Origin of the sequence: Chryseobacterium sp. 2987 (assembly GCF_031456375.1) — a bacterium.
GTDB lineage: Bacteria > Bacteroidota > Bacteroidia > Flavobacteriales > Weeksellaceae > Chryseobacterium > Chryseobacterium vaccae.
Map to the genome: position 1 here is coordinate 57,672 of NZ_JAVDUN010000004.1, position 57,671 is coordinate 115,342.

At 37.0% G+C, this 57,671-nt stretch carries 52 protein-coding genes and 1 tRNA gene (2 of these 53 cut by a window edge); 33 read left to right on the plus strand and 20 right to left on the minus strand.

Going from position 1 to position 57,671, the window contains the following annotated elements:
* A protein-coding gene (locus tag J2Y40_RS12990; RefSeq protein ID WP_153395382.1) for a hypothetical protein crosses the window boundary here: on the plus strand, positions 1 to 136 show its 3' portion. Its footprint begins 305 nt before the window's first position; the window shows 136 of its 441 coding nt (coding positions 306-441); its start codon lies off the left edge, out of view; the stop codon is at positions 134 to 136.
* 45 nt (positions 137 to 181) lie between these two features.
* Here J2Y40_RS12990 and J2Y40_RS12995 read toward each other — a convergent pair whose 3' ends face one another.
* Positions 182 to 2,311, minus strand: a complete 2,130-nt coding sequence (locus J2Y40_RS12995; protein WP_153395384.1) for a helix-turn-helix domain-containing protein — start codon at positions 2,309 to 2,311, stop codon at positions 182 to 184.
* Between the two features lie 82 nt (positions 2,312 to 2,393).
* Here J2Y40_RS12995 and J2Y40_RS13000 point away from each other — a divergent pair, with 82 nt between their 5' ends.
* Positions 2,394 to 2,840 (plus strand): hypothetical protein, encoded by a 447-nt coding sequence (locus J2Y40_RS13000; RefSeq protein WP_309999379.1) that lies wholly within the window; start codon positions 2,394 to 2,396, stop codon positions 2,838 to 2,840.
* Positions 2,841 to 2,995: 155 nt separating this feature from the next.
* Here J2Y40_RS13000 and J2Y40_RS13005 read toward each other — a convergent pair whose 3' ends face one another.
* Positions 2,996 to 3,532, minus strand: a complete 537-nt coding sequence (locus J2Y40_RS13005; RefSeq protein ID WP_153395388.1) for a gamma carbonic anhydrase family protein — start codon at positions 3,530 to 3,532, stop codon at positions 2,996 to 2,998.
* Between the two features lie 220 nt (positions 3,533 to 3,752).
* Between J2Y40_RS13005 and J2Y40_RS13010 the strand changes: the two genes are divergently transcribed.
* Together J2Y40_RS13010 and hemH are read left to right on the plus strand one after the other, a co-directional pair.
* A complete protein-coding gene (locus tag J2Y40_RS13010; protein ID WP_153395390.1) occupies positions 3,753 to 4,631 on the plus strand; it encodes a NifU family protein in 879 nt (292 codons plus the stop codon).
* Positions 4,632 to 4,705: 74 nt separating this feature from the next.
* On the plus strand, positions 4,706 to 5,758 hold the full coding sequence (gene hemH, locus J2Y40_RS13015; protein WP_309999380.1) for a ferrochelatase: 1,053 nt from the start codon (positions 4,706 to 4,708) through the stop codon (positions 5,756 to 5,758).
* 109 nt (positions 5,759 to 5,867) lie between these two features.
* Here hemH and J2Y40_RS13020 read toward each other — a convergent pair whose 3' ends face one another.
* Complete coding sequence (locus J2Y40_RS13020; RefSeq protein WP_153395394.1) at positions 5,868 to 7,085, minus strand: type IX secretion system plug protein domain-containing protein; 1,218 nt, start codon at positions 7,083 to 7,085, stop codon at positions 5,868 to 5,870.
* A gap of 69 nt (positions 7,086 to 7,154) precedes the next feature.
* Here J2Y40_RS13020 and J2Y40_RS13025 point away from each other — a divergent pair, with 69 nt between their 5' ends.
* Both J2Y40_RS13025 and J2Y40_RS13030 read left to right on the plus strand, forming a co-directional pair.
* Positions 7,155 to 7,793 (plus strand): MBL fold metallo-hydrolase, encoded by a 639-nt coding sequence (locus tag J2Y40_RS13025; protein ID WP_153395396.1) that lies wholly within the window; start codon positions 7,155 to 7,157, stop codon positions 7,791 to 7,793.
* A gap of 114 nt (positions 7,794 to 7,907) precedes the next feature.
* Positions 7,908 to 8,489, plus strand: a complete 582-nt coding sequence (locus J2Y40_RS13030; protein ID WP_153395398.1) for a hypothetical protein — start codon at positions 7,908 to 7,910, stop codon at positions 8,487 to 8,489.
* Positions 8,490 to 8,562: 73 nt separating this feature from the next.
* On the opposite strand, the gene J2Y40_RS13035 is transcribed toward J2Y40_RS13030, so the two are convergent.
* The 3 genes from J2Y40_RS13035 to J2Y40_RS13045 are packed head-to-tail and all read right to left on the minus strand — an operon-like array spanning position 8,563 to position 13,752.
* A complete protein-coding gene (locus tag J2Y40_RS13035; RefSeq protein WP_309999382.1) occupies positions 8,563 to 11,019 on the minus strand; it encodes a TonB-dependent receptor domain-containing protein in 2,457 nt (818 codons plus the stop codon).
* A gap of 20 nt (positions 11,020 to 11,039) precedes the next feature.
* Positions 11,040 to 12,521: a trehalase family glycosidase gene (locus J2Y40_RS13040; RefSeq protein WP_309999384.1), complete on the minus strand. Its 1,482-nt coding sequence runs from the start codon at positions 12,519 to 12,521 to the stop codon at positions 11,040 to 11,042.
* Between the two features lies 1 nt (position 12,522).
* Positions 12,523 to 13,752, minus strand: a complete 1,230-nt coding sequence (locus tag J2Y40_RS13045; RefSeq protein ID WP_153395404.1) for a sugar MFS transporter — start codon at positions 13,750 to 13,752, stop codon at positions 12,523 to 12,525.
* Between the two features lie 123 nt (positions 13,753 to 13,875).
* Between J2Y40_RS13045 and J2Y40_RS13050 the strand changes: the two genes are divergently transcribed.
* Positions 13,876 to 14,739 (plus strand): AraC family transcriptional regulator, encoded by an 864-nt coding sequence (locus J2Y40_RS13050; protein ID WP_153395406.1) that lies wholly within the window; start codon positions 13,876 to 13,878, stop codon positions 14,737 to 14,739.
* A 403-nt stretch (positions 14,740 to 15,142) separates the two neighbouring features.
* Here the strand turns inward: J2Y40_RS13050 and J2Y40_RS13055 are convergent, their stop codons facing one another.
* Positions 15,143 to 15,697 carry a thioredoxin family protein gene (locus J2Y40_RS13055; RefSeq protein WP_153395407.1) on the minus strand — a complete coding sequence of 185 codons (555 nt, stop codon included), beginning with the start codon at positions 15,695 to 15,697 and terminating at the stop codon, positions 15,143 to 15,145.
* A 155-nt stretch (positions 15,698 to 15,852) separates the two neighbouring features.
* Between J2Y40_RS13055 and J2Y40_RS13060 the strand changes: the two genes are divergently transcribed.
* From J2Y40_RS13060 to J2Y40_RS13075, 4 genes are all read left to right on the plus strand, one after another.
* Positions 15,853 to 16,449, plus strand: a complete 597-nt coding sequence (locus J2Y40_RS13060) for a TetR/AcrR family transcriptional regulator (protein ID WP_309999386.1) — start codon at positions 15,853 to 15,855, stop codon at positions 16,447 to 16,449.
* 350 nt (positions 16,450 to 16,799) lie between these two features.
* Positions 16,800 to 17,960, plus strand: a complete 1,161-nt coding sequence (locus J2Y40_RS13065; RefSeq protein ID WP_153395411.1) for an efflux RND transporter periplasmic adaptor subunit — start codon at positions 16,800 to 16,802, stop codon at positions 17,958 to 17,960.
* A gap of 36 nt (positions 17,961 to 17,996) precedes the next feature.
* Positions 17,997 to 21,179 carry an efflux RND transporter permease subunit gene (locus J2Y40_RS13070; RefSeq protein ID WP_309999388.1) on the plus strand — a complete coding sequence of 1,061 codons (3,183 nt, stop codon included), beginning with the start codon at positions 17,997 to 17,999 and terminating at the stop codon, positions 21,177 to 21,179.
* Between the two features lie 197 nt (positions 21,180 to 21,376).
* Positions 21,377 to 22,789: an efflux transporter outer membrane subunit gene (locus tag J2Y40_RS13075; protein ID WP_153395415.1), complete on the plus strand. Its 1,413-nt coding sequence runs from the start codon at positions 21,377 to 21,379 to the stop codon at positions 22,787 to 22,789.
* Between the two features lie 46 nt (positions 22,790 to 22,835).
* On the opposite strand, the gene J2Y40_RS13080 is transcribed toward J2Y40_RS13075, so the two are convergent.
* Positions 22,836 to 23,567 carry a LytTR family DNA-binding domain-containing protein gene (locus tag J2Y40_RS13080; RefSeq protein WP_153395417.1) on the minus strand — a complete coding sequence of 244 codons (732 nt, stop codon included), beginning with the start codon at positions 23,565 to 23,567 and terminating at the stop codon, positions 22,836 to 22,838.
* A 4-nt stretch (positions 23,568 to 23,571) separates the two neighbouring features.
* The gene (locus J2Y40_RS13085; protein ID WP_309999389.1) at positions 23,572 to 24,618 is read right to left on the minus strand and encodes a histidine kinase; all 1,047 of its coding nucleotides are present in this window, start codon (positions 24,616 to 24,618) and stop codon (positions 23,572 to 23,574) included.
* Between the two features lie 196 nt (positions 24,619 to 24,814).
* On the opposite strand from J2Y40_RS13085, the gene J2Y40_RS13090 reads away from it, so the two are divergent.
* Entirely contained in the window at positions 24,815 to 26,161 is a 1,347-nt protein-coding gene (locus J2Y40_RS13090; protein ID WP_309999390.1) for a serine hydrolase domain-containing protein, read from the plus strand.
* Between the two features lie 306 nt (positions 26,162 to 26,467).
* Here J2Y40_RS13090 and miaA read toward each other — a convergent pair whose 3' ends face one another.
* Entirely contained in the window at positions 26,468 to 27,379 is a 912-nt protein-coding gene (miaA, locus tag J2Y40_RS13095; RefSeq protein WP_309999391.1) for a tRNA (adenosine(37)-N6)-dimethylallyltransferase MiaA, read from the minus strand.
* Positions 27,380 to 27,473: 94 nt separating this feature from the next.
* On the opposite strand from miaA, the gene J2Y40_RS13100 reads away from it, so the two are divergent.
* The 4 genes from J2Y40_RS13100 (at position 27,474) to J2Y40_RS13115 (ending at position 30,554) form a co-directional block, all read left to right on the plus strand.
* Complete coding sequence (locus J2Y40_RS13100; protein ID WP_153395425.1) at positions 27,474 to 28,331, plus strand: YicC family protein; 858 nt, start codon at positions 27,474 to 27,476, stop codon at positions 28,329 to 28,331.
* A gap of 65 nt (positions 28,332 to 28,396) precedes the next feature.
* Positions 28,397 to 28,960, plus strand: a complete 564-nt coding sequence (gene gmk, locus J2Y40_RS13105; RefSeq protein ID WP_309999393.1) for a guanylate kinase — start codon at positions 28,397 to 28,399, stop codon at positions 28,958 to 28,960.
* A 74-nt stretch (positions 28,961 to 29,034) separates the two neighbouring features.
* Positions 29,035 to 30,054, plus strand: coding sequence for a quinolinate synthase NadA (nadA, locus tag J2Y40_RS13110; protein ID WP_309999394.1), 1,020 nt, complete (start codon positions 29,035 to 29,037; stop codon positions 30,052 to 30,054).
* Positions 30,054 to 30,554 carry a hypothetical protein gene (locus J2Y40_RS13115; protein WP_309999396.1) on the plus strand — a complete coding sequence of 167 codons (501 nt, stop codon included), beginning with the start codon at positions 30,054 to 30,056 and terminating at the stop codon, positions 30,552 to 30,554. The genes nadA and J2Y40_RS13115 overlap by 1 nt, the downstream gene beginning before the upstream one ends.
* Positions 30,555 to 30,667: 113 nt before the next feature.
* Here the strand turns inward: J2Y40_RS13115 and J2Y40_RS13120 are convergent, their stop codons facing one another.
* The 3 genes from J2Y40_RS13120 to J2Y40_RS13130 form a co-directional block, all read right to left on the minus strand.
* Positions 30,668 to 30,868, minus strand: coding sequence for a hypothetical protein (locus tag J2Y40_RS13120; RefSeq protein ID WP_153395433.1), 201 nt, complete (start codon positions 30,866 to 30,868; stop codon positions 30,668 to 30,670).
* A 33-nt stretch (positions 30,869 to 30,901) separates the two neighbouring features.
* On the minus strand, positions 30,902 to 31,072 hold the full coding sequence (locus J2Y40_RS13125) for a bacteriocin-like protein (protein ID WP_153395435.1): 171 nt from the start codon (positions 31,070 to 31,072) through the stop codon (positions 30,902 to 30,904).
* 187 nt (positions 31,073 to 31,259) lie between these two features.
* Positions 31,260 to 31,445 (minus strand): bacteriocin-like protein, encoded by a 186-nt coding sequence (locus tag J2Y40_RS13130; RefSeq protein WP_153395437.1) that lies wholly within the window; start codon positions 31,443 to 31,445, stop codon positions 31,260 to 31,262.
* Positions 31,446 to 31,593: 148 nt separating this feature from the next.
* Between J2Y40_RS13130 and J2Y40_RS13135 the strand changes: the two genes are divergently transcribed.
* The 7 genes from J2Y40_RS13135 (at position 31,594) to J2Y40_RS13165 (ending at position 37,272) form a co-directional block, all read left to right on the plus strand.
* The gene (locus J2Y40_RS13135) at positions 31,594 to 31,950 is read left to right on the plus strand and encodes a hypothetical protein (RefSeq protein ID WP_153395439.1); all 357 of its coding nucleotides are present in this window, start codon (positions 31,594 to 31,596) and stop codon (positions 31,948 to 31,950) included.
* 251 nt (positions 31,951 to 32,201) lie between these two features.
* Positions 32,202 to 32,573: a dihydroneopterin aldolase gene (folB, locus tag J2Y40_RS13140; protein ID WP_309999880.1), complete on the plus strand. Its 372-nt coding sequence runs from the start codon at positions 32,202 to 32,204 to the stop codon at positions 32,571 to 32,573.
* Between the two features lie 36 nt (positions 32,574 to 32,609).
* On the plus strand, positions 32,610 to 33,974 hold the full coding sequence (locus J2Y40_RS13145; RefSeq protein ID WP_309999399.1) for a DUF4403 family protein: 1,365 nt from the start codon (positions 32,610 to 32,612) through the stop codon (positions 33,972 to 33,974).
* Positions 33,975 to 34,001: 27 nt separating this feature from the next.
* Complete coding sequence (locus tag J2Y40_RS13150; protein ID WP_153395443.1) at positions 34,002 to 34,511, plus strand: RDD family protein; 510 nt, start codon at positions 34,002 to 34,004, stop codon at positions 34,509 to 34,511.
* 60 nt (positions 34,512 to 34,571) lie between these two features.
* A tRNA-Cys gene (locus tag J2Y40_RS13155) sits at positions 34,572 to 34,642 on the plus strand.
* A 1,100-nt stretch (positions 34,643 to 35,742) separates the two neighbouring features.
* On the plus strand, positions 35,743 to 35,967 hold the full coding sequence (locus tag J2Y40_RS13160; protein WP_153395445.1) for a glutathione synthase: 225 nt from the start codon (positions 35,743 to 35,745) through the stop codon (positions 35,965 to 35,967).
* A 474-nt stretch (positions 35,968 to 36,441) separates the two neighbouring features.
* Positions 36,442 to 37,272: a glycosyltransferase family A protein gene (locus J2Y40_RS13165; protein WP_231128673.1), complete on the plus strand. Its 831-nt coding sequence runs from the start codon at positions 36,442 to 36,444 to the stop codon at positions 37,270 to 37,272.
* A 504-nt stretch (positions 37,273 to 37,776) separates the two neighbouring features.
* Here the strand turns inward: J2Y40_RS13165 and J2Y40_RS13170 are convergent.
* The gene (locus tag J2Y40_RS13170) at positions 37,777 to 38,232 is read right to left on the minus strand and encodes a hypothetical protein (protein ID WP_153395449.1); all 456 of its coding nucleotides are present in this window, start codon (positions 38,230 to 38,232) and stop codon (positions 37,777 to 37,779) included.
* A 286-nt stretch (positions 38,233 to 38,518) separates the two neighbouring features.
* Between J2Y40_RS13170 and J2Y40_RS13175 the strand changes: the two genes are divergently transcribed.
* The 8 genes from J2Y40_RS13175 (at position 38,519) to J2Y40_RS13210 (ending at position 47,846) form a co-directional block, all read left to right on the plus strand.
* On the plus strand, positions 38,519 to 39,070 hold the full coding sequence (locus tag J2Y40_RS13175; RefSeq protein ID WP_153395451.1) for a YMGG-like glycine zipper-containing protein: 552 nt from the start codon (positions 38,519 to 38,521) through the stop codon (positions 39,068 to 39,070).
* 52 nt (positions 39,071 to 39,122) lie between these two features.
* A complete protein-coding gene (locus J2Y40_RS13180; RefSeq protein ID WP_153395452.1) occupies positions 39,123 to 40,763 on the plus strand; it encodes an LIC_10190 family membrane protein in 1,641 nt (546 codons plus the stop codon).
* A gap of 44 nt (positions 40,764 to 40,807) precedes the next feature.
* Complete coding sequence (gene aroC / locus J2Y40_RS13185) at positions 40,808 to 41,878, plus strand: chorismate synthase (protein ID WP_153395454.1); 1,071 nt, start codon at positions 40,808 to 40,810, stop codon at positions 41,876 to 41,878.
* Between the two features lie 16 nt (positions 41,879 to 41,894).
* Positions 41,895 to 42,458: a thioredoxin family protein gene (locus J2Y40_RS13190; protein ID WP_153395456.1), complete on the plus strand. Its 564-nt coding sequence runs from the start codon at positions 41,895 to 41,897 to the stop codon at positions 42,456 to 42,458.
* A 37-nt stretch (positions 42,459 to 42,495) separates the two neighbouring features.
* Entirely contained in the window at positions 42,496 to 43,035 is a 540-nt protein-coding gene (locus J2Y40_RS13195; RefSeq protein WP_153395458.1) for a TlpA disulfide reductase family protein, read from the plus strand.
* An 87-nt stretch (positions 43,036 to 43,122) separates the two neighbouring features.
* On the plus strand, positions 43,123 to 43,464 hold the full coding sequence (locus J2Y40_RS13200) for a YkvA family protein (protein ID WP_062697924.1): 342 nt from the start codon (positions 43,123 to 43,125) through the stop codon (positions 43,462 to 43,464).
* 125 nt (positions 43,465 to 43,589) lie between these two features.
* Positions 43,590 to 44,969, plus strand: a complete 1,380-nt coding sequence (gene pyrF, locus J2Y40_RS13205; RefSeq protein ID WP_153395460.1) for an orotidine-5'-phosphate decarboxylase — start codon at positions 43,590 to 43,592, stop codon at positions 44,967 to 44,969.
* A 54-nt stretch (positions 44,970 to 45,023) separates the two neighbouring features.
* Complete coding sequence (locus J2Y40_RS13210) at positions 45,024 to 47,846, plus strand: aminopeptidase (RefSeq protein WP_231128674.1); 2,823 nt, start codon at positions 45,024 to 45,026, stop codon at positions 47,844 to 47,846.
* A gap of 169 nt (positions 47,847 to 48,015) precedes the next feature.
* On the opposite strand, the gene J2Y40_RS13215 is transcribed toward J2Y40_RS13210, so the two are convergent.
* Both J2Y40_RS13215 and J2Y40_RS13220 read right to left on the minus strand, forming a co-directional pair.
* Positions 48,016 to 48,786, minus strand: a complete 771-nt coding sequence (locus J2Y40_RS13215) for a T9SS type A sorting domain-containing protein (RefSeq protein ID WP_153395462.1) — start codon at positions 48,784 to 48,786, stop codon at positions 48,016 to 48,018.
* Positions 48,787 to 48,873: 87 nt separating this feature from the next.
* Positions 48,874 to 49,662, minus strand: coding sequence for a T9SS type A sorting domain-containing protein (locus tag J2Y40_RS13220; protein WP_153395464.1), 789 nt, complete (start codon positions 49,660 to 49,662; stop codon positions 48,874 to 48,876).
* Positions 49,663 to 49,812: 150 nt separating this feature from the next.
* On the opposite strand from J2Y40_RS13220, the gene J2Y40_RS13225 reads away from it, so the two are divergent.
* Positions 49,813 to 53,040: a hypothetical protein gene (locus J2Y40_RS13225; RefSeq protein ID WP_231128675.1), complete on the plus strand. Its 3,228-nt coding sequence runs from the start codon at positions 49,813 to 49,815 to the stop codon at positions 53,038 to 53,040.
* A gap of 86 nt (positions 53,041 to 53,126) precedes the next feature.
* Here the strand turns inward: J2Y40_RS13225 and J2Y40_RS13230 are convergent, their stop codons facing one another.
* Positions 53,127 to 54,902, minus strand: coding sequence for a T9SS type A sorting domain-containing protein (locus J2Y40_RS13230; RefSeq protein WP_153395466.1), 1,776 nt, complete (start codon positions 54,900 to 54,902; stop codon positions 53,127 to 53,129).
* Positions 54,903 to 55,101: 199 nt separating this feature from the next.
* Here J2Y40_RS13230 and dusB point away from each other — a divergent pair, with 199 nt between their 5' ends.
* On the plus strand, positions 55,102 to 56,097 hold the full coding sequence (dusB, locus tag J2Y40_RS13235) for a tRNA dihydrouridine synthase DusB (protein ID WP_309429408.1): 996 nt from the start codon (positions 55,102 to 55,104) through the stop codon (positions 56,095 to 56,097).
* 51 nt (positions 56,098 to 56,148) lie between these two features.
* Here dusB and deoC read toward each other — a convergent pair whose 3' ends face one another.
* The 3 genes in view from deoC to J2Y40_RS13250 are tightly spaced (at most 30 nt apart) and all read right to left on the minus strand, a layout consistent with a single transcriptional unit that may run on beyond the window.
* Positions 56,149 to 56,892 (minus strand): deoxyribose-phosphate aldolase, encoded by a 744-nt coding sequence (gene deoC, locus J2Y40_RS13240; protein ID WP_153395470.1) that lies wholly within the window; start codon positions 56,890 to 56,892, stop codon positions 56,149 to 56,151.
* Positions 56,893 to 56,896: 4 nt separating this feature from the next.
* Positions 56,897 to 57,367, minus strand: coding sequence for an Lrp/AsnC ligand binding domain-containing protein (locus J2Y40_RS13245; protein ID WP_062697709.1), 471 nt, complete (start codon positions 57,365 to 57,367; stop codon positions 56,897 to 56,899).
* A 30-nt stretch (positions 57,368 to 57,397) separates the two neighbouring features.
* Positions 57,398 to 57,671, minus strand: partial view of an endonuclease/exonuclease/phosphatase family protein gene (locus J2Y40_RS13250; protein ID WP_153395472.1) — the final stretch only. 656 nt of this gene lie beyond the right edge of the window; only the last 274 of its 930 coding nucleotides appear in the window; the start codon falls outside the window, past its right edge; its stop codon occupies positions 57,398 to 57,400.

Consider the following 57,671-nt stretch of genomic DNA (forward strand, 5'->3'; position numbering starts at 1 on the left):
AAGTGTATATATGCTGGCATATGAGGTTAAAAGAGGGACAAGCAAAACAGAAGAAATATTTTCTATGGAGAAAGACAAAAACGGAGATATTAAGATCGTAGGATACAGGGTCAATCAGGATCTTCTGACTAAATAAAAAACAGGCTGTTTCAATAATGAAACAGCCTGTTTTTTTTTATTGTTAAGCTTTATTTTTATCCTTCAGAAAATTATAATGATTAATCAGAATCCTGATCTCATTAAATTCAAAACTGCTCGGAAGTGCATTTTTCCAGTCACTCAGTGTTTCGTGAGGGTTTTTGTAAAATTCCGTTTCAAAAGCTTTGATTTTGTCTGAAGTAATTACTCTGGCAATATCCAGTAATCCCTGCTCGGCAAATTTAGCAAGATGTCCGATGACCGTTTCTTTTACCAGTCCTCTTTCCAGTGCAATTTCACCAATGGTTTTCCCCTGCTCAAATAACTGGAAGGTAAGAACCTGAGAAGGAACTTTAGCAATTTTCATGCTTATCTCCTTATCATTTTTTTCATCTAAAAGTTTAGTTTCCAGCAGGTAGGCTTCTTTCAGGCTGTTGAGATATTCCTCAATATCTTCCAGCCAGTTTCTGAATTCTTCGTTATACTGTTTCAGGCCTTTCGCCCCTTTGATTTCAGCATAAAATTCTTTCAGCGGATTAAAAACCTTATCACGGATCTCAACGAAAAAGAAGTTAACGGCTCCTTTCGTTTTATTTTCAATCTCAGACCATTCTTCTTTCTGCTCAATAAAATTGTTGACCTTCTGGGAAATCACTCTTTCCAGCTTTTCAAAAATTTTTCCGAGATTCACAATCTCATGTTTCAACTGAACATACAGCTGCTTGGTTTTAACGTGATCAATACTTTTTGTAGTAATAGAAAGCTGGTTCCAGTCTTCTACTTCCTTCAGAAACCACAGACAATTTACTGTACGAAGCACTTTTCTAATGCTGTAATCGTATTTTTCTTTATTCAGGATGGCTTCTACATTATCATTCGCAAGCGTATTCCCCTGAAACTGGAGAATTCTGTTATCTTTAAAAATAACATCAGGAGTAATCCTGGATTTTAAAACAATGCCTTCCAGGGTACGACATCTCGATAAAGCAACATATACCTGCCCTGCCGTAAAACTTTTCCCCGCATCAATGATCACCTTATCAAAAGTAAGTCCCTGACTTTTGTGAATCGTTACTGCCCAGGCCAGCTTGATCGGAAACTGCTCAAAGCTTCCCAATACTTCTTCCTGGATATTTTTTTCAGTATCGAGGAAATATTTTTTCTGTTCCCAGACTTCTCTTTTTACTGTAATTTCTCTTTCGCTGCCGTCCAGCACTACTTTAATTTCGTTTTCATCCAGTGCTGAAATTTCGCCCAGCTTTCCGTTAAAATATTTTTTCTCCCCGGAAATATCATTCCTGATGAACATCACCTGGGCACCGATCTTTAGTTCTAAAAACTGCTCGTTCGGATACTGGTTTTCTTTAAAATCACCAAAAAGTTTAGCTTCGTAGGTGTTGGGTGTTACTTTAATTTCAGCAAGCTTTTCCTGATTGATCTCATCCGCCATTTTATTATGCGAACACAGGTAAACGTAAGATTCGTTCCCCATGTCAAAATCGGGATCATATCTTTTGTTGAGAAGATCAAAATCTATATTGGCGGTATCTCCATCGCGGATAGCATTCAGAATTTCCAGGAAATCTTCATCGGATTGTCTGTATACTTTCGTTAATTCAATCGTTAGAAGAGGAATATCCTTCACTGCCAGGCTATCGAAAAAGAAAGGAGAATCATAGCATATCTTTAAAATATGTTCATCCCTTACCACTGGTGGCAGCTGATAAAGATCCCCTATGAACAGCATCTGAACCCCGCCGAACCGCTGATTATTTCGTCTGATGAAGCGCAGCGAAAAATCCATCATATCCAGAACATCGGCTCTGAGCATGGAAACCTCATCAATAATAAGAACCTCTATTTCTCTTAAAAGCTTAAGCTTATCCTTTCTGTACTTAAAATGGGGCATCAGATCGGCGATATTATTCGCTAAACTTCCATCGATACGGTCTGTTGTGGGCAAAAAAGTTCTTAAAGGCAGCCCAAACATGGAATGAATGGTTACTCCTCCCGCATTGATTGCCGCAATTCCCGTAGGAGCCACTACAATATACTTCTTCTTCGTCCTTTTTACAAAATCATTGAGAAAGGTCGTTTTGCCGGTTCCTGCTTTCCCCGTAAGAAAAACACTTCTGTTGGTATGCTCTATTAAGTCAAAAAAATGATTGTTCATCGCTTCAAAAATACGGAAAATGAATTTGATTTTCTTACCTTGGCATAACTTTTGGAAATTCTCAAACAGAACGTAATTTTTTATGAAAAAAGTTTTCATCCATATCCCGATATTATTATTTTGCACTACCATTACATTAGTTTCCTGCAATGCATCTAAAAATGCAGGTACTGATCTTCCTAAAGATATTTCCCAGAGACCTGCAGATGAAGACAGCCAGAGATATGATCAGGCCCAACTGGATAAATTAAAAGCATCTATAGAATCTGAAGCATCTGAAAAATGTACTAATGCTTCGGACTGGACCTTTGCTCCAATGGGGGCCAAAGCCTGCGGCGGACCAATGCTGTACATTGCTTATCCAAAAAAAATAGAAACTTCCATTCTGCCAAGGATCAATGCGTATACAGAAAAGGTAAGAGCATTTAATGAAAAATACAACATCACTTCCGACTGTATGATGATAATGCCTCCAACAGCAGTAAAATGTTCCGCTGGAAAGGCAATTCTTATTACGGAACAGCGATAGAAAAAAATCAAAGCAAAGGTTATATATCCCGTTGAATTATTCAACAACAAACTCGCTCAGGAGTTTATACTAAGGATTAAAACGAAAGCTCCGTCAATTGACAGAGCTTTTAATTTTTTTTATATAGTTTCTATAAAGTCTATAACGCTTCAATACTATCCTTCCACTTCTTTCACATTCTCCTTATACCATGAAGAATATTTCACATAATTATCTGCAATCCTATTTACTTCTCCCTCCAGCAGCTGTGCAGAGATATCTTTAATTTTTTTGGCAGGCACTCCTCCCCAAACTTCCCCGGATTTGATATGGGTTCCCTGCGTTACCACAGACCCCGCTCCTACAATAGAATTTTCTTCTATCAGGCAGTCATCCATTACAATAGCTCCCATCCCAATCAGGACGTTATCTTTTACCGTGCATCCATGAACAATGGCATTGTGACCAATGGAAACATTATTCCCGATATTCAAAGGGTGCTTCTGATAGGTACAGTGCAGCATGGCGTTATCCTGTACATTAACTTTATCTCCCATTTTGATGTAGTGAACATCCCCTCTGATCACGGCATTATACCAGATACTGCAGTTCTCACCCATTGTTACATCTCCTATAATGGTTGCTGTTTCCGCTAAAAAAGTTCCCTCACCAATCTGAGGCATTTTCCCTAAAAGTTCTTTTATGATTGCCATAATTTTAATTTGATAATTTGAAAATATATTAATTTGAAATCATGAATTCTGCCAATATCTAACGATTGTCTGAAAATATACGAGTTGAAAATATCGATTTCCTTCCATCTCTATACTCTAACTTCTAATTTTAAATGACTGTGATAGCAAAAATCTAAATTCAAATCTCTAAGTTCTAAATTCTAATTGCGTATTTTTGTATCTCAAATTTAACGAAAAAATGCGTACAATACTTATAGAACCAACCGAAAACCCGAAAGTGATGAAATTTGTTGCTGATTATAATCTGATTCCGGGGTCTTTAGAGTTGGACAGAAGTTCAGATATTTCAGAAATTCCAATGGCACAGGAACTTTTCAATTATCCTTTTGTGGAAAGAGTTTTCATTACTGCCAATTTTGTAGCAGTAGCCAAACAGGATACTATTGAATGGGAACATGTGGCGGAAAGTCTGAAAAATGTTATCGAGGATGAATTACTGGCTAATCCAAGAATTTATCTTCAGAAGAAAAAAGAGATGTACCAGATTTATGCTGAGATGACTCCTAATCCGAATGTGATGAAATTCGTTTCCAGTAAACTGTTATTAGAAGGTTTTGTGGAAGTAAAATCAAGAGAGGCTGCAGATGGAGTTCCATTAGCACAGGCTATTTTCAAAGAGTTTGATTTTGCTAAAGAAGTTTTCATCTCTGACAATTTTGTTGCGGTAACAAGAGATAATTCTGTAGAATGGCATGAAGTGATGATGGCAGTCCGCGCTTTAATTGCAGAATACCTTCAGAACGGAGGAGAAATTTCAAATCTTGAACCTCAAAAACATGAGAATCCGGTTGAAAAGATCATCAACAGAGATTATACCGAGGATGAGCAGAAAATTTCTGATATTTTAAATGAATATGTTGCTCCTGCAGTAGAAAACGACGGCGGGAAAATTTCACTGATGGAATACGATCAGGAAAGTAAAACAGCCAAGATGCTTCTACAGGGAGCCTGTTCAGGATGCCCAAGCTCAACAGCTACTCTGAAAAACGGTATTGAAAATATTCTGAAACAGTTTGTTCCTGATCTGGTAGAAAGAGTAGAAGCTGTGAATGGATAAACGTTGTAGCGTTTAAGCTAAAAACCTTCAATTTCCAATATTAACTGAAATATACATCACTAAAATAAAAAGTTTTGCAGAAAGAATCCCGAAATTCAAAGAAAGGAATTTTATTGGTCAATTTAGGATCACCCAGATCTACGGCAGTAAACGATGTAAAGGAGTATCTTGATGAATTTTTAATGGATGAAAGGGTTATTGATTACCGCTGGATCTTCCGTGCACTTCTTGTTCAGGGTATCATCCTGAAAACAAGACCTGCCAAATCTGCAGAAGCCTATAAAACCGTGTGGACGGATCAAGGCTCTCCTTTGATCGTTATTACTGAAAAAATTCAGAAAAAACTTCAGAAGCTGGTAGATGTTCCCGTAGAAATCGGAATGCGTTACGCACAACCAAGCATTGAAGCAGGAATTCAGAGATTAGTGGATCAAGGAGTTTCTGAAATCGTTCTTTTCCCTTTGTACCCGCAATATGCAATGAGTACAACAGAAACGGTTATTGAAAAAGCAGAAGAAGTACGGAAAAAGAAATTTCCTACCGTAAAAATCAATTATATTCAGCCTTTCTACAACAGAGATATTTACATTAATTGCCTGGCAGAAAGCATTAAGGAAAAGCTTCCTGAAAATTTTGATGCCCTGCAGTTCTCCTATCATGGGGTTCCGGAAAGGCATATTTATAAAACAGACCCGTCGAAGACCTGTAAAATTGATGATGCCAACTGTATCAACAGCCAGGTGGATACTCATAATGCTTATTGCTACAGACATCAGTGTTATAAAACTACTGAGGCTGTTATAGCTAAAATGGGACTTCCAAAAGAAAAAACCATCGTTTCTTTCCAGTCAAGGCTGGGGAAAGATAAATGGATAGAACCTTATACGGATGAAACTTTAGAAACCATTTCTGGAAAAGGTATTAAAAACCTTGCAGTGGTGTGTCCGGCTTTCGTTTCAGACTGTCTGGAAACGCTGGAGGAAATTTCAGTGGAAGGTAAAGAGCAGTTCCAGCATGCTGGCGGAGAAAACTTCCATTACATTCCATGTCTGAATGATGAAGACCGCTGGATAGAGGTTGTAAAGACACTCTGTGAAGAAAAGTTGAATGACTTTTATCTGGTTTAAAATACAAAGAACTGCCATATCAGGCAGTTCTTTTTTAATCTGAGAAATCTGTGGAAAACAAATGAGACGTCTTTATTGACATCTCTTATTATTTTAATAATTCAAAGTTTTATTTAGCTCCCACAGGTGTTCTGAATTCCCCGTATCCCATCAATCCATCATAACTTCGTCCGAAAGGTGCATAATATAGAAATGCCTGGTACAGGTTTTCTGTCTGCCAGAAATTTCCGTTGATCTCGCCGAAGTTCAGGCTGCCATTACTTTCTTTGGTGGCCAGAATGTAATTATAGAATCCTTGTTTCAGGAATATTTTAGCCACATATTTTTTGCTGGCTGCATCGTAATGCATCTGGTTTTCTTTGGAGGGGGTGAAATTATTAAAACCGCCCAAAACATAGATCTCTTTATCTGCAGGATCAGAATCCAAAGAAAAATAAACCCAAGAATAATCGGCCTCCCTGTCTGCATTTCTTTCCAGACCCAGGTCATTTCTTCTGTAATACCACGCACCGTTCACATCCGGCTGATACTGGTAATTAAGAGGAAAAGCCCAAACGGAATGCAGATAAGTCTGATTGACACCGTCTTTTAATTCTGTGGCACGAACCATGTCCGCTGCCATATTCATATTTTTGTTATCGAAATAATAGAATTCATTGTTACCCGGGAAAGTAAGGCTCATTTGCTGGAAAAGCAGCTGGTTTCCTAATGTAGTACTTGGTTTCAAATTATTGACTGTTACATTCGGGTTGTTATTCTGCATCACATTAAGAGACATAGAATTCACATTGGAAGAAAGATCTCCTCCTTTTGAAACAACTTTTGCCTCTACCCTCTGGTTGATATTCGGATTTTTCGCATCAGCAATTCTTGAAATGTTCAGTGCTATCGTAGCCGCATCTTCCACGACATAAAATCTTCTTTTAAAAAGAGGTCTTTCAGCAGAATCCTTATAAACGATCAGCTCAAAATTTCCGGAGATCTTCGGCTGTATCTTATCATTCGGAAATGTCAGCTTATAATGAGTATAAGGCTGAATGGTATTGAAAGAATACTGGAACTGATCCAGCAGTCCGTTCAGACTTCCGGTGGCAAATTCCGTAAAGAAAAGATTATCATCATTCCAGTTCCGGTCGTAATGTTTGATGGTATATCTGTAAATTTCGCTGGCATTGGTAAGATCATCAAATCTGAGAACCAGCTGTTCACCGAATTTTATTACCGGGGTTTCGTCATTGGTCTGTGGATTAAACAGCTGTATGCTCTGGATATTCTGCCCAAAAGCCAGTCCGCTCAAAGAAAGTAAAAATATGCGCAAAGTTTTCATTATGACGAAGATAACGAAAAATCGGGATTTTCTTAATAATATCGTACTTTTGAATAAAAAATATCCGATATGCTTCAGATTCAAGGTTTCGTATTCAATTTTGCGAGCGAAAACACTTATATTCTATACAACGAAAACAAAAATGCATGGTTAATTGATCCCGGAAATATGAGTCCGCAGGAAACCCAGGTGATTGATCATTTCATCACGGAAAACGGACTGCATATTCAGAAAATTCTGCTTACTCATGCTCATATCGATCATGTTTTGGGGCTTCAGTGGGCTTTTGATCAATTTAAAGTTCCGGTTTATCTGCACCAGGAAGATCAGGAAGTATTGGATATGCTTCAGGCAAGCGGGATGAGATTCGGGATGAATATCGATCCTGTGAAAGTAGAAACCCAATATGTTACGGAAGGTGAGGAACTTGATCTGGACGGAGAAAAATTCAAGATTTATCATGTTCCGGGACATTCTCCGGGAAGTGTGGTATATCACAATGAAAATCAGAAATTCATGATCTCCGGAGATGTACTTTTTGAAGGCAGCATCGGAAGAACAGATCTTTATAAAGGAAATTACGAGCAGCTGATTGACGGCATCAAAACAAAACTTTTCGTACTGGATCCTGAAACACAGGTTTTCTCCGGCCATGGAAATCCTACATCAATTGGTTTTGAGAAGCAGTACAATCCTTTTTTTAAGTAAAAAACTGAGTCCGGGTTAAGGAATTTAGAGATAAAAAGGCTTGAGGAGTGGATCAGATTACAGAGAAATTAAAAAACTTAAGAAAACCCGCTAAGGGGAAAAGTATTTAAAGAAATGGAAAATTCTATAAAAATAGGAAGTCATTATTACGATCTGAACATCAAACATTTCTGTTTTGAACGGGAACAGTCACTCAGTTATATCAATGATCTGCCCCTTCTGAACCAGTTTCTTAATCTGACCTCTGCCAGTTTTTCCTGTTCAAATCTCAATGATGAAGGGTTAGCTCATATATCCGATTGCTATAAAATTGAATATTTGGATGTACAGGACACTGAAATTACCAATGAAGGGATAAAGCATATCAAAAATCTGAACAATTTAAAATACCTCAGGTTAAAAGAAAATTCACAGCTTACCAACGACTGTATTCCGGATCTGGCAGCATTAGATTTTTTATTCGACTTGCAAATTCATGAAACATCAATTGATGAAGAGGGGTTGAAAAAATTTGTTGCTCTGAAAAATTTAGAAATTTACTGCTTCCTGGAAAATATCTGCATCCACGTACGGGACAACAATTATACATTTGAAGGACTTTTAGATATATCAAGAAAAATTCCAGACTGCGCTATTTTAGCAAAGGGTAACGGAGAATTCCTTAATGGTACATTTGATGGAAAATGGCGCCATTAGAAGATGGAGTAAAAAAAATAAAACCGTCAGTACATAGGTTCTGACGGTTTCCTGTTATAAAGAAATAGAAGTATTAAAAATCTAAAGTAATAGAAGCTCTGGCAGCAGCCCCCAAAATAGGTCTTGCCATTCTGATATTGGTTCCTGTTACCGTCTGTGATCTTGGATCTCCTTCTGTAATTCCAATGGTATTAAAGATATTGGTTCCGTCTACGGCAAAACGTATTTTTCCAAGCTGGTAAGACATTCCGGCCCCGAATTCTGTGAAAGAAGGCAGAATATTATCAGCTGTATTGCCTTCATTCTGGAAACGTTTTCCGTAATAGTTCATGCTTACATAAGCTCTCCACTCCTTGGTAATATTCACTGCCGGAGAAATATTGAAATAGAATTTAGGCATTCTTCTTACGGTGTTGCCGTCATAATCAAACGTCGTTCCGTTTGCATTTCTTCCTGTAAAATCCTTGTATTTCGGATTCTGAATGGTTCCGTTAAAGGTCACCTCAAGAATATTGTTGAAGAGTCTTGTATACCCTTCGATCTCTACTCCAAGGTTGGTGGTATTGGCGAATTTATTTTCAGAAGTTCCGTCTGAGAATACATCGGTGAATGAAAGATCTTTAAGCGTGGAATAGAAAGGAATTACCCCGATATCAAAGTTTCTCGAATAATATTTATAGCCTATTTCAAGCTGATTGGTACGAACCGGCTTGATCTGGTCCAGATTTGCCATATTGTTATAGTACGCTTCTTCATTCGGAGATCTGAAACCGTGAGAGAAACGGGCGTATACTGCATTTCCTCTGTTGATCTTATAGTTCGCAGCCATAGTATAAGATACTTTGTTGATGTCATAATACCAGTACGTATATTTATTCCCCAGAACCGCCATATTATCATCAGCGGTTGTAGTGGTGAAGCTGTGAGTTCCATCTGTGGTCAGACCTGAATTATTTAGGTTGGCTGTTGTTGTATTCACACCATATCCTTTATAGAAATCACGGCTGTAACGGATTCCTCCATTAAAACTTAAAGCTTCTGTAATATTGTAATCCAAGTTTAAATAAAGATCATTCAGACTTCCCTGAATCTGTGAATCTCTGATCAGGAAAGACATATCTTTAACTCCGTTATACGTTTGGGAATAGCCCACATCTGAGGGATCCATTGAAGGATTCACCAGGTTAAGCAGCTGAGGTCTGTCCGTAGCCGTTGTTAAAATATTGCTCCAGTTCCAGTATTGATGCGACTTCCAGTTTGATTTATAGAAACCGGCTGTTACATTTCCTTTATCAAATTTATAATTGAACTGAAGGTCATTCACAAAATTATTCATCTGTTTGTCGATCGCCCAGAATCCTAATTTCTGAATATATTCCGGATTGACAATAGCACCGGTACTTACGAGTGAATACTGATAGTTACTCATTCCCAGTCCGCCATCTTTTACAAGATCTGTTGCATATGCAGATGCCAGTTTAGGTGCTCCTGCCGGAAACATTCCTGTATACTCCATGTTGATATTGGTGTATCTGGTTTTATTCAGGACGCTGAAATTATTTCCAAGATCATATTTAAACTCTGCTCCCACAACATCTACTTTCGGGTGGATTCCGTTTTCAAGATCTCTTTTAAAGAATCCGCCTCCGGCCTGTGGAATGCTCAGCTGACTGAGTGCTCTGTAGTTGTAGGTTCCATAATTGGCGTCAAATCCCGGAAACTCTTTCAGTTTATCTCCATCCTGGGTTAAAGGAATCGGGAGGTAGAATGTATTTCTGTCATCCAGCTTTTTATAATAAATTTTTGCATACCCTTTATCAAACACATACTTCAGGTTCATTCTGATCTGTCCACCGTTATTGGCCTTAAATCCTGTTTTTCTGATTCCGTTATCTGTTCTGTAAAAACCGCCTACATTAAAGAAAAGCTTATCCTGAATCAGAGCTCCTCCTACATTCACGTCGGTACGCATCAGACCATAGGTTCCGGTTTCCAGTTTAGCGGTTCCTCTAAAATTATTGGTTCCTTCTTTGGTAATAAAATTGATCAGACCACCGGGAGAATTGTTGGCATAAATAGATCCCGAACCTCCTCTTAATGCTTCCAGACGGTTCACTGTATTATCCACCCGGAAGAAATTATCCGCATTGGCAAACTGAAGGGCACCATCTTCAAAAACCGGAAGCCCGTCTTCCTGTACCTGAACAAATTCATAGGCTCCCGCAGAAGGAATTCCTCTTGCAAAAAGGTTATTTCCCACTTCCCCACCTGATGTTTCCACAGCAAACCCCGGAACTCTCTGCAGTAAAGCCGCTGCACTGATTGGGTTCTGCTTCTGAATCTCTTTGGCTGTAAAAGTAGAAATCGCCGTACTGGATTCTATTTTCTTTTTCGGGCCAGAGTTTCCGGTAATAACGATCTGGTCTATTGAAGAGGTCTTGATGGAATCCTGCGGAGTTTCCTGTGCATACACATTATTGAAATAAAGTGAAGCCGTGGCCACCATTAAAAATATCGATCTTTTTTTCATAGCACATGATTTTTATAGAGTTAGTTTTGTTTTAATTTAAGATAGACTCCGTTAGTCCATCCGAATCCGTCCTGATTCGGGTATTCTCCTCCTCCTGCAATCGTTTCCGTGTCTAATGCATTGTATTTTTCCATCAGTTTTCCCGTGTTTTTATAGACTCTTTCTACATTGGAACACCAATTATTTTTTATTTTTTCTGCCAGTTCATCAAAGCCATAATTTTTCATGGCTTTAAAACCAAGCCACTGATAAGGAGCCCAGGCATTCGGAAGATCCCACTGCTGGCCTGAATTTTTGGTAGTCGTCACCAAACCGCCCTGATAAAGAAATTTCTCAGCAACCGCATTGGCAACACCCTCCGCTTGTTCCTGATCTGCAATTCCAAGGAATAAAGGGTAAAGAGCAGCAATATGTTCAGACGGTGTTTTTGTGTTTTTTTTAGTGTGATAATCTTTGTAAATCTTAGTGTTTGCATCCCAGAAATATTTGTTGATCATCTGTCTTCGCTTTGCTGCTCTTTCAGTAAAATAATTTTCTTTTTCTCCCAGATCCTGAAGTGCTGATGATTTTGCCAAAGTATTTTCCAAATGCCATAAAAGGCAGTTCAGATCTACTTCTGCAATGTTCAGGGTTTCTATGGTTTGTATATGTTCTCCGTCCGCAAACCATCTGCTGGAAAAATCCCAGCCGGATTCGCAGGCACTTCTTATATTTCTGTAAAATTCTTCATCCGCTGCACTTTCCCGGTCTTCAATATCGATCAGATAACTTTCAGGACGTGGTACGTTTTCTGCGTCATAGTAACGGTTCAGCAGATCGCCGTCTTTTGTTTTAACAATTCTTTTTACACTGGAGCCATGATCCAGCCATTCTTCACCATTCATCCAGAAAGCATATTCCTTTTCCAGCGTATCATGGTATCTGGTGTATATTGTTTCATCACCTGTTGTTTCAAAAAGCAGCTCCAGCATCAGCGAAAAATACGGAGGCTGTGAACGGCTCAGGAAGTGGGTACGGCTTGCATTAGGAACAAATCCTACATTCTGGATCAGATAAGAGCAGTTTTCCACAATATTTTCCATCATCTCTGTTCTTCCTGAAACCTGCAGCCCAAGCATAATGAAATAACTGTCCCAATAGAAAAATTCATTGAAGCGGCCCCCTGGAACAACATAAGGTTTAGGAAGTTTCAGTAAAGTTCCTTTTTCTTCGTAAGCATCACGGGTCAGCTCATCCCAGAGTTTCTCAATATGTTCATCAATAGGAAGGCGCTCTTCTCTTTGAATGGAAACCTTCGCCCCTAAAAAATCAAAATGAGTCATGACAAAATCTTTCAGGTCAAAACTTTGAGTTCCTCTCCTTTTTTCATATTCAGCATTGATCTCAGCCACAGGAAATACCGGGACTGCGTCGGTCATCATTTTCTGATCCTCAAAGATTTTTGATCTCTGCACATCATCAAAAAGAGCCTGAATTTCTTTTATATAAAGCTGTTTATTCATCTTATTTCTTAGGGTTTATTTTTAACTTATTCATGAAAATAGCTGAAATGATCAGCAGTGAAAGCGGGATCAATGAAAGATAAAATGCCTGCTGTCCACTGAATTCCTGGAAGACAAAGCCGGTAATCACAGAGCCAATCGTTCCTCCGACAGCCGAGAAAACGACGATCAAGCCGGACATTGCGCTGTGAAGGTATTTGGGAATGGATGCCAGGATCACAGAATTAATACTTGGATAAATAGGTGCCAGCAACCCGCCCATTAAAGGAAATAAATACACAACCAGCGGAGCATTCAGCCAGTTGGTTCCGGTACTGATGTGAATATTGTGGGTAAGTGGTAAAACCAACAGAATACTGATTCCAAAACCAATCACGCAAAAAGACACAACATAAATCCAGCTGAACTTTTTGGAAAAGAAACCTGAGAGAAATCTTCCCAATGCAAACGCTCCCGCCAAAACAGCTCCTGCCTGAATACTCATAGAAGTCGGCACTTTTAAAATTTCCTTATAGAAAGTAGGAGTCCAGGTCTGAAAACTCTGTTCTACCAGTACAAAAAGAAAAGCACATAACAGGAAAAACAAGACTTTCTTATAGCTGAAAAGACTTATACTGTTCTTCAGATCTCCCCACAGATCGGTTTTCTCATCTTTCGCTTCTTTCTCATCCAACTTTGAAAAGAACAGAAACAAAAAAGATAAAGTGGAAACTGTACCCAGCACCCAATATACATTCAGCCAGTGGGTAGATTTCGGATTGTGATCATCAATAAATAAACTGAAAAGGACATTTCCCATCAAAACACCAATCATAAAGAATCCTTCCAGATAGCCCATAAAGCTGGAATGCTCTTTATCCGTATCCGTCACAAGTCCAATTGAGGTGAAGACCGAGATTTTAATCAGAGCAAATGAAACTCCTACCACAGCAAATAACAGTTTAAAAAACCAGAAGTCATTGGAAAACGGCATAACAAAACACATACAGCTTACCATAAAAAGGGCGGCCAGCATAGAGTTCTTAATTCCTATTTTCGGAAGAAACGATGCAAGGATAAATGAACATATCGCAATCGGCAGGTCTTTAAAACCTTCCAGAATGCTCGCAGAAGATTTAGAAATTCCGAAGTTCTGCTGTACCTGCAAAATCACTGTTCCCACAGAATTCAGGAGAATGGCGAAAACAAAGTAATTCAGAAAAAGTACGGCTTTGATGTTGAAATTTTTCATGGAGATCATTTCTTGCCGGCTAAGATAGAAGCATTTGGGTTAACATTAATTTAACACAATAAACCAATCTTTGAACTATATTAATATAATTAGTATTTTTATTGAATAATTAAGATTAATGAAATGAAAGTCAGTTTTGAGAGAATCGTTCCGAGCGAAAAAAGCTCTTTCCGTACGCTTCATAACAACTCGCCGATCTGCGAGTTCAAATGGGAGTATCATTACCATCCGGAAATAGAACTGGTCTGTGTCATATCCGGAACCGGAACCCGGCATGTCGGTTATCATAAAAGCAATTATACGAATGGGGATCTGGTTCTCATCGGCTCCAATATTCCTCATTCGGGATTTGGCCTGAATTCTACGGATCCGCATGAAGAGATTGTGCTTCAGTTCAAAGAAGAGATCCTTCAGTTCCCGCCACAGGAAGTGGATGCTGTCTCCATAAAAAACCTGCTGGAACTTTCTAAATACGGCATCCATTTTCATCATAAAATCAAAAAAGCAATGCTTCCGAAATTAAAAATTCTTTTGGAATCAGAAGGCTACAAAAGGTATCTGCTGCTGCTGGAAATCCTTTTTGAACTTTCAAAATGTAAAGATTATGATCTTCTGAATAAAGAAATCATGCCTTACACCATCATTTCAAAAAATAAAACAAGGCTGGAAAACATTTTTACTTTCGTGGAAAATAATTACGACAAAGAAATCAGAATCGAAGACGCTGCCCGGCTGGCTAATCTTACCCTTCCGGCTTTCTGTAATTTCTTTAAAAAAGCGACCCAAATCACTTTTACTGAGTTTGTGAACCGGTACCGGATCAATAAAGCCTGCCTGCTGATGGCTCAGGATATGAGTATTTCGGAATGCAGTTACAGTTGTGGCTTCAATAATGTAACCTACTTTAACAGGATGTTTAAAAAATATACTGAAAAGACGCCTTCAGAATTTATAAAAAACTATTCATCCAATAAGGTCAATATATAATTTTTTCTAATTTAGAGTCTGTTTAAATCTCATTCTTAAACTCTTATACACCTGGTTATCAGATAAATTTTATTAACAAAACTCAATAGATCATGTTTGAAATTATTTTTTGATAAAAAAGATTAATGCAAGATTTCTATGCTATGCATAGGCAATATTGATTTTAAAGGAAGCAAAGGACAGAATCAACTCCGTTGATTTGATGAAGCGGGCATTATAAACCGCACATTAGCCTTATCTTTAAATCTATTCCTGTTAAAAAAAGACTTCATAAATCTTCCAGATCTACCCAATCTGCGAGCATAAAAAATATCTCGATAAGCAAATGTTTATGCACAAAAAAAAACTGCTCTTAAAAAGAACAGCCTTATATCTTGGAGGAAGTTAAATAATTAAGCTTCGGTTATTTCCATTTGATATTGCATCCCATGCTTGGTTTCTGAATTTCTTCCTGAGGTTCTCCTGCCAGAAGATTTTCAAATGCAATGATCAGGTCTTCCCCTGTTACATCTTTATTGTTTCCTGGTCTGGAATCATCCATCTGCCCTCTGTATACAAGATCAAGTTTGTCATCAAAGAAATAAAAATCCGGAGTGCAGGCTGCATCATAAGCTTTTGCAATGCTCTGGCTTTCATCAAACAGATAAGGGAAGTCAAATTTCCTTTCGATCTGGAATTCAATCATTTTTTCAGGAGCATCATCAGGATATTTTTCAATATCATTAGCGTTGATCGCGATGAATTCTATTCCTTTATCATTGTAATCTTCATACAGCTCGTTGATTTTATCGATTACGTGAAGAACAAACGGACAATGGTTGCACATAAAGATGACTAGTGTTCCTTTTTCTCCTTTCAATTCATCCAAAGATTGAATCTCATTGGTTTTTGACGGGTTCGGAAGCTCAAAAAACGGTGCTTTTGTTCCTAGAGCCAGCATATTGGAGGGCGTATTCATATCTTTTATTTTCTTTGTTCACAAAGATAAAGTTTCTTTTGATACAAAGCGAATCTGCTGATTTATAAACTTTCGTTAAATGTTAAAAGTAAAATATCATTTGGAAGTTATCACTAAAAGTTTGTAGTTTTGCTAACACTGTTAGTAATAATATCATGGGATTGCATGAACGTCGTCAGAGAGAGAAAGAATCTATCCGTGCAAATATTTTGCAGGCGGCTTTTGGTTTGGCTAAAACTGAAGGCTGGGCTTCCCTTTCGATGAGGAAAATTGCTGATGCTATAGAATACAGTGCTCCGGTAGTGTATGATTATTTTGAAAATAAGGAGGCTATTTTGTATGAAATTTCCCTGAATGGTTTTCATTCCCTTCATATTGAACTGTTAAAAGCCCAGAGAAAACATGATACTCCTGAAGAACAGCTTACTGCCATTGTAGATGCATACTGGAACTTTGCATTCAAAAACCCGGAATACTATCAGCTGATGTTTGGGCTGGGAATGCAGTGTTGTGGTAAAGGACAGATGAAGGAAGAATTTTCTTCGTTTCAAGATCTGATTTATGAGTGTACCTATAATATCATTAAAAAGAACGGATCTAATCCTGAAAATGCCTGCCATATGTCGCATGCTTTATTTTCTGCAGTACACGGACTGATCTCTATTATGATGATGCGTACTGCTGATATTCCGTCTACGATGAATAAAACTACCCTGGACGAAACTGTTTCGGCTTTTATTAAGTCTTTGTAAATTTTTTTTGAATTAAAAATTAACACCGTTAGGAAAAATAACATCGGATAAGAACCGTTAAAAAACTCAATACTATGAAATTCTTAACCCAAATAATTGATTTCACTTTTTGTCTATCAATTTAACACTGTTAGAAAAATTAACACATAATTAATACACCTCATTATATATAAAATCAACATTTAAAAAACCACTATTAACAATTATGGAAATAACGATTTGACTCCTTTATCAGAAATTCTGATTTTTTTTTACCCTATAAACTAACACTGTTAGGTAAAATAACAGGATTTACAAAAAGAACACTATTACTTAAATCTAACACTTCATTAAAAAAATTAAACCAACAAATGAAAATACCTGGAAAAATAAGGTTCATCGTACTTATATCAAGTATTATCCTTTTACAGAACTGTACCAAAGCAGCAGAAGGTTCCAACACGCCCCCCCCTGCTCCGGAACTGCCGGTTTATACCGTAATCTCCTCTCCTGCTACCACCTATCAGGAATTCCCTACCGCGCTGGAGGGTAAAAATAATGTAGAAATCAGATCTCAGGTAGACGGATACCTGGACAGAATTTATGTGGAAGAAGGTTCTTATGTAAGAGCCGGACAGCCTCTTTTCAAAATAGATTCAAGAAGTTATGGCGAACAGATGAACATGGCACAGGCCAATCTTCAGGCTGCAAATGCCAATATTGAAAAAGCAAGAGTGGAAGTAGACAGACTTCAGCCGTTAGTAGCCGCTAAAGTTGTTTCTGATGTTCAGCTTAAAACAGCAAAAGCCAATTATGCTGCTGCCGTCGCTGCTGCATCCCAAGCCAAAGCGTCTGTAGGAAGCGCCAGAATTAATGTGGGATTTACCACCATCACAGCCCCGGTAAGCGGGTATATCGGAAGGATCCCGTATAAAAAAGGAAGTCTGATCTCCAGAACAGACATCAACCCTTTGACCTTATTGTCTGATATCAGTGAAATTTATGCTTATTTCTCTCTAAGTGAACTGGATTTTATTGCTTTTCAGAACAAATATCCGGGAGCCTCTCTTGAAGAAAAGCTGAAAAATATGCCGATGGTAGAACTCGTTATTGCAGATAACAGCATCTATCCTGAAAAAGGAAAAATGAGCATCGTAGACGGCCAGTTTGATAAAACAACTGGAGCCATCAGCGTACGCGCAGTTTTCCCTAATACCAGCGGAGCCCTGAGAACAGGAAATACCGGAAGAGTACGCATGCCTCAACTGATTTCCAATGCGGTGGTTATCCCTCAGGAATCTACTTTTGAAATTCAGGATAAAACGTATGTATATGTCTTAGGGAAAGATAAAAAAGTCACCAGCAAACCTATAAAGATCTCTGGTAAGACTGAAAGCTATTATTTTATCTCGGAAGGACTTACTCCGGGAGAAAAGATCGTATACACGGGAATCGGGAACTTAAAAGACGGAGCTTCAATCCATCCGAAACCTATCTCGTCTGACAGTTTACTGAAAGCCAAACCTTTGTAGCCCGTAGCTGCAGAAGACTAAAAAAATAAACTTCTTATGTTAAAACAATTTATAGAAAGACCGGTCCTTTCAACGGTCATCTCCATTATACTCTTATTATTGGGGGCGTTGTCTCTCTTTAATCTGCCCATTGCCCTCTTTCCGGATATTGCTCCGCCAAGTGTTCAGGTAACGGCTTTTTATCCGGGAGCTAATGCTGAGGTTGTTGCCCGTTCGGTAGCAACACCTATTGAGGAAGCTGTAAACGGAGTGGAAAACATGACCTATATGACTTCCAACTCCAGTAATGACGGTACCATGACTTTGAGTGTTTTCTTCAAACAGGGCGCTGATCCCGATAATGCTGCCGTAAACGTACAGAACCGTGTATCCAAAGCCATGAGCCAGCTTCCCCAGGAAGTGGTACAGGCCGGAATTTCTACCCAGAAAGTTCAGAACAGTATGATTATGTTCATGGGACTGACCAGCGAAGATGCTAAACAGTACGATGAACTTTTCTTACAAAATTATCTGAAAATCAACGTTATTCCACAGATACAGCGTATTCCAGGAGTAGCACAGGCCCAGGTTTTCGGGACCAGAGATTATTCCATGAGAATCTGGCTGAAACCGGATAGACTGGCAGCCAACAGCCTTTCTCCACAGGAAGTTCTGGCAGCCATTAAAGATCATAACCTTGAAGCCGCTCCGGGACGTCTTGGCCAGGGAAGTAAGGAAACCTACGAGTATATCCTTAAATACAAAGGTAAACTGAATAAGGATGAAGATTATGAAAATATTGCCATCAAAGCCAATAATGACGGATCATTCTTAAGATTAAAAGATGTTGCCAGAGTAGAATTCGGTTCCTATACCTATACCGCGACCAACAGAGTGGACGGAAAACCCGTAGCAGGATTTGCTATTCTCCAGACTGCAGGTTCCAACGCCAACGAGATCCTTACGGAAATTGAAAAGCAGGTAAAAGTCATAGAAACGACCCTGCCGAAAGGAGTGAAACCTATTATTATGTACAATTCCAAAGACTTTCTGGATGCTTCTATTCATCAGGTGGTAGAAACGCTTGTGATTGCATTCATTCTTGTATTTATCGTAGTATATATTTTCCTTCAGGATTTCAGATCTACTCTGATTCCGGCTATTGCGGTACCGGTTGCCATTATCGGAACCTTCTTTTTCCTACAGCTGTTCGGATTCAGTATCAATATGCTTACTCTGTTTGCACTGGTATTGGCTATTGGTATTGTAGTGGATGATGCCATTGTTGTTGTGGAAGCAGTCCATTCTAAAATGGAACAGACGGGAATGCCCGTAGAAAACGCCACGATGAACTCGATGAGTGAAATTTCCGGGGCTATTATTTCCATTACCCTGGTGATGTGTGCCGTATTTATTCCGGTAGGCTTTATGCAGGGTCCGGCAGGAGTTTTCTACAGACAGTTTGCCTTCACTTTGGCTATTGCGATTCTGATCTCCGCAGTAAATGCATTGACTTTAAGCCCGGCTTTATGTGCTATTTTCTTAAATGATCCTCAGGGAGAACACGGTGAACACGGTCATAAAAAAGGTTTTGGAGCCAGATTTTTCAACGCATTTAATGTGAGCTTCAACAACATGACGAAAAAGTACATTTACAGTGTTAAATTTTTGATCAAAAATAAATGGATGGCTGTAGGCGGATTGGTTCTTATTACAGCAATAAGTGTTTTTCTGATTAAAAAAGCACCCTCCGGATTTATTCCTACTGAAGATCAGGGATTCGTTCTGTATGCTGTGAATACTCCTCCTGGAAGTTCACTGGAAAGAACCAGCAGAGCCACAGAACAGATTGATAAGATTATTAACGGTGAAAAATCAACCAACCACCTTTGGGTAGCAGACGGAATGAACTTCATCAGCAATGCCAACGCTTCTCCTTATTCAGCCGGCTTTATCAAGCTTAAAGATTATGACAAACGCGGTGATATGAAAGACCCTGACCAGATTGCTGCAACACTGACAGGAAAGGTAAGCCAGGTGAAAGATGCCAATGCTTTCTTCTTCAACTTCCCTACCGTACAAGGGTTTGGTAACGTATCCGGTTTTGAATTCATGCTTCAGGATAAAACCAACGGTTCTTTTGAACAACTGGGAACAACAACACAGGCATTTATCGGAGAACTGATGAAACGTCCTGAAATTGCATTTGCATTTACCACCTATGCAGCCGGAAATCCACAGTATACGATTGAAGTGGATTCTGACAAAGCCAACCAGCTGGGAGTTTCAGTCACTGAACTGATGCAGACCATGCAGATCTATTATGGAAGCAGCTTCGTTTCAGATTTCAACAGATTCGGAAAATACTACAGGGTAATGGCTCAGGCGGATATTCCGTACCGTACCGATATTAACTCTCTGGAGGGAATTTATGTTAAAAATAAATCAGGAGAAATGGTACCGGCTAAAACACTGGTTACTTTGAAAAGATCTTTCGGACCTGAAACGGTAACAAGAAACAACCTCTTCAACGCGGTAACCATCAACGGAACGCCTAAACCAGGTTACAGTACCGGAGATGCCATCAAAGCAGTAGAGGAAGTAGCACAGCAGTCTCTTCCGAGAGGTTACGGCTACGAATGGACCGGAATTACCCGTGAAGAGATCAAAACAGGCGGACAGACCGTATTTATATTCCTTTTAAGTATCCTGTTTGTTTATTTCCTGCTGGCAGCGCAATACGAAAGTTATATTCTTCCGTTTGCCATTATTCTTACCATTCCGACAGGAATCTTTGGAGTATTTGCATTCACCGGATTAGCTGGTATTGATAACAATATCTATGTACAGGTCGGACTGATCATGCTGGTCGGATTATTGGCTAAAAATGCCATTCTGATCGTAGAATTTGCCGTACAGAGAAGAAAAGCAGGTAAAACTCTGATAGAATCTGCGCTTCAGGCTTCAAGATTACGTCTGAGACCGATCTTAATGACCTCTTTTGCTTTCATTGTGGGGATGCTTCCTCTGGTATGGACGCAGGGGGCTTCTGCAAAAGGAAATCATTCTATCGGGTACAGTACCGTTGGAGGAATGCTTACAGGAGTACTGTTCGGGATCTTTATTATTCCGGTAATGTATGTGATCTTCCAGTATCTGCATGAAAAAATGCCGAGCAGAAAGAAGAAAAGACTTCAAAAAAAGTTACAGCAGGAACAAGCTTTAACAGCTGCTCATTAAAATTAACTACCAATTTTGGAGAGAAAGAACAATGAAAGGTTTAATATTTAAATAGTTTTTAAATAGAAAAAAATCAGCGTTATCTGCAAAATCAGCGAGAGATTATTTTTTTAAGAATCTGAAAAAAACTCTGCCCAAACAATAAGATAGTTTCTCTCCAAAGTTTGTATTCAATTAAAGTTTATTAAACAACAACTATGAAACGAATAAAGAATATTTTTCTGACTTTTATATTGGCTGTGGCCTCGGTTTCGTGTGTGTCTAAACTGGCATACGCGGAGCCGGACCTTCAGCTTCCGGAAAAATTCCAGTACACGGCTACTGCAGATACAGCCAGTATCGCTAATCTGGAATGGAAACAGTTTTTCAGTGATCCTATGTTACAGGAACTCATTGAAAAAGGAATAAAAAATAATTATGATCTTCAGATCGCTTTAAAACAGGTTGCCGCATCTCAGGAGAAGCTTAAACAGGCAAAATATCTGCAATATCCGGATGTTGGCTTCGGAGTTTCGGGGCAGATCTCGAAACCTTCAAAGAACAGCATGAACGGGCAGAGCCTTAATCTGTTTTTAGGGCAAAGCCATGTGGAAGATTACAATGCGGCCTTCAATCTTTCCTGGGAAGCTGATATCTGGGGAAAGATCAAAAATCAGCAGGAGGTTTCAAGAATGCAGTATCTGCACACTTATGAAGGATCAAAAGCAGTACAGACCCAGGTTGTAGCAGCAATAGCCCAAGGTTATTATAATTTATTAATGCTTGACCGTCAGCTGCAGATCGCAAAATCCAATTTGGAATTAAGTTCAAGCACCCTGAATATCACCCAGAAAATGTGGGACAGTGGCGATACCACTTCTTTAGGAGTTCAGCAGGCAACGGCTCAGAAACAGTCTACAGAACTTCTGATCACTCAGCTGGAACAGAATATTGCCATTCAGGAAAATGCACTGAGCATTCTTGTAGGTGAACTTCCCAACAAGATCAGCAGAACGATCGAAATGTCGGATACTTCACTTCCGCAAAATATTTCGGCAGGATTACCCGCAGCTATGGTAAGCCGCAGACCTGATGTGCGTCAACAGGAACTGGTTTTATTGGAATCCAATGCTATCGTGGGAATCGCGCAGGCTAATATGTATCCCTCATTAAAGATTACAGCTAACGGAGGAGTGAATTCTTTCAAGTTTGACAATTGGTTTCAGATTCCGGCCTCATTATTCGGATCTGTACTGGGGGGAATCACCCAGCCTATCTTCCAGAAAAGACAGCTGAAAACAGATCTTGAAGTGGCTAAAATACAAAGAGAAAAAAATGTACTGGCTTTCCGTCAGTCAGTTTTGAATGCAATGGGAGAGGTATCTGATGCGCTGGTTTCCAACGAAAGTTTAAAAGTTCAGGAACAGAAGGCTGTCGAACAGTCGGCAACATTGAAAGACGGGATCAAAAGTGCCCAGATGTTGTACAAAGGCGGTATGGCCAATTATCTTGAAGTAATAACAGCACAGGGAAATTCTCTTCAGGCTGAGCTGAATCTGGCTTCTGTAAAAAGACAACGCCTAAGCAGCATTGTAGACCTTTACAGAGCATTAGGAGGCGGTTGGAAGTAGTAAATTTAATTATATTGTTTGGAGTGCGGCCTTTCGGGGCCGCATTTTATTTATTAGTCTGCCATATCTTTAATTTTTCATAAACCTGATCACGATAGCTTAATCCAATAGGAATATTTTTTTTATTGATCAATGAAATGACATGCTGTTCCAAATAACTGATTTTATTCAGATTGACAAAAAATGATTTGTGTACTCTGCAAATATAATTCAGCTGCTTTAAGCTTTCCTCAGTTGAGCTCAGTGTTCCGTGAATCATCACTTTATCGTTTTCGGTATACAGGCAGATATAATTTCCCATCCCTTCAATATAAATAAGTTCTTTAGGATCAATCTTCACCAATCGCTTATCACTTTTTACATAAAAACAATCGTTATTTTCTTCCATTGTCACAGGAACAAATTTTTGTCTCGTCTCCAGAATTTGAGTTGCTTTTTGTACACTTTTAGAAAAGCGATCCAAGGAAATTGGTTTTAACAAATAATCTATCGCATTGTGATCGAAAGCTTCCAGAGCGTATTGATTGTACGCTGTGGTATAAATAATCGCAGGAGGATTATTAAACATGATAACAAAGTCATTTCCGTTGATCTCAGGCATTTTAATATCTAGAAAAATCAAATCGATATTTTTGTCTCTGTTTAAAAAAGCAATCAGTTCAAAAACATTATTACAGATTCCTTCCAGCTGTAAAACATCAAACCTTGAAATATGATGTACCAGAACCTCCTGGGCCAGTTTTTCATCATCTACGATTAAGCATCTTATTTTGTCCATTTTTTTATAATTTTATTTCAAGGATAACGTTAAAAACATCTTTGTACTTTTTTATTTCTAACCGATGATTTCCAGGGTATAATAATTCCAAACGTTTGCGGATGTTTTCAATACCAATTCCTCCGATTTCTTTCTTTTGAAGCTCTTTAAAACTATTCTCACAAACGAATATAAGGCTATTATGGCTACAGGTTAATGCTGCCCTAATATAAGAAGCTTCAACGGTAGAATCAATGCCGTGCTTGAAAGCATTTTCTATCAAAGGCAATAAAAGCATCGGCGCAATTTTAACAGGATCTTTTACCGAATGCTGGAAAGAAATACTTGCGTTTTCAGGCATTCTTAACTTTTCTATATCCATATACATATTCAGGATATGTATTTCGTGGCTAATGGCAATTTCTTTTTCCTGTGTTTCATATAGAGAATATCGTAAAATATCAGACATTTTTAAAATGACATCCGGTGTTTCTTCAGACTTTTTAAGAGCTAAAGCATACAGGCTGTTAAGCACATTAAAAAGGTAGTGAGGGCTTATTTGTGATTTTAACAAACTAAGTTCTGCTATGTTTTGCTGAGTTTTTGCCTCTTCTTCTTTTTTAATTCTCAATAAAAAGGTCTGTATAGAATAACCTATCGCCAGAATAAGCATCACAATAACGATTCCCGGAAAAACATCAAAATAATATTGATATTTTTCTACTTTTTCAGGAGCTAAAGCGGTAGCTGCGATGGGTGTAAAATCAACAAGTTCAGAGGTATTAAAATGATCATACAAGTACTTTAGATATTGCCCCAATATAATGACGGAAAACAAAAAAAGTATAATAACAATGGTTAAGTATCTTCTTATATTTTTGTCGCGGTTCAGCTTAGGGAGAAGCCATAAATTATTGATGTATGCAGGTACAAAAAGGAGTATATTATATAGAAAAATATAGCTTAAAGGGTAATTTTTATGATTATTGTTTGCCGAAACAAATAATATTAAAACTATAAATACTATGTTTAGCAGCAACCTAAGAAATTGATCCCCTTTTAATATCTTCATTACCTATTTTTATAAAACCTTAAATTTAAATATTTTTAATAGCGGTCTACCTATTTTTTACACCATCGTTTATTTTTTATGGACAAACAATATCATTTTAAACAGCAGACTATACGTCACGATTTTAGTCTCATTGGTCAAAAAACTGCTGAAATAAATCAAAAATGTTATTTTATTTGTTGCAAAATAATTAACAATGAAGAAAGTATATCTGATATTTATTTTGAATTTTTTTGGAATTCTGTCAGCACAAAATCCCAATTACAAAAAATCAATTGATAGTTTATTGAATTACCTGCAGGAAAAAAATGCTTTTTCAGGAAGTGTTTTGCTTCAAAAAAACGGAGAAACAATCTACACCGGAAATTTCAACAAATTTCCAAACAGTTCCAATGAATATCGAATTGGTTCAGTGACTAAAATTTTCACAGCAATTATCACATTTCAATTAATAGAAGAAGGGAAGCTTTCTTTAAACTCTAAGCTGAATCAATATTTTCCTAACATTAAAAATTCGGAAAAAATCACCATTGGAAATATGCTCAACCATACAAGCGGAATTTACGATTATTTGCAATGGGAAGATTATTACAGCAAAAAAAACAAAGTTTTTTCAAAGGATGAAATACTGAAGCTTATTAATCTCGGCAAACCCGATTTCAAACCGGGGGAAGATAGTTCCTACAGCAATTCCAATTATGTATTGTTAGGCTATATCATCGAAAACTTAACCGGAAAATCTTTCGAAGAAAATTTGAAGCAAAGAATTATTAATCAATTAGACCTGAAAAACACCTATTATGAAACTTCCGAAAGCGAATATGGCAAAAGGAATATTTCATATCTGTACAATGGAGAAAAATGGTTAAAAGAAACCGATACTCATCCCAGCTTTACTCTTTCAGCAGGTGCGGTTGTTTCCACCACTGAAGATATTACCAAACTAATGGATGCACTCTTCAATGGTAAGCTGGTTTCCAAAAACTCTCTTGCTCAAATGGAGACCGCCAATACAAAAGCATTCGGCTATGGACTACAAATTGCTCCATTCTATGAAAAAACAGGCTATGGACATACCGGCAGAATAGATGAATTTCATTCAACTGTAAGCTATTTTCCCGATGATAAACTCTCTCTGGTTATTTTTTCTAATGGAAATACGGTTAAGCTCAATACAATTGCCATCGGAATACTTTCCAAATACTATAGGAAAAAATATATTTATCCGGATTTCTCCAAATATGAAAGTGAAATTTCACCATCTACCGATAAGTTTACAGGTGTTTATAATGCAAGATTGGCTGGAGTAATCACTGTAGCTAAATTTCAGATTTCAAAAGCCGGGAAAAATCATTTATTTTTAAGCATGTATAATAATGGAAAAGAAGGAGAAAAAAGATTGTTAATCCCAAAAAATAAGAATATTTTTTATTCTCCGGAAAATGATGCAGAATTTGATTTTACATTCAATAAAAAAGGCAACGTAACCGGAGCTAAATTAACACAAGGCAAACAATCTATCAATTGTAAGAAAACGATGTAAAATTTGAGATTTGAGGTTTGAGATTTGAAGTTTTACTATTTAACCTGAATTCGGTTAAGGAGTTTAAGTACAAAAGCTGGAAGAAAGAGATTCTTATGGGTAAAAAAAATTGCTCAATCCGCAGTATCTGCGAGAATAATAGAAATCTTTGATATTTTAAATAAAATTTTAAGATCATAAAAGAGTAAAAAGACATCAACACTTATAGTATTGATAACCTTTATAGCTTCCCTCTTCCAGCTCCCAACTTCAATCCTTATCTTGATCATTTATTACGAAAATTTATTGTATCAAAATAAAAAACCTTTACATGATTCCCTTGGTAATATACTCAATTAATTCATCAAAGTCCTTCTGCGAATATCCCAATTGCAAATAATAAATATCGTCCGCTTTTCTATACCAGGTTAATTGACGTTTGGCATATCTCCGGCTGTTCTTTTTGATCTCCGAAACAGCAAATTCCAGATCCCATTCCCCGTCAAAATATCTGAAAAGTTCTGAATAACCAACCGTGTTCAAAGCGGTTAAATCTTTAAATTTTTCCAGACCTTCCGCTTCGGCCAGTAAGCCATTCTCCATCATTAGGTCTACCCTTCTGTTGATTCTGTCATAGAGATCTTCTCTCGGAGCTTCAATTCCGATGCGAATCACATTGAAATCTCTTGAATCCTGGGAAACAGCAATCTGTTCTGAATATTTTTTATTCGTCTGCCAAATAACGTCAATGGCCCGTAAAAGCCTTCTGTGATTATGAAAATCTACAACAGCAAAATATTCCGGATCCAGTTCTTTTAAAATCTCCTGAAGTTTTTCTATCCCTTCATTTTCAAAAATCTCCTGAAGTTTTTTCTGATTATCTTCATCCGCTTCCGGCAGATCGTTCAGCCCTTCAATCACGGCTTTTTCATACATCATACTTCCACCGACAAGGATAGCGGTGTCATGGTCTTTAAAAAGTTCGTTGAGTTTTTTCAGTGCATCTTCTTCATACTGTCCAATGGAGTAATATTCCTGAACCGAAAGATTACCGATGAAATGATGGGGCGCTTCCGCCAGTTCTTCTTCTGAAGGAGCCGCCGTCCCTATTTTCATTTCTTTAAAAAACTGTCTGGAATCACAGGAAATAATTTCCGTATTGAAATATTTTGCAAGGTCAATGGCCAGTCTTGTTTTGCCGATGCCGGTAGGTCCTACGACAGAAATTAAGTTTTTCATCAGCTCAAATTCATTATTTTATCGGTCAGATGGAATCTTAAGAGATTTCACAGTGCTAATTTAAATGTTTATCTTTGTACAACAATAAAAAACTATGATTTTATCAATGACCGGATTCGGTAGAGCCGAAGATGTTTTTGAAGGAAAAAAGATTACAATAGATATTAAATCTCTGAACAGCAAAAGCTTTGATTTGAATATCAAAGTTCCTTTACGCTATAAAGAAAAAGAATTCGATATCAGAAAAATTCTGAATGACAGAATTATCCGCGGCAAGGTAGACTGCTACATCAATCTGGAGAACCTTGAGGAATCCAATGATGTGAAGATCAATAAAAGTTTAATTGACTCTTATATCAATGAGCTCCGAAACATCGCTTCAGACGGCCCTGATTTTGAATACCTGAAAATGGCCGTACGAATGCCTGACGCTATTACTTCCAGACCTGACGAACTTACAGAAGGAGAATGGGAAGCACTGGCAAAGATTGTAAATGCGGCTGTTGACCGTTTCGAAGAGTTCAGAAGAACGGAAGGTAAAATCCTGCATGAAGAACTGGAAAGAAATGTTCAGAATATTGATAAATACCTTTCGCAGGTTATTCCTTTTGAAGAAGAAAGAATTGTAAGTGTGAAGGAACGTTATCAGAAAACGTTAAAAGAGTTTGAAAATGTTGATGAAACCCGTTTTTATCAGGAAATGGCGTATTTCACTGAAAAACTTGATATTTCAGAAGAAAAAGTAAGACTTACCCAGCATCTGAAATATTACAAAGAAGTAATGGACAACGAGGATTTCAATGGAAAAAAACTTGGTTTTATTTCACAGGAAATCGGAAGAGAAATCAACACTCTGGGTTCAAAAGCAAACCATGCTGAAATCCAGAAGCTGGTCGTTAAAATGAAGGATGACCTGGAAAAAATTAAAGAACAGACGCTCAACGTATTATAGACAAAAGACTTACAGACATAAGATCCCGGTCTTATGTCTATGATCTAACAATCTCTAAAACCTAAATGGATAAAGTAATCATATTTTCAGCGCCTTCAGGAAGCGGAAAAACTACATTGGTAAAACATTCTCTGGAAACTTTTCCGGAACTGGAATTTTCAATTTCATGCACTACACGGCAGCCGAGAGGCAGCGAAGTACATGCCGTAGACTATCATTTTTTAAGTCCTGATGAATTCAGACAGAAAATTTCAGAAGATGCTTTTGTAGAATATGAAGAAGTATATACTGATAAATATTACGGTACTTTAAAATCTGAAGTGGAAAAGATCTGGAAGCAAGGGAAAGTAGTGATCTTTGATGTAGATGTAAAAGGAGGAATCTCTCTGAAAAAATATTTCGGAGAAAAATCCCTTTCAATCTTCATTGAACCACCTTCCATTGAAGAATTGGAACGAAGATTGATTTCCAGAAACACAGATGATGTAGAAACCATCAAAATCCGTGTAGCTAAGGCAGAAGAAGAGATGGCCTATGCTGCAGAATTTGACAGGATTGTGATTAACACTGATCTTGATGAAGCAAAAAAAGAAATAGAAAGTTTAATAAAAAATTTTATTGGAAATTAAAAGCCGAAAGTCAGAAAACTTAACTTCTGATTTATTGATTTATAATTTCTGTAATTAAAAAAATTGAGGCTGATATGAGTATCGAAACATTAGAAAAAGCCAAAGCAGCTATTCCTGTGAGGGGATATCTGGATATTAAAGATATAATGATCCCTCAGGGTGAAGAATTGGTAAAAGCCATTCTTAAACTTAAGGAAGAAAAAAATGCTGTAATTCTCGCCCACTACTACCAGCCGGGAGAAATTCAGGATATTGCTGACTTTCTGGGAGATTCTTTACAACTTGCAAGACAGGCCAAAGACACCAACGCTGATATGATTGTATTCTGTGGAGTACATTTCATGGCAGAAGCTGCTAAAATCTTAAACCCGACTAAAAAAGTAGTTCTTCCTGATACGATGGCAGGATGCTCACTGGCAGATGGATGCTCAGGGGAAGGATTAAGAAAAATGCGCGAACAGCATCCTAATGCCTTAATTGCAACATACATCAACTGTAATGCTGAAACAAAAGCAGAAAGTGATATTATCGTAACCAGTTCCAATGCTGAAACCGTTATTGAAGCTCTTCCGAAAGACCGCCCGATTATCTTTGCACCGGATAAAAACCTGGGAAGATATTTATCCCAGAAAACCGGCCGTGATATGATTCTTTGGGACGGAAGTTGTGTCGTTCACGAAGCATTTTCCATGGAAAGAATTGCAAAACAGCTGGCAGAATCTCCTGATGCAAAATTAATTGCACACCCGGAAAGTGAAGAAGCCGTTTTAAAGCTGGCCCACTTCATCGGTTCTACCTCAGCCCTGCTGAATTATGTGGAAAAAGACGACTGCCAGAAATTCATTATCGCCACGGAAGAAGGAATTCTGCATGAGATGAGAAAGCGTGCTCCACACAAAGAACTGATTCCTGCTCTTGTTTTTGATGAAAGCTGCAACTGCTCAGAGTGTTTCTATATGAAAAGAAACACCATGGAAAAATTGTATCTGTGCATGAAATATGAACTTCCGGAAATTCTTATCGACGAAGAATTAAGATTAAAGGCATTGAAGCCAATTGAAGCGATGCTGGATCTTTCAAAATCAATCAAATAATGAAAAAACTGTTTTTCATTGCATGTTTGTTTGTTATCAATATTTGTTTCTCACAGACCTCTCAGAAAGAGACTGTTTTAAAGCAGGCTTATGAAATGAGACAGGCCTTTATGAATAAAAACTATGATGTTTTCAGCAGCTATGTTCATGAGGGAGTTATAAAAATGATGGGCGGCAAAAAGAAGATGATCAATGTTTCCGTAGCTGCAATGGATACCATGAACAAGCAGGGCCATCATTTTAAAAAAGTTGATTTTTCTGATGTCTCAGATATTATTACAGTAAAAAATGAGCAGCAGGCCGTTGTCCATCAAAAAATACAGATGGATACTCCTAAAGGAAATATCAATGCAGATTATTACATGATCGCTGTATCTGGTAATAATGGTAAAAACTGGAAATTTATAGACACTTCAGGAAAAGATATTCAGACCATGAGAAAATATTTTCCCAATCTGAGTTCTCAACTTGTTATTCCTAAAAAGAAAATTTCAAAATAAATAAAAGCACTGCGAAAACAGTGCTTTTTTAATTCCCCTAAATTAGTCTGCCGTAAAATAAGATTATCTACAGGCAAACAAAATAGTATAAATGCAGATGTTTACCATCCTGTTTAAGAAGTAACAGGACCTACGCAGGCAGGCATTAAGAAATATTGCGTTTTGCAACAATCAGACAGCACCGAATACTGCTGGCAGGTACGGGATGCTCCTGATCCGGGAGGCCCAAAAGTTGTTCCTGGAGGATAAGGACATCCCCCTGGACATCCGGAACCATTCATTCTTTTCAACTGTGATCTTGATAATTTTTTCATAATAATTTGTTTTTGGATTTATATTTTCCCGCATTACACCATCGGAGGATAGCAGGTTCCGCCCGGTTTTCTCCAGCATCCCCATGCACCGCCTCCACGGAAGCATACATACGCCGCACCACCGCAAGTCTCAATTTGAAATTCGGTAAAACCACCGCTGATCTTACTTTTCTCTTCTCTTGAAAGTTTTTTTAAATTTTTCATAATAATTCAGGTTGATTTATTTGTTCTTTGTCATACGAAAATGAAATCTTTTTTATTCAAAACAAAGCATCAATTAGCAGATGCAACGAGTTTTTAAATAAGTGCGTCACTTTATAAGTCTTTTGTAGAAATCCGATGAAATTTTTAAAAATCAAAAAAGCACTGTTTTCACAACACTCGTGTTAACCTATTGAGGAAAGCAGTCGGCATGTACCAATACTCTGGATTGGCAGCAGGCAGGCAACGCATGAAAAGCATCACAGGATCTTGGTAATCCTGGCCCGTAAGGTCCCGGAGGACAGTTTTCATAACATACATCACCTCCCTTAATTGACTTTAAACTTTCTCGGTTCAGTTTCTTTAAATTTTTCATATTGATCTTGTTTTAAGTTTGTATCTTAAAGATAATATTTATTTTTCAAAACAGAGTGAATAATTTTAAAATACTGATTAAAAGATGTATACATTTTTTCTATTCAGAGAAAACACTCTATTCTTATCATACAAATTGTCTGTAAAAAATGATGTTATTTCCAAATAATTTGGACACTTGCCCTGTAAAGCAATGGCATCAATATGAGAAAACAGATCCCGTAATAAGTGTTCCCAGCCGAAACTTTGGAATGTCCTCGCCGGACTTGTCGCTCATTTCAGAGGACTGCCTGCTGAATATTTTATTGCTGCCCTTAACAAAAATAGTCTTAAGCGGTTTTTACCCTTTCCAACGCCATGGATGTGGAAATCCAAGCAATTTTGTAAGAATTATGGAATTATTTAACCATCAGTCCAGTCTTCTGAAAAATAAAATTTTCGGATATTCCATAAGTGACAGCGAAACCCTTCAGACAATTTCTGATCTTTTCCACCATCATAATTAGCTCACAGATCCTCATGATGCTGTCGCATCAACACACTGGAAAAGTATCTGGGTAAAAATCCGGGTAAAAAAGGGATTATTTTAGGGACCGTACATCTTGTAAAATTTCCTGATGCCATAGAAAAAGCCACCCATACTATCTCAGAGATTCCGGCATCATTAAACCATCTGATAAAAATGGATAAAAAAACTACAGAAATAGCTCCGGATTTTGAAGAATTAAAACGATTTTTGCTGAATAAAAATAAAACAATGAGCAAAATATATCTTGAAGATATTAAAATATATGCCTATCACGGAGTGCTTCCAGAAGAAAACATCATCGGTACCTACTATATTTTAAATGCAGAGCTGCATACTGATCTATGGAAAGCAGCAGAAACCGATGATCTGAATGACACCATAAGCTATGCAGATATCAACGCCATCATCCATCAGGAAATGGCCATTCAATCTAAGCTTCTGGAACATGTTGCAGGAAGGATTATTTTAAAGATTCATGAAAGTTTCCCACAGGTTTCCTACATTAAGTTAAGAGTAACCAAAACCTCACCTCCTATGCAGGGAGAAATGAAAGGAGCCAGCATTGAACTGGAAAAAAGTTTCAAACCTGATAATCATTAAAAATTATTATTTTCGTTTTACAAAAAACATAAAACATTGAAATCCATCAAAATATTATTTCTTCTAAGTTTTGGCATCATTTTCGGCCAGACCAATACAGCCAGCCAGGCTCCTGTTTATAATTTTCCCAAGATGAAGTCCAGCATTACAATGCCGGTAACAATTCCTCTTTCGGAGATCAGCAATATGATCAATGCTACTGTAAAAGATCTGGTGTATCAGGATGATTCTTATACGGATAACAACAACGATCAGTTTAAGGTAAAGGTCTGGAAAACCCGCCCGATTCGTTTGGTAGGTGGCACCAGTCAGAATATACTGATCGAGGTTCCGTTAAGAATCTGGGCAGAGAAAGGTATTGGCACATTAGGGGTTTACTCCTATCAGAATACAACCTTTGAAACAGTGATGTCTTTTAATACCTCTATTACATTCAATAATAACTGGACCATATCTACAACTACCCGGCCTAATGGGTTCAGATGGGTAAGCAAACCGGTACTGGACTATGGGAAGATTCAGATCCCCATAACCTCTATTGTTGAAAAAAGCCTGAAAGAGCAACAAGAAAAATTCAGCAAAACGATCGACCAGCAGATGACTACCCAGTTGAATTTTCAGCAGTATGCTGTAATGGCGTGGAATGTTTTTTCTCAGCCTTTTAATATTTCAGAAGAATATAATACCTGGCTGAAAGTAAGCCCAATCAGCGTTAATATTACTCCGTTGAAATTTTATGGAAACCAAATCGATACCAATATCGGGATTGATGTGTATTCTGAAACATTTACAGGAAGTAAACCTGCAGCTACCCAGCCGATAAAAACTGTGGGCAATTTCACTGTATCTTCTGCACTGGCTGATCAATTTTTGCTTCAGACAACCGCCAATATTCCTTTTACCGAAGCTTCGAATATTGCAAGAAATATGTTTTTAAACAAAGAATATGATGTTCGAGGGTCTAAAGTGAAAATTAAAGACATCAGAGTATACGGCATTGATGACAGGGTGGTTATTGAAGCGGAAACCGAAGGATATGTCAACGGACGGGCCCTGATATCCGGTATTCCGGTGTATGATGATGCGAAAAAGAAAATTGTATTGTCTAACACAAAATTCAACCTTAAAACTGCCAATATCCTGCAGAAAACCGCTACCCTATTGTTTAAGGGGAAAATCGTAAAAATGATTGAAGATGAATACGGAATTCCAACCCAGGATCTGGAACTCGCCTCTAAAAAAAGTATTGAAGAAGCTTTCAACAAAGAATATTATAAAGGCTTAAAAATGAATGGAAAAGTATTCAGTCTGAAACCGGGAAAAATTCTCATGAATCCTTCAGGTATCACAGCTGTTATTGATACCAACGCATCCTTAAAATTAACGGTTAGCGGCCTATAAACTGATAAAAAACTAATACCTATAGCTATGAAAAAACTTTTTAAAATTATTGAGGACAATAAAGCCTCACAAGGTCTCAGGCTGGCTAATTTTATTATTGACCGGATTGTAGTATACGCTCTTTTTTTCCTGTATGGAACCTTTTCTGTACTTTCATACGAGTTATTAAGTATTGATTTTTTTCTGAATATTGCAAACAAATTATCTACATTGAGCAGATTTGAGGATATTTTGATAACCACAACAGTTTATTTTCTGTATCTGTTTTTCATGGAATATTTTACAAAAGGAAGAACCATTGGTAAATATGTTACAGGAACCAAAGTAATGAGTACCGACGGCACAATACCTACTCTGCAGGAATTTTTTATAAGAAATATTTCCAGATTAGTGCCTTTTGATATACTGTCTTTCCTGGGAAGCAACGGATGGCATGACAACTGGAGCGATACCAGAGTGGTGAATATAAAAAAATATACCCTTGATAAACAGCGCAAAGAGGAGATAAACAGCATGGGCACAAAAGAAATTGCTTAAAAAATTTTTGTTGAATCATATATTTTGCTATATTTGCACACCTAAAAATGGTAAAGACATGGTACTTTGGCCGAGCGGCTAGGCAGTGGTCTGCAACACCATCTACAGCGGTTCGAATCCGCTAGGTACCTCTTTAACCTCTAATCATCTATTTATAGATTTTTAGAGGTTTTTTCTTTTATTTCACTGAGTCTAAACTTAGCAAAGTAATACAAAAATCTTTTGTATTTCAAGGATAAGCGAAGCGGTCTTGTTTATCTTAACGTCCAAATTATTTATCCTTAGTTTAACTTAACGATTAATAAAAAAATACCTCCACAAGTTTTCAGTCCGGCACAATATTTTTTTACTCACTTGCTGATTTTTCAAATGATTCGCACTCAATCTTATAATTAAAATGCCCTCCGAAAACGGAAGGCATTAAAAAAGTACTAGTTTTTCATAGGACTGTAATATGAACTGCCGCGAATATACAATAAATTATTTATTGCATAATATGGTTGTAATCATAAAAACCTGTATTATCTTTTAATAAATAATGGCAAAGTTCAATGTTTTTATGCAATTTAATTAGAAAAAATCATAATGATTTCACAAAGAATATCTCCTTTAAATACAAAACAAAAAAATCCCCGAATTGCTTCGGGGATAAAAACTAATAACCATGAAAACTCAAATTAAACATGAGTTGCTACATTACATTGAAAAATCGTGCCAAACGTAAAAAAAACGGAAAATACTTTTTGTATCTTTCCTAAAAACATATACACTTGAAATTACTTTCGATTCTTACCCTATTGTTTTTTCGGGTGCTGCAACTGGCTCAGATAAGTGTCAATATTCCTTCACAAAAACAACCTTCCCAATGTGTCTCTTTGCTATGAATTTACTGATCTTTATCTCCCTACCCCTGAAATAAAAAGCCTCCTTTTTTATAAAGGAGGCCACAAGCATGTATAAAGTGATGAAAATATAATATATAAAGGATTTCAATTCAAAAGTAAGATAATCCCAATTCTCTATTTTATGACTCAGGTCATATGATAACGGTAGTCTTTCTCAGTATATTTGGACAACATCATCCCATTTCCATCATTATTATCTTTTTTTTAAACTCTCTTTACAGGAGAGTTTTTTCATTCAAACAAAACCAGCACAATAAAACATAAATAATATAAGCCCATTTGGCATAATTTATTCAATAACAAAACAAACCTTAAAACTTTACACCATGGCACACAGAAATTTCAAAAAAGAAGACTTTGAGAAAGATCAGAATGAATATCAGCTGGAATTTAAAATTGATGAGATTGGTAAAGGTCTGGACCTGATTGTTGAAAGAAAAAACAGACAGGGTGAATATGAAGTAATCCAGGCAGAAATTAAAAGACTTAATGATCTTATTTTTATCTGCTGGAGTGAACCGTTTGACGGAAGGGTAATCTATAATGAATAAAAATTATTCCATGCTTAAAAAATCTCCAATAATAAAGACCCAAAAAACACAAATGATGAAAGAAAGTTTTTATATCATGAATAGTAGATTCTGCCTATTCCTGTTTTCATGAGAATGGAAAATCCGTGATGCATTTTATATTTCTGATGAAATAATATTCCATCAAAAAAAGAACATGTATTTATCATTTATGCCATATTTATAACGATAGAAAATTTTTTACAACAGTTCGTTAATTATAGTTTATTTTTTTCTAAAATTACAATATTATATTAAGTACAATTCAGGTGCAATAATCTTCAATGAATCATTTTTATTTTAACATATTCATACAAATAATTCATTACAAAAAGTCAATTATCAATCATAATTCTTAAAAAATAATAAAAATTTATAAAATACACCATGATCCAGGTTATATTTTTCCGGTATTTTATTTCTTAGTTTTACAAAAAAATATTAATTCAATATATCGTGATAAGATTCTCTATACTTATAGCCAACTATAATAATGGGAAGTATTTTAAAGACTGCTATAACTCTCTGATCAGCCAATCTTATAGAAATTGGGAGGTTATAATTGTTGATGATGCCTCTACGGATGATTCTGTAGAAATAATTGAAGCGGTCATTAAAAATGATCCTCGTTTCAAAATCTATCATAATCCATCCAATCAAGGCTGCGGCTATACCAAAAGAGAATGCATGAAATATGCAACCGGGGAAATCTGCGCCTATCTGGATCCTGATGATGCTTTATATACGGATGCTTTAGAAAAAACAATACAGGAATTCATCAACAACAGCGACATTGCAGCTACCTATTCCCAGATGATGCTGTGCGATGAAAATCTTATCCCAGAAAAGGTATATGCAGGAACCAAGCAAATCTATAACAGCCGCTATTTCTTTAATTGTCCTACTCAATTTGCTCATTTCTTCACGTTTAAAAAAGAAACCTATTTAAAGACTTCAGGAATTAATCCCGCTCTTAAAAGTGCAGTAGATCAGGATTTGTATTTAAAAATACTTGAGCACGGAGACGTAAAATATATTAAAGAACCATTGTACCTATACAGGCTTCATTCTAACGGCATTTCTCAGCAAAGTTCCAAGCAGGGAGCAAAAGAATCTTTCGCGAAAGTCATCCATGAAACCATGAAGAGAAGGGGAATCCGCAAAATTAATAATCAGAAAGTTCCCGAGACGTATACTAATCAGCAGGAAATCTATCAGCTTCTGAACTATCAGACTCAAAAGCTGCACAGGCTGATCAACAAAGTAAAAGTAACATTCAATATATAACAAAGAAGGCTTCCCAGAAATGGGGAGTTTTTTATTCTGTTAATACTGTTTTGACTATCCTCAGAGGTCATATTAATTTTTCCTGCCTTTCCTGATTATCTCCACAAAAACGGCCCCCTTTTCAGGAGGCCTAAAAACACAAATGATGAAAAAAATCTATTCAGAAAAATCCAAACAGAATTTCATGGACAATTCTTGTCTTATTTCTTTTTATTATACTTTCTCCAATAAGGAAAATCATAACTGTAGCACCAAAAGCCGGATTTATGGTTTATTTTCCTAAGGATAAAATAACATCCTAAAATAATAAGCATCGATAAAACAAATGCAATACTCAGGTTAAAAACAAATGAATAGTCAAAAGTCTCCATAGTTAGTAGTTTTTCAGTTTTTATGGCGCTAAATTTAACATAAATTTCCAAACAAAGTGAAATAAAAACTACAAAGACTAAAACTCAAGCCTGAGAATAACAAAGTTATTTAAATATTTCTTTGCCTACAAAGTTATTCGGACCAGGTTACAGGAATATACACGGTAACAAATCCATCATTATCTACCTGAGCATCAGATACAGTCATGGTAACAGAACCATAACCAGTCCATCCTCCTTGTCCCTGCATCGCAGAGAAAATATAATTTCCTGCCGGAATCCCCTCATAATATTGAGGCAGAGTCTGAAAACCACCACTATAGTAAGTATCATATACTTCACCGGTATCGATATTTTCGGCAAGAAAACTGCCTACATCATGATTCCCTGAAAGGATTTTGGTTCCGTTTTGAGATAAAAGCCCAAACCTAATCTTATACGATTTTGTTTTAGAAACTTCTTTTGCTGGATCTGATTTCTTTTCATTAGACTGAATCTGGACATCCGTAATATCATCATTGGATGAACACGAAAGGGCAACAGCCGACATTCCTGCCAAGGCAAGTGCCATAAAAATTGTTTTTTTCATAATAAAGTAATTTGGTAAAACAAAAATAATTCATTCATATGAACTGAATAAAAATCATTCATGAACTAATAATTACATCAGAATAAATAAAACAGATCCACTCCAAAATACTATGATCAACACGGGCTGAATCCTCGTTTAAGTCTCACTTATATCCAACACCCGATCAAAAAATTTACATTTTTTATCTTTTTTAACATCCTTTAACTAAAATTTGGCTTCATAATTGAAAATACAAACAAAGCAGAAACCGTTTTGGTGGAAACTACTTATTAAAATTTGAATTATGAAAAAGATAGTATTAGCAGGTTTTTTATCCGTTTTTTTACTAACGGCCTGCAAGAAAGACGAAAGGACAGCAGAAAAGTCTCTGGAACAGCAGAAACTTGAATTTCAGGCCAGACAGCTTGAAATAGAAAAACAGAAACTGGCTATTGAAAAAGAAAAGCTGGTATATGAAGCTCAGAAAAAGGCAGACAGCATTGCAGAAGATAAAAAATCAAAAACTGCAGCAGCCAATAATTCAAAACCTCAGATCATAAGAGAAACAAAAACCATATACAGAGACAGAGGGTCCAATTCCAATTCAGGAAGCGGAAATTATGCAAACAACGGAAGCAATGCTTCACAAGGTACAACCCAGCAGAAAAAAGGGATGAGTAAGGCAGCCAAAGGAACAATCATTGGTGCCGTAGGTGGAGCTGCTGCAGGAGCGATTATCGCTAAGAAAAACAGAGGTCTTGGTGCCGTGATTGGTGGTGTAGTTGGTGGTGCAACCGGATATACTATCGGTAGATCACAGGACAGAAAAGACGGAAGAGTACAGCCTCGTAATTAATATTTTTCACGATAACATGTAAAGATTGCTTATTTTTAAGCAATCTTTTTTTATGGTCCTACTTCTCTTTTCCTGTATTCTTATCATCCCGGTTCTGGCAGGCTGGGGGAAGATCACAGGATCTTTTTTCGGATCGCTGTATGAAGGCATTTCAGCAAATATATTGTCCGGAATATTAGGATTAAGTCTCATCTGGACCATTTTAGCTTTTTTTATTCCTATTAATATATATATAGAAATCCCCGTTATATTGACAGGTCTTTTCTTTTTTTTCAGGAATAAATTATATCAGTATTTTTATTATTTTTCAAAAAAAGACATTACCCTGATAGCAGGTATTTCAATGATTATCCTGTATTGTAGTTCTTTCTATCCTTATATATTGGATCATTTCGGATATTATGTCCCTACAATACAATGGCTTACAGAATATGGTCTGGTAAAAGGTATTTCCAATCTGGATCTTACCTTGGGACAAATGTCGGTATGGCATATTTTCCAGGCTGGATTTTCTGGCTTCTCAGATCCGTTTTTAAGAATTAATGCTCTTCTTCTTATCATATATGTAATGTATATTTTTGAGAGAAAAAGCTGGATACAATTATGCTTTCTACCAATATTGCTTCTTTTTTCACAATCACCATCTCCGGATCTTCCTGTGATCACCCTCTCCTTAATTATTCTGAATGAAATACTGACCGGAAATAAAAAGTCCAATCTTCTTTTTGCCTTTTCAGCTTTTGTTTTTGCGATAAAACCCACCATGATATGGCTTCCGATCCTGACTTTCTTCTTTACTGTTTTTACCCTTAAAACTAAATTCAGCAGTCTGATCTTTGGGTTTTCAATACTCCTGTTATTTTTTATTAAAAACATATGGACATTCGGCTACCCGGTTTTCCCTGTTGCTATTGCAGATCTTGGAATAGGATGGAAACCTAATCCTGATATATTGAATACTTCTTCACAATATGCCATTCAAAAAACATTTGATATGCAGTACTCCTATGAAGAAATTCAGAAGTTTACTTTTAGGGATCACGTTAAAAACTGGCTCACCTTAAAAGGGATTAAATCAAAGATCAACCTTCTTTTTATCATAAGCCTTATCCTGTTTACCGCTTTTGCTTTCTTTAAAAAGAAAAGGATTATCACCATAATCTGCCTGTCACTGCTGATAAAAAGCATATTTGTTTTACTTTTTTCCGCTCAGTACCGCTTTTTTATTGATGTATTTTTTGTAATATTTTTCGTAGTACTGTTTCAGTATTTTAACAAGAAAAGATCAGTATTTATCTTTGCAGCCGGCAGCCTGATTTTGATGTTCATTCTCACACTTCCCTCTTTTATCCAACAGTACATTCCTAGTTTCAGACCCGGAAGTTTTATGGCTGGATTTAAAAAAGAGCAATTGTATAAACCTTCTGTCTATCAGTATAAAAAATACAATACATTTGAAGTAGGAAACTTAAGGTTTAATATTTCCGAAAACTATCCTTTTAATTTTGACACTCCTCTTCCTGCGATTTCAGAAAGTTTCCTTTCAGACGATGTACATTCAGGAATTTTCCCACAGTGTATAGATGAAAAAAATATAAAAAAGGGATTCATCTGGAAAAAACTGTCCCCCAAAGAAAAGAAAGAAGCAGAAAAGGTTATTCATACTATCAAAAACACTGATAAACAGAACTAATGCAGAAACTTTATTATCTGAAGAAAAATAGGTAATTTTGTATCATGTTCAATACATTAGGTAATCTTCTCAGTCTTACAACATTTGGAGAAAGTCACGGCGCTGCCTATGGCGGCATTATCAATAATTTCCCGGCAGGTTTAACGGTAGATCTCGATCAGGTTCAGTATGAGCTTGACCGCAGAAAACCCGGGCAGTCCGCTATTGTTACCCAAAGAAAAGAAAGTGATACGGTAAAATTCCTGTCTGGTATTTTCGAAGGGAAAACAACAGGAACTCCTATCGGTTTTATCATCGAAAACGAAAATCAGAAATCAAAGGACTATGATCATATCGCCAATGCATACCGCCCAAGTCATGCAGATTTCACGTACGATCAGAAATTCGGAATAAGGGATTATCGTGGAGGCGGAAAATCTTCAGCCAGAGAAACCATCAATTGGGTGGTTGCCGGAGCACTTGCTAAACAGCTTTTATCAGACATTGAAATCAACGCTTACGTTTCTTCGGTAGGTGATATTTTCTGTGAAAAGCCCTATCAGGCCTTAGACTTTTCAAAAACGGAAAGCAATGAAGTACGCTGCCCGGATGCTGAAACAGCAGAAAAGATGATCGAAAGAATCAAAGAAATCAAAAAAGAAGGCAACACCATTGGCGGAACCATTACCTGTGTGATCAAAAATGTTCCTGTAGGAATTGGTGAACCTGTATTTTCCAAGCTTCAGGCTGAACTGGCAAAAGCGATGCTTAACATCAATGCCTGCAAAGGATTTGAGTATGGAAGCGGTTTTTGCGGTGCCAAAATGACAGGAAAAGAACATAATGATGCTTTCAATACAGATTTTACCACAAAATCTAACCTTTCAGGTGGAATTCAGGGTGGAATTTCCAATGGTATGGATATTTATTTCCGTGTCGCCTTCAAGCCTGTAGCTACGATCTTAAGACCTCAGGAAAGTGTGGATAAAGACGGAAATCCGGTTATCGTGGAAGGAAAAGGGCGTCATGATCCTTGTGTTCTTCCAAGAGCTGTTCCTGTTGTGGAAAGCTTAGCCGCATTTGTACTGGCAGACCTGTTCCTGATCAACAAAACAAGAAATATCAATCATTTTTAATATAAAATACGGAGTAATGAAAAATTACTGGGACAACGGGATCTCTTTTGAAGAGTATATCCGTATCGGAAGAGAAAGACTGGAAAATCCTGCTAACGAACAGGAAGCCGAATATAAACAATATTATGAACTGGGACTTCAGAGAATGGACAGAACTTTAAAAAAGTATGTTCCAGATGAAGATCAGCTGAAAGAACTTGCTTCTAAAAACTTTGACGGAAAGATCCTGATTATTTCTGAAGCATGGTGCGGTGATGCCAGCGCCACAGTTCCGGCTCTTGTTAAATTCTTTGAAGGGCATAATGAAGTAAGAATTTTCCTAAGAGACAGCGATAAAAGTCTGATCAATCAGTTTCTGACCAATGGAACAGAATCTATTCCTAAAGTGATTATCCTGGATCAAGATTTTAATATAAAGAATTCCTGGGGGCCTCGTCCAAAATACGGACATGAGCTTCTGATGAAATATAAAGCAGATCCTGAAGGCTATCCAAAGGATAATTTCTATAATGATCTTCAACTTTATTATGCCAAAAACAGAGGTAAAGATGCTGTTCAGGAAATTTTAGAATTATTGTAACAGAATTTATTCAAAAGATAACGGTAAAAATCGGCCTATGAAAAAGAATATTATTTACCTCGTACTGATCGTCATCATTGGTGTTATTGTATTTATTCCGGGAGTAAGAAGCTACCTGAAAGACCAGTTTTTCCCGGTGGCTACCATTGAGAATGCAGTGCATGTAAGTGAAGAAGATTATGATATTGAGCTGAAAGGAATGAATGTTCCGGATACCAACCTTAAAAACTTCAGAAACAAAGCTGTTTTTCTTAATTTCTGGGGAACATGGTGCCCTCCATGCAGAAAAGAATGGCCTTCTATTCAAAAGCTGTATGATTCCCGAAAAGAAAATGTAGATTTTGTACTCATCGCAATGAATGATAAAGAGGATGCTGTAAAAAAATTCCTCGCAGAAAACAATTACAATGTTCCCGTATATATTGCGCAAAGCCCGATCTCTGAAAAGATTCTTCCCAAAGCTTTCCCTACTACGTTCCTTTTGGACAAAACAGGAAGAATCATCATTAAAGAAGATGCTTACAGAGATTGGAATACGGAAACTGTGCATCAATTCATTGATAACATTATCAAGTAATTTTTTTAACTAAATTTTATAATTAATTGGTACAAAATTTGCGAATTTTATAGCGTTGAAAAAATTTATTTAAAAACTAAACACAAAATGAAGTATTCAAAATTGAATCTTGCAAAAGAAGCCATTAGCCACAAAGGTTTCGTAAAAAAAATCCCTGACATTTTCAGAATGGTAAAAATGTGGAGAAAAGGAATCTATCCCATGAAATCCCTTGACATCATCCTGCCTTTACTGGGACTTTTATATGTGATCTCCCCTATTGATCTTCTCCCTGAATTTGCCATTCCGGTACTGGGCGTTATGGATGATATTGCCGTTTTATCGCTCACTATCCCAAAACTGATTAAAGAAGTGGACAAATTCCTGCTTTGGGAAGCTGAACAAAGGCTGAAAGGCACAAAAGTTATTGATGCAGAAATTGTAAAATAATCGCATTAGCAAAGAAAATATGAACCATTCCGAACACTTCCGGGATGGTTTTTTGTTGACAAATCAGTGATAAATTTTTAAGCCTTATTTCAAATCCTTAAATTTGCAGTATCTAATAAAAAATAATGGAAAGTAAAAAAGAATTCTTCTTAGAGTGCTATAAGCTGGGCATCATTAAATTCGGAAGGTTTACCCTGAAAAGTGGTATCGAAAGTCCGTTTTATGTAGACCTCAGACCTTTGGCTTCAGACCCTAAAATTTTAAAAAATCTTGCTAATTATTTATTGGAAATGCTTCCTCTGGATAATTTTGACCTGATCTGCGGAGTTCCTTATGCTGCTCTTCCAATGGCTACGGCCATGTCACTGGAAAGCTATATTCCATTAATCATTAAAAGAAAAGAAGCAAAGAGCTACGGAACAAAAAAACTGATTGAAGGAATTTACCAGAAAGGGCAGAACTGTCTTTTGGTAGAAGATGTCATCACTTCCGGAAAATCGCTTGTAGAAACAATTGCTGAAGTAGAGCAGGAAGATCTTAAGGTAGCTGATATTGTTGTGGTACTGGACAGAGAACAGGGAGGAAAACAACTACTGGAAAGTAAAGGTTACAGAGTACATACGCTTTTCAATATTTCGGAAGTATGCGATATTCTTCAGGAAACCGGAGAATTATCTGATGAAGAAGTGGCTAGAATCCAGGATTTTCTTCAGGGAAACCATATCCAGTTTGAAGAAAAAATCAGACCTTCTTATGAACAGAAACTACAGCAGACCCAGCATTCTGTTTCAAAAAAGTTACTAGAAACTGCCTTGGCTAAACAATCCAACCTGATTGCTTCGGCAGATGTTACAACCACTCAGGAACTTTTGGATCTTGCTGAAAAAGTAGGTCCGCATATCATTGCTTTAAAAACCCATATTGATATTATTTCAGATTTTGATTACGAAAAAACCATACTTCCTTTAAAAGAGCTTGCTTCAAAACATCAGTTTCTTCTAATGGAAGACCGCAAGTTTGCTGATATTGGAAATACCCAAGAGCTTCAGTTTACAAGCGGAGTTTTCAAAATTACAGACTGGGCAGATTTTGTGACCTCCCAGGTGATAGGTGGTTTTGAATCTTTAGATTGTTTCAAGAATGTAGGCGTAGTAGCCATTGTTGGAATGTCTTCCAAAGGAGCTTTAACTACTGCTGCATATCGTGAAGAAGCCCTTAAAGTAGCATTATCACATCCTAATGTAATTGGTGGAGTATCACAAAACCAGATTCCGGAAGATCTTTTATTATTTACTCCGGGGGTAAATCTTGCCGACTCGGGAGACGGAAAAGGCCAGCAGTATAATACTCCGGAGCACGTTTTCAAAATGCTTCATACCGATTTCATTATCGTAGGAAGAGGTATTTATAAGTCTGATAATCCAGAAGCAGCTGCGGTTACCTATAAAAACGAAGGCTGGAATGCTTATATCAATTCTTTACAAAAAAAAGAGATTCAGGGTTAAAATCCTATAAAATATATTCAAAATAAGTTTATATTTGGGCTTTATCAAAGGATATTGAAAAAGATCAGCATTTGCCTTATTTTGTTTTGTGGAATTGTACAGGTTTCTGCACAGAAAGACAGCATTTATATTGAGGCCAAACTTTCCGCCGACAAAAAGACACTGGAAGTAAACCAGGAAGTCGTTTATTATAATCATTCCGAGAAAGATCTTCACACGGTAAAGCTTCTGAATTGGGTTTCAGCTTATAACAAACAAAAATCAGCTTTAGTCTACAGAAAACTGGAAGACCGGAACAGTGATCTTCATTTTGCTAAAAGTGAAGAGTTGGGCAGACTTTTAGATCTCAATATCACAACTTCTGAAAAGCGGCCATTGTCAGTAAACTCTATTTCAGACGAAAGCATTTTTCTTCCTCTGAAAGAAGCATTAAAACCTGGTGAAAGCATTACATTACAGCTGCACTACCGGATGCAGCTTCCCAGTAAGAAGTTTACGGGATATGGCACAGACGGTAAAAATACAGCATTAAAATATTTCTTTATTGTTCCGGATCATTTTGATCCGGACAATATTTCCAAAAGGAGCTATAACGACATTGAGGAATCTGTAAGCTTCAATACTTTCTGGACTGTCAATTTTGACCTTCCACCAAATAGTTTCGTTGAAGGAAATCTACCACAGCCTCAAATGAATTCCTTTAAAGGTTACCTGGAATCAGATCCGGAATTTATCGTTTCGGAGAATGGTCTTCCTTCTATGAGGCTCAATGTAGATGGAGCAGATACTGAGATCAAATTCGGATATCCTTTAAAACCTGAGGAAAAACAAAACCTTGAGTTTTACCTGCCGCTTCATTTAAAATTCATTAAAGAAAAAATAGGCACCCTGCCCCAAAGTCTTTTTATTTCTGAAAAATTCAGATCTAAGGAAGATTTTTTCGGAAATAACGATATTACATTCTGGAACTTCAGATTTCAACTCTTTACCGATGCTGAAAAAACAGATCTTGATTATTTCGGGATCATTGCAAAAAAAATTCTTGATGAAAAAATCATCACCGACAAAGAAAAAGACCACTGGTTCAAGAATGGTTTAAAATCATATCTTGAGATTCAGTACCTGCAGAAATTTTATCAGGATACGAAACTTCTGGGAACCCTTCCTGAAACTAAAATTTTTGGAGTTAAACCTTTAAAATTATTCCATGCATCCAACGTTAAGCTTTTGGATCGATATGGATTAGCCTATCAATACATCATGTCCCAGAATCTGGATCAGAAGATCGACGAAAAATTCTCTGCATTAAGTAATTTCAACGATATGGCGGTCAGTAGTTTTGAAACGGGAAGTCTTTTCAGCTATACAGCAGATAAAATGAGTTATGAGCAGTTCAATACTGTATTAAGAGAGTATGTTTTACAGAATACCGGGAAAAAGATTGCTCCTGAGGGTTTTCTAAGTGAACTTACCAAAACGGATAAAACGTCCGGTTACCTTTCCGGATTTTTAAAACAAAAAAACAGAGTTGACTTCCGGCTTAAAAACATAAAAAAAGAAGGTGACCTTTTCAACATCAGAATTGGAAAAAATACAGATCTTCCTATTCCCGTAAAACTGGAAACCCAGACCACTGAAGGTGAAAAGAAAGCTTACTGGATTGAGACAGAAGAAAACGAAAGAATCAAAAACATAACACTTCCTGCTTCAGATGACATTCATAAAGTAACATTGAACAGTGGTTATATTTTTCCAGAGTCTAAATACCGGGATAATTTCCTGTATGCAAAAGGGTTATTTTCCAACACTAAAAAAATTAAACTCAAACTGATCAAAGATATTCCAAACCCGGAATACAATGAAATATATGTCAGTCCGAGAGTTCGTTTCAACAACACGTATGATAAATTTCTGTTTGGGATTAACCTGAAAAACCAGTCTTTTTTTGACCAGAAGTTCTTATATTCAGTAACACCAATGTACAGTTCGGGCACAGGAAAACTTACGGGTTCCGGAGCTGTCTCCTACTCTTTCCTTCCTGCTGAAAGTATTATCAGAAGTCTTACTTTTGGAGTTTCCGGTTCTTATTTCCATTACGATTATGGACTGGCCTACAGAAAAGGGTCTTTATTTTCCAGTATCAGCTTCAGGAAAGATCCCAGAAGTACGGTAAGCAGAAGCATAGGAATTTCGTACAATTATTTTGAAAGGGATCTCAGTCCAAAAATGATCGCTAATCAGGATTATGGTAAATACAATCTCTGGAGCTTCGGATATGGATACAGTGACAGCCAGATGATCCATGAAAAAAGCTTAAGCCTGAGTGCCCAGGGAATGGAAGATTTCAATAAAATAACTGCAGAAGGCTTTTACAGGTGGGAATTTGCTCCTAAACAGAAGTTGAGCTTAAGATTATTTGCCGGATATTTTGTAAGAAATGATACCCGTAACAATATGTTCAATTACGGTATATCAAGAGTATCTAATTATTCCTTTTCCTATAATCTTTTAGGAGAAAGTGCTAACAGCGGTATTCTTTCACAGCAGTTTATTTTGGCCGACGGAGGGTTTAAATCTTTTATTCCGGGATCGGTTAACCAGTGGATTACCTCCTTCAATGTAGATTCCAGTGTGTGGAAAATATTTCATGTGTATGCAGATGCCGGAATGTATAAAAACAAAAACCGTCCTACGCAGTTTATCTGGGACAGCGGCATCAAAGTACGGGTGATTCCTGATTTCCTGGAGGTTTATTTCCCGATACAGTCTTCATTAGGTTTTGAACCTTCTTTTAAAGATTACGGAAAAAGGATCAGATATACGCTGGTTCTAAATCTGGGATCAATTATTAATGCAGCCAGGAGAGGTTGGTATTAATATAGTCTTGAAGTTGGAAGATGGAAGTTATAGAAGTCGTATAATAAAAATCGCTCTATATTTTCGATTTACTTTACTTAAAAAAGTTCTAATGATTAACAGCTATAAAAAAATTCCGGCCGTTTCTTCGAAACGGCCGGAACTATATGGTCAAAAGAACTATTTTAAATTAGTCTTTTAAGATTTTCTGAGATACTGGTTCGTTGTTTACAGTTCCTGTTACGATGTAGTTTCCTTTTGCTAATTCAGCAACGTTTAATACTTCGTTGTTTTTAACAGAAGCAGTTTTAACTACCTGTCCGAACATGTTGTAAACTTTTACGTCTTTCACATCTGCTCCGAAAGCGATTTCGTCGTTCTTAACGAAAGTGTTTTTGATGATTCTGTACTTGGAAGGAGCCACTTCACCTACAGCAAGAGATCCTGCAGGTACTAGAGAAAATTCATCAAAGTTGGCCACTGAATTGTTATAAGCACGTACTTGTAATTGGAACTGAGTTGCAGCAGCAGGAGAAGTAAATGTTAGGGTTTTAAGTGTCCAAGTACTTACTTTAGCTAAATAGCCATTATTATTTCTCAGAGGATCCGTTGTAGCATCACTTGTCAAATATATTGGAGCATTTGCAGAATCTAGAAAACAAGACCAGATTCTTGCTCCGTTTCCGGATCCTGATGATTTATACCAGAAGCTTACTGTATATTGGGTATTCGCACTGATCGGGATATTCTGATAAAATCCGGTAGTTGCAGATGAAGCATATTTAGCATAGTTCGCACCCTGATAAGGGGCATCCGTTTCAACTGTAGGTAGAGTGTATGTAGCTACTGTACCTGCTGTCCAGTTACTAAGTCCGCTTTCAAAACCTGGGTTTTGAACTAAATTTTGAGAAAATGCAACAATACTTGCCGCAACTCCTAAAACAGTAAAGATTTTTTTCATTATATAAAGTTTTAATATTGGTTGTAAAAGTACAAAAAAACCATCACTTTATAAAAATGATGGTATATATTTAACAATTAATTAAAGTTACTTTTTAATAATTTTTTCAGAAACCGCTTTACCATTAATATTTCCTGTTACCAAATAAATCCCGCTCTGTAGATTATCTACATTTAAAGATCCGTTTTCAGCAACAGAAGCTGTCTTAACTAATAGCCCATTCATATTGAAAATTTTAACTTCTGCTTTTTCTCCGAAATAAATTTCCTGATTTACAGAAGTATTCTTTACAAACGCGTTTTTAGTTTTTTTAGTGTCTATTGTTGCTAAAGATCCGCTTGTTCCTGTCAGTCTCACATCATCTATTCTCCATTCAGTACTGTTGGTTCCTGTAAATCTGATTCTCAAGTTTGAAGTTGCCGGGATGGCTCCTGTAGGATTAATGTATACCCAGTTAGCAGTATTACTTCCCGTAGCTCTGGAATAAGAAAGAAGTGTCCAGCTGATTCCATCTGCACTTACCTCTATTTTCAGTTCATTATTGGCAGCTGTAGTACCTTTTCTCTGACCCAGGTAAAGCTGAATATTCTGATAATTTGATGTATTAATTCCTGAAATCAAAAAAGTTTCATTATTGGCATTAATCATTACATTGGCACCTCCTGATGCCTGAGTATATGCTCCGGTAGTTGAAACGTTTGTAGATCTTACATCTCCTGTACCATCATAAGTAACAGGGCTTCCGTTCTGAAAAGTGGTTGCTGAAATATCAGATGTCCCCGTACCCGATCCCATACTTTCAGAATAAATAGTAGTTTGTGCAAATACAGTTGCTGACAATAATCCTGTAGCAACTAACGAATAAAATTTTTTCATGATTGTAAAATTTAATATTTAATAATTTACACTGTAAAATTAGACCCATTTTTACGGATACAACAATAATTACATTAAATTTCTGTTAATAATACCAAACTGATTACCGTTAACATTTTTTAATTATTTTTACGAATTATTTTGAAAGATTTGCGGAATTTTTTTCTTCCATTTGTTTTGTTTTTCCTGGGCATATTTTCGGGTAATGCACAGGTATTCTCATGGAAAAACCCAAATATTCCTCAGGATTCAATAAAAAAAGACAGTATCCTTGCTGCCAGGTTTGAGCAGGATATTTTTGCAAAGGATACGTTGGACTTTATAAAGACCAACAACAAAATAATTGTAGACGAGGCAGTACTCGCCAAAAATGACAAAAAAAGATTTTTAGGAGAACTTAATTCTAAAGGTTCTATCATCCGGGGAATCACGTTTGGTAATAACCAGGGACAGTCTGTACAGAGTTCCATGGATCTTCAGATTTCCGGAAGATTATCAAAGGATGTTACCATTTTAGCCAGTATTTCAGATCACAACCTGCCTATACAGGCTGATGGGTATACTCAGACTTTAGAAGAGTTTGATAAGATCTACATGCAGCTTAATATTAAGGAGAAATCCATTATGAGAGCTGGACATTTAGATCTTGTGGAAGCTAAAAATTATTTTGCAAAATACCAGAGACGAAGTATGGGACTTCAATTCCAGACCGAAATTGGAAAAGAAAATAAAACCCTTGTGGATGTTTCTATGGGAGTTGCCCGAAGTGAATTCCACAGGGTTCGTTTTCAGGGAGTTGAAGGAAACCAGGGGCCATACCGCCTTACCGGGAAGAATGGTGAACAGTTCATCACGTTGATCTCAGGCTCTGAACAGGTTTTCATTGATGGTATTTTAATGAAACGAGGTGAGAACCAAGACTATATTATCAATTACAATACAGGAGAGGTAACGTTTACCAGTTTCAGACCTATTTTTCAGCAGAACTTCATTACGATTTCCTATAACTACACCAACAGGAACTACTCCAGATATTTATTCACCGGGAAGCTTGAGCACCAGAGAGAAAAATTCAAAGTAGGCCTGAACTGGTTCATGGAAAATGATAATAAAAATGCGCCGCTTTCTTTAAACCTGTCTAAAGAGGATGAACAGATTCTTGCTGATGCAGGAAATGACCCTAATTTAATGTATGCCCCTTCGGGAGTAGTTACAGAATATGATGTCAACAAAATTTTATACCGGTTAAATCCTAACGGAAACTTCTACGAATTTTCCACAGACCAGAATGAGACACTTTATCAGGTTTCTTTTACTTATTTCGGAGTTAATTTAGGGGATTATAAAATTACACAAACCACCAATAACGGCCGTGTTTTCGAATATGTAGGGGCTAATATGGGAGATTACAAAGCGGTAAGAAAGCTGCCTTCCCCTCAGAAATCCCAAGTATTTTCCCTTAACTCTGAATATCTTTTAAATGAAGGAAAAATAGGGGTTGATTTTTCACTCAGTAACTATGATGTCAACTTGTTTTCATCTAAAGATTCTGATCAGAATATTGGATATGCATACCGCGTTTTCGGAAATAAAAGTTTCACCAAAAATAGCTGGAAAGGAACTCCAAGTTTTGAGTATCAGTATATTGATAAGCAGTTTCATATTTTAGACCGGATCAACGATGTAGAGTTCTCAAGAGATTTTAACCTTACGCAGGAATTTAATCAAAGAACACAAAACAGATTTATCTTCAGCTTTTTAAATAAATGGAACAATAAGTCTACCTTAAATTACCGTATCAACTATCTGAATGAGCAGGATTCTTATAAAGGAATTAAAAATGATCTGGATTTCGGATGGATTAAAAATAAATTTTTTACCAAAGGAAACCTGTCTTACCTTAATACGAACGCAACCCTTCAGGACACCAAATTTATAAGAGGCGGGGTTTCTACAGAATACACTGGTAAAAAAGGAAGCTGGGCCATTGGAGGAAGCATGGAACATAACGAGAAGAAGTATAACGATACCCAGCTTATGGATGTTACCAGTTTCAGCTGGAAAGAACTTTTCGTACAAAAGAAAATTGGTGACAGTACAAGAACAAAGCTCCTTGCTAAAGTCTATATGCGAGACAACGATTCTGTACGCAACAACAGACTGGAAAATATGAACAATATTTTGGGAATTATGGCCGAAAGCCAGGTGATCAAAACAGACAAAACAACCTTAAATGTTTTGGTGCACTATAGAAAGTTTTTCTACCAAAGTGATGATGCTGATATGACCCGGAATAATGATTTCGTGGTTGGAAATATTCTTTACAATCAGCAGCTTTTCAGAAACGGGATGCGTCTTCAGGCATTTTATGAGCTTGGAAACGGACAGGAAGCCCAAAGGGAATTTCAGTATCTGAAAGTAACAGACGGACAGGGAGTTTATAAATGGACCGATTATAACGGAGACGGCATTCAACAGTTGGATGAATTTGAAATTGCAGAATATTCCGATCTTGCACAGTACATCAGAGTGTATACTAATTCTGTCCGGTATATTGCTTCCAATAAGAATAAAATACAGCTGGCCCTATTTGTCAATCCGTCTATTATTTTCAATTCGGAAAATGCTTTTTTAAAGCGATGGAATTTTAATATTTCATTAAATTCTCAAAATTCATTCTATAAAAAAGATAAAGTCCTTGTACTGAATCCTTTTGAAAAAAACAGTGATCAGATTCTTAAAAACCAGAATATTTTAACCTCCGTCCAGTTTAATCCTACTGAAAAATCGGGGTGGAACGGAAACTACCGCTTTATTACCAACGACAATCTCATCAATGCCAATTTCAGTAATGAAGAAAGGGAGCAGACTTCACATTTCCTGAATGTAGGATATTGGTTCAATAAAGAATTCCGGGTAGACTGGGAAAACTCTGTTCATGATATCAGAAACTCTTCACAGCTTTTTTCAACAAGAGACTACCGCCTGAACAATTTTGAAACTAAACCTAAGGCCACTTATAAATTTACGGATGCCATCCAGGCAGAACTCTCGTCTGCTTTCCGTCAAAAAAAGAGAGTGGATGGTGAAGAAATTCTGAAAGCGTTTGATATTACGGGAACCATTCAATGGGAGCGTAAAAAAACGTCTATCAGAGGAAACTTCTCTTTTATCAACAATAATTTCACCGGAAATAATTTCAGTATTGTTGGTAACCAGATGCTGGACGGTCTTAAACCGGGTAAAAATCAAGTATGGAGTATCTTTATTCAACAGGCAATTAATTCATTCCTTCAGCTTAACGTAAATTACGAAGGAAGAAATTCAGGAGACCGTACCATTCACATTGGAAGTATGCAGGTGAAAGCGAGTTTCTAATTTAGAATTTGTAGCAATTAAAAATATAAGAAACCCCTGATTCATCCAGAATCAGGGGTTTTATATTAAAGTTCAAATACTAAAATTTATCTTTTAAGGATTTTGAGAGTTTGGGATTCTTTATCCGAATTCACTTTTAGGATATACATTCCCGGAGATAACTTTCTCATATCAACGGAACCTTTTTCTGCATTTACTGTTTCATTTACTACTCTTTGTCCCATTGCATTATAAATTTCTATATTCCTGATTTTAGTATCATTCGTAATTGTTAAATAATCTACAACCGGATTTGGATAATAGCTGATTTTGCTACCTTTCGCCACCTCCTGAGTCGCCAAAACAACTGCTGTAAACTCATATCCTCCCAGATCTGGTGTTGTTGCATTTCGCGTATTTCCATCGGCATCTAAAGTTACTCCAGCAACAGGAGTCCCTTTATTATCAAGCGCTGTATTTCCAGTTGTTGATAAATGCAAATCTGTAGCGGAAACAAATACAGGCAAAACATTGATAGAATTTGTATTACTTCCAAATCCAGTCTGAATATCTGTTAAAGTAGCTCTTGCAGAGCCAATATATCCAAGATTAGTTCCTGATGAATGATAATCATTGTAATTAATATTGGAAAAGACCGTATTGGCAGCTCCTGAGTAAATGGTATATTTTTCTCCAGCCTGAGTTTGTTTGTTAATAAATAAATTATTTCTCACATCTACAGCTCCTGCAGCAGTAACAAGACTTCCAACATTAAATGCTGACGGCCTTCCTGAAACATTTTGATTGGTATCCATTACTACCGTATTATAATAGATTTTATAACCAGCCCCTTGATTAATGAAAATACCGTTTCCATTATCATTTACTCCTCCGCCTGAAGCATAACCGTAACCAGCAACATCATTGATGACATTATTATATACCAGCATATTAGCTGTTGCATTTGTGGAATTTAAATAAATACCAACAGCACCATATCCTGTAGGGTTAGGATTTTTAATATCCGATATTCTATTATTAAAAATAGTCCCGTTTGTTGCAACGGCACCAATTAAAATACCTTGAGCAGGGTTGGTGGAATTTGCTGGTAACATTACTCCTCTGATTGTATTTCCGCTTACTTCAAAGTTTTTAGCATTCTGTACAGCAATTCCTCTGTACAACATTTTGTCTGTTGCTACTGTAGAGCCAATAATATTGTTTTTAATGATAAATCCTGTATCTGTATTAGTAGCATTTCCTATCGCAAAAATAGCATTCTGAGCTTTCACAAAAGTGTTATTAATCGCAGAGAAATTATTATTAGATACTTCAGCTGCAGCTAACGTTGTTCCTGACACAATAATTGCTCCTACAGTTCCTGTAGGGCTGGATCCAGCAAAATTAATATTCCTTAAAGCAACATTTTCAGCTCCATCCGTAGCGGTGCACGAAACCCAAAGAACCACCGGTGTAGTACCTGTTGTAGCAACATACGTATTACTGATCGTTAAATCTCTTGAAGCTGTACCATTATTACTTCCATCAATTGTTACATTATCAGCACCGTTGAACTTGATGGTTGCAACAGTATCTGCACTGGTAATTGTAGCTGTAACTCCTGTTGCAGGTTTAATCAAAACGGATGTATAGCTTACCGCACCTCCACTGGCATTTAATATAGCAGTTGCTGTTTCTGTAGTATTTCCGGTAATACTTATCGTAATAGCCCCCTGATGTGTTCCCGCATTAACAGCATCGAAAGCGCCTTTTAATGTGGTATAAGTTCCTGTTGTTGTGCCGGCTGTAGCGGCAATGCTTACCTGCGCGTGAAGACCCGCAACAGCAAAGCTCGTCATTAAGCAAAATAGAGTTTTTCTCATAAGGTATTATTTTTCGTATTCTAAATATATGAAAATTATTCAATGAAATTTCAATTTAAATAAAAACCAAACACAATAAATGCAACAAAACAACCAAAACAATAATAAAATAAGACTTTTTAACTAAATTGATAAATTCAAATAATATCTAATCATAAACTCTATCAGGACATAAAATAGAATTTTGTAAATTTGCGCCATGATAAAAATTGGCAATATAGAACTGCCGGAATTTCCGCTTTTACTTGCACCGATGGAGGATGTAAGCGATCCGCCATTTAGAAGATTATGCAAAATGCATGGTGCAGATTTGATGTATTCGGAGTTTATCTCTTCAGAAGGGTTAATTCGTGATGCCATCAAGAGTAGAAAAAAGCTGGATATTTTTGATTACGAAAGACCTGTAGGAATCCAGATTTTCGGAGGAGATGAAGAAGCTATGGCTATGTCTGCAAGGATCGTGGAAACGGTTAATCCGGATCTGGTAGACATCAATTTCGGATGCCCTGTGAAAAAAGTGGTTTGCAAAGGAGCGGGAGCAGGAGTTCTGAAAGATATTGACCTTATGGTACGTCTTACAAAAGCTGTAGTAAGCTCTACTCATCTTCCTGTAACCGTGAAAACCCGTTTAGGATGGGACAGCACCAGCATCAATATTGATGAAGTGGCAGAACGTCTGCAGGAAACAGGTATCAAAGCATTAACCATCCATGCCAGAACCCGCGCGCAAATGTACAAAGGCGAGGCAGATTGGGAACATATTTCCAGAATAAAGCAAAATCCTAATATTGAAATCCCGATCTTCGGTAACGGGGATATTGATTCTCCTGAAAAAGCACTGGAATATAAACAAAAATATGCCTGTGACGGAATTATGATCGGAAGGGCTGCTATCGGGTATCCATGGATATTTAATGAGATCAAACACTTCTTTAAAACAGGTGAGCATCTTCCAGAGCCTACTATTTCAGACAGACTTTTAGCTGTACGCCAGCACGCAGAATGGAGTGCCGAATGGAAAGGAGAAAGGCTAGGACTTGTGGAAATGAGACAGCATTACAGCAATTACTTCCGAGGAGTTCCTCACTTCAAAGAGTTTAGAAAGAAATTCCTTGAAGTATTTACACTGGTAGAAATGGATGCTTTAATTAAGGAAACACAACAATTCTACGAAGAATATCAGCCACAGATATAAAACAATAAACCATCAGGAATTCTGATGGTTTATTTGTTTCTAAAAATTCTTTTAATATCCTTCTGATGGAGTTTGATTTTTAATCAGTGCCAGTGCTGAAGAGGTTCCTATTCTTTTCACTCCCATGCTGATCATTTTTTCAGCATCTTCCGGAGTTCTTACTCCGCCGGCTGCTTTCACAGGAAGTTTTCCGGCATTGTCAAGCATAATTTTAATCCCTTCAAATGTAGCTCCATTAGGTTTTCCGTCGGCTGTTTCATAAAATCCTGTTGAGGATTTAACAAAGATACGTTCGAGATCATTTTCTGAGAAATTCTCTTCCGCCCAATCAGCAATATGCTTAGTGATGCCAGCAATCTGTTCATCTGTTAAAGCTGCAATTTCAATAATCCATTTTGCAATTTTATGATGGGTAAGGCAAAGCTGGGTACATCTTACAAACTCATCTTTCACTAGTGTCAAATCACCTTTGAGGTAAGCATTGTAATTGATTACAAAATCAAGTTCATCGGCTCCGTCTGCGATTGCTTTAGAAGCTTCGGCAAGCTTTTCGTCAACTGAATATGTTCCTTCATGAAAACCAATGACAGTCCCCACCACAACATTTGAATTTCTTTCCTGAATATACTTTTTGATCTCCGCTACGTAATCCGGACGGATCATCACGGCAAAAATCCCATTATCTATCGCTACCTGCGCAAGATCTTTATTTATAAGTAATGTTTCTTCATTTGATTTCCCCGACTGGGCAGGTGTTTTCAAATAGGTTGAGTCCAAATATTGTGCAATGTTCATATTGTTATACTTTCAATTGTCTGTAAATACCTTGCTCCAAAGATATGAAAGTTTCTGTTCTTGTCACCCCTTTTAGCTTCTGAAGTTTATTAAGAATCTGCATAAGATGGTCATTATCTTTACAAAGAACTTTTAGGAAGATGGTATAGTTCCCTGTAGTGTAGTGGGCTTCCACTACTTCATTGACGTCCTGAAGAGACTTCACGACTTCTGAATAATGACTCGGCTGATCAAGAAATACTCCAATGTACGAAATGACCTTGTATCCTATTTTCTTAGGATTCAGAAACGAAATCGAATTTTCGATAACGCCTGCGTGTTCAAGTTTTTTGATTCTCTGATGGACCGCAGTTGTAGAAATACCTACATTTTTTGAGATGTGTGCTAAAGACGTTTTAGCATTGTCCATCAGCATGTAGATAATTTCTTTGTCAATAGAATCTAAATGATAACTTGTGTTGCTTGAATTTTTCATTTTCTACTTTTTTATTATTTATGTTTTTGTTTAATTTTTAAACCTGACAAAAACCGGAAAGTGATCGCTGTACCCGCCTAAATACCGGGTACCGGCATAGGTTCGGAAAGGGCGTCCTTCAAAGTATCTGGTCCGGCTGCTGATTTTTTCAGAATTGAATACCTGGGCATCCTGAAAAGTCAGAACATCATTATCAAAAAGAGATTTCGATAAAATAATCTGGTCATACAACAGTCCGGATTTATAATGAAAAGTAGAATAATTTCTTGTAGAGAACAACTCCTGAAAAGGGTTAATCAAAACC

Bases quoted from the DNA above. Each gene is read 5' to 3' on its own strand.
- J2Y40_RS12995 (WP_153395384.1), bottom strand. From the start codon at position 2,311: ATGAACAATCATTTTTTTGACTTAATAGAGCATACCAACAGAAGTGTT.
- J2Y40_RS13000 (WP_309999379.1), top strand. From the start codon at position 2,394: ATGAAAAAAGTTTTCATCCATATCCCGATATTATTATTTTGCACTACC.
- J2Y40_RS13005 (WP_153395388.1), bottom strand. From the start codon at position 3,532: ATGGCAATCATAAAAGAACTTTTAGGGAAAATGCCTCAGATTGGTGAG.
- J2Y40_RS13010 (WP_153395390.1), top strand. From the start codon at position 3,753: ATGCGTACAATACTTATAGAACCAACCGAAAACCCGAAAGTGATGAAA.
- J2Y40_RS13020 (WP_153395394.1), bottom strand. From the start codon at position 7,085: ATGAAAACTTTGCGCATATTTTTACTTTCTTTGAGCGGACTGGCTTTT.
- J2Y40_RS13025 (WP_153395396.1), top strand. From the start codon at position 7,155: ATGCTTCAGATTCAAGGTTTCGTATTCAATTTTGCGAGCGAAAACACT.
- J2Y40_RS13030 (WP_153395398.1), top strand. From the start codon at position 7,908: ATGGAAAATTCTATAAAAATAGGAAGTCATTATTACGATCTGAACATC.
- J2Y40_RS13035 (WP_309999382.1), bottom strand. From the start codon at position 11,019: ATGAAAAAAAGATCGATATTTTTAATGGTGGCCACGGCTTCACTTTAT.
- J2Y40_RS13040 (WP_309999384.1), bottom strand. From the start codon at position 12,521: ATGAATAAACAGCTTTATATAAAAGAAATTCAGGCTCTTTTTGATGAT.
- J2Y40_RS13045 (WP_153395404.1), bottom strand. From the start codon at position 13,752: ATGAAAAATTTCAACATCAAAGCCGTACTTTTTCTGAATTACTTTGTT.
- J2Y40_RS13050 (WP_153395406.1), top strand. From the start codon at position 13,876: ATGAAAGTCAGTTTTGAGAGAATCGTTCCGAGCGAAAAAAGCTCTTTC.
- J2Y40_RS13055 (WP_153395407.1), bottom strand. From the start codon at position 15,697: ATGAATACGCCCTCCAATATGCTGGCTCTAGGAACAAAAGCACCGTTT.
- J2Y40_RS13060 (WP_309999386.1), top strand. From the start codon at position 15,853: ATGGGATTGCATGAACGTCGTCAGAGAGAGAAAGAATCTATCCGTGCA.
- J2Y40_RS13065 (WP_153395411.1), top strand. From the start codon at position 16,800: ATGAAAATACCTGGAAAAATAAGGTTCATCGTACTTATATCAAGTATT.
- J2Y40_RS13070 (WP_309999388.1), top strand. From the start codon at position 17,997: ATGTTAAAACAATTTATAGAAAGACCGGTCCTTTCAACGGTCATCTCC.
- J2Y40_RS13075 (WP_153395415.1), top strand. From the start codon at position 21,377: ATGAAACGAATAAAGAATATTTTTCTGACTTTTATATTGGCTGTGGCC.
- J2Y40_RS13080 (WP_153395417.1), bottom strand. From the start codon at position 23,567: ATGGACAAAATAAGATGCTTAATCGTAGATGATGAAAAACTGGCCCAG.
- J2Y40_RS13085 (WP_309999389.1), bottom strand. From the start codon at position 24,618: ATGAAGATATTAAAAGGGGATCAATTTCTTAGGTTGCTGCTAAACATA.
- J2Y40_RS13090 (WP_309999390.1), top strand. From the start codon at position 24,815: ATGAAGAAAGTATATCTGATATTTATTTTGAATTTTTTTGGAATTCTG.
- miaA (WP_309999391.1), bottom strand. From the start codon at position 27,379: ATGAAAAACTTAATTTCTGTCGTAGGACCTACCGGCATCGGCAAAACA.
- J2Y40_RS13100 (WP_153395425.1), top strand. From the start codon at position 27,474: ATGATTTTATCAATGACCGGATTCGGTAGAGCCGAAGATGTTTTTGAA.
- gmk (WP_309999393.1), top strand. From the start codon at position 28,397: ATGGATAAAGTAATCATATTTTCAGCGCCTTCAGGAAGCGGAAAAACT.
- nadA (WP_309999394.1), top strand. From the start codon at position 29,035: ATGAGTATCGAAACATTAGAAAAAGCCAAAGCAGCTATTCCTGTGAGG.
- J2Y40_RS13115 (WP_309999396.1), top strand. From the start codon at position 30,054: ATGAAAAAACTGTTTTTCATTGCATGTTTGTTTGTTATCAATATTTGT.
- J2Y40_RS13120 (WP_153395433.1), bottom strand. From the start codon at position 30,868: ATGAAAAAATTATCAAGATCACAGTTGAAAAGAATGAATGGTTCCGGA.
- J2Y40_RS13125 (WP_153395435.1), bottom strand. From the start codon at position 31,072: ATGAAAAATTTAAAAAAACTTTCAAGAGAAGAGAAAAGTAAGATCAGC.
- J2Y40_RS13130 (WP_153395437.1), bottom strand. From the start codon at position 31,445: ATGAAAAATTTAAAGAAACTGAACCGAGAAAGTTTAAAGTCAATTAAG.
- J2Y40_RS13135 (WP_153395439.1), top strand. From the start codon at position 31,594: ATGATGTTATTTCCAAATAATTTGGACACTTGCCCTGTAAAGCAATGG.
- folB (WP_309999880.1), top strand. From the start codon at position 32,202: ATGAGCAAAATATATCTTGAAGATATTAAAATATATGCCTATCACGGA.
- J2Y40_RS13150 (WP_153395443.1), top strand. From the start codon at position 34,002: ATGAAAAAACTTTTTAAAATTATTGAGGACAATAAAGCCTCACAAGGT.
- J2Y40_RS13160 (WP_153395445.1), top strand. From the start codon at position 35,743: ATGGCACACAGAAATTTCAAAAAAGAAGACTTTGAGAAAGATCAGAAT.
- J2Y40_RS13170 (WP_153395449.1), bottom strand. From the start codon at position 38,232: ATGAAAAAAACAATTTTTATGGCACTTGCCTTGGCAGGAATGTCGGCT.
- J2Y40_RS13175 (WP_153395451.1), top strand. From the start codon at position 38,519: ATGAAAAAGATAGTATTAGCAGGTTTTTTATCCGTTTTTTTACTAACG.
- J2Y40_RS13180 (WP_153395452.1), top strand. From the start codon at position 39,123: ATGGTCCTACTTCTCTTTTCCTGTATTCTTATCATCCCGGTTCTGGCA.
- aroC (WP_153395454.1), top strand. From the start codon at position 40,808: ATGTTCAATACATTAGGTAATCTTCTCAGTCTTACAACATTTGGAGAA.
- J2Y40_RS13190 (WP_153395456.1), top strand. From the start codon at position 41,895: ATGAAAAATTACTGGGACAACGGGATCTCTTTTGAAGAGTATATCCGT.
- J2Y40_RS13195 (WP_153395458.1), top strand. From the start codon at position 42,496: ATGAAAAAGAATATTATTTACCTCGTACTGATCGTCATCATTGGTGTT.
- J2Y40_RS13200 (WP_062697924.1), top strand. From the start codon at position 43,123: ATGAAGTATTCAAAATTGAATCTTGCAAAAGAAGCCATTAGCCACAAA.
- pyrF (WP_153395460.1), top strand. From the start codon at position 43,590: ATGGAAAGTAAAAAAGAATTCTTCTTAGAGTGCTATAAGCTGGGCATC.
- J2Y40_RS13215 (WP_153395462.1), bottom strand. From the start codon at position 48,786: ATGAAAAAAATCTTTACTGTTTTAGGAGTTGCGGCAAGTATTGTTGCA.
- J2Y40_RS13220 (WP_153395464.1), bottom strand. From the start codon at position 49,662: ATGAAAAAATTTTATTCGTTAGTTGCTACAGGATTATTGTCAGCAACT.
- J2Y40_RS13230 (WP_153395466.1), bottom strand. From the start codon at position 54,902: ATGAGAAAAACTCTATTTTGCTTAATGACGAGCTTTGCTGTTGCGGGT.
- dusB (WP_309429408.1), top strand. From the start codon at position 55,102: ATGATAAAAATTGGCAATATAGAACTGCCGGAATTTCCGCTTTTACTT.
- deoC (WP_153395470.1), bottom strand. From the start codon at position 56,892: ATGAACATTGCACAATATTTGGACTCAACCTATTTGAAAACACCTGCC.
- J2Y40_RS13245 (WP_062697709.1), bottom strand. From the start codon at position 57,367: ATGAAAAATTCAAGCAACACAAGTTATCATTTAGATTCTATTGACAAA.